The organism is Streptomyces sp. URMC 127 (genome assembly GCF_051386535.1).
GTDB lineage: Bacteria > Actinomycetota > Actinomycetes > Streptomycetales > Streptomycetaceae > Streptomyces.
Map to the genome: position 1 here is coordinate 1 of NZ_JBPQTW010000032.1, position 47,886 is coordinate 47,886.

Genomic DNA, 47,886 nt, shown 5'->3' on the forward strand with positions numbered 1-47,886 from the left:
GGCCGGGACGCGGGCGGCGGGCGGCGGGAAGGCGGCCACGCGGCGGCCGTGGGCGAGGAGCTGCTCGCCCGTGTCCTCGTCCCCGGGGCGGGAGCCGCCGCCCGCCCCGTCCCCGTCCTCCGTCAGCAGCTCCAGGGGGATGAGGACGACGGCGGTGGTGCCCCCGTACGGGGAGGTCTGGAGGGTGACCTTGACGTCGTGGCGGCGTGCGAGGCGGCTGACGACGAACAGACCGAGCCGGTCGGTGTCGGAGAGCTCGAACTCGGGGGTCTCGGCGAGCCGGAGGTTGGCCTCCAGCAGGGCGTCCGCGGGCATGCCGAGGCCGCGGTCGTGGATCTCCAGGGTGAAGCCGTTGGCGACGCGCTGGCCGTGCACCTGCACCGCGGTGTGCGGCGGGGAGAACACGGTGGCGTTCTCCAGGAGTTCGGCGACGAGGTGGGTGAGGTCGCCGACCGCGGGGCCGCGGACGGCCAGCCGCGGCAGGCGGCGCACCTCGATCCGCTCGTAGTCCTCGACCTCGGCGACGGCCGCCCGGACGACGTCCATGAGCCGGACGGGCTTGCGCCACTGCCGGGCCGGGGCCGCCCCCGAGAGGATGACCAGGCCCTCGGCATGGCGGCGCATGCGCGTGGTGAGGTGGTCGAGGCGGAAGAGGTCGGCGAGCTCCTCGGTGTCCTCGGTGCGGCGCTCCATGGCGTCGAGGAGGGTGAGCTGACGGTGCAGCAGCACCTGGCTGCGGCGGGCGAGGTTGACGAAGACGTCGGAGACCCCGCGGCGCATGTCGGCCTGTTTGACGGCGGCCTCGACGGCGGCCCGCTGCAGCGTGTTGAGGGCCTTGCCGACCTGGCCGAGCTCGTCGGGCCCGAAGGTGCGCAGCGGGGCCTCGGCCGCGAGGTCGACCTTCTCGCCCGCGGCCAGGCGGCGCATGACGGCGGGCAGCCGTACGCCGGAGACCTCGTGGGCCTCCTTGCGCAGCTGCCGCAGGTCGCGCACGAGGCCGCGGCCGATGCGCAGGGAGATGACGAGGGAGCAGACGAGCGCGGCGGCGCCGAGGACGCCGGCGACGGCGGCCTTGGTCAGGACGCGGACGGCGATGGGCTCGACGCGGTTCGCGTAGCGGTGGGTGGCCTCGGTGTTCATCCGGGCGAGCTCGTCGAGGACGACGCCCGCGGTCTTCTCCCAGCTCTGCGGGGCGATGGTCCGCGGGGCGCGGGAGGAGCCGGCGAGGATCGCGGTGTCCTCGGCGGCGCGCAGGGCGTGCGGGGCGGTGCCGCGCCAGTACTCCTCGTAGATCTTCTGGTCGCCAGCCGGGAGGACGGCGAGGTTGGTGCTGTAGAGGATCTGCCGTTCGGCGACGCGGTCGGAGACGGCCCGCAGGTCCTGGCGGCTCATGGTGCCGGCGGTGAGGGCGGCGGCGAGGAGGGCGTCCTCGCGGGAGAGCGCCTCGCGGGCGCGGGCCACGCCGATGAGGGCGCGCGCCTGCTTGTCCATCTCGGCGTCCTCGAAGGCGCCGAGGCTGCCGAGGAAGGCGTAGTACGGCTCGACCAGGTCGTTGTAGGCCTGGAAGGCGCCGGGCCGGCCGATGGAGCCGTCGCGGACCTTGCCGCGCAGTCCGCCGAGGTCGCCGAGGGCCTTCTCGATGCGCCGGTAGCGGACGTCCGTGGCCGGGCTCATGTCGTCGCGGACCTTCGCGGCGCCGGCCCGGAAGGCGGTGGCGGCCTTGTCGGTGGCGGACTGCCGGTCGCGCAGGAGGGCCGCGTTGCCCGCGCGGTCCGGGGCGGCGAGGAGGACGAGGGACGCGCGGCGCTCCTTCTGCAGGGCGCGGACGAGGTCCTCGGCGGGGACGGCTGCCGTGCGGATGGCCTCGGCGGCGGAGAGCAGACGGGCGGCCTCCGTGCCGGTGATGACGGTGGCGAAGACCCACAGGCCGGTGAGCGACACCAGCGGCACCAGCAGCAGCGCCACGATCTTCCGGCGGATGGACTTCCCGCGAAAGCGCATGGCCTCCCCAACGTCGGCCCCGCTCCGGGGCGTGGTCCTCCGACAACAATGCGGCGTGAGCCTACTACTGCGCGGTACGGGACTCGAAGACCAGTACGGTGATCGGACCGCCGGGACGGCCACCCGTATGGCGGTAATTCCCTGCCCATGGGAACTATCGGGCACCGCCCTTCGCTCTTGTGGTGGGAGCCGGCCGCCGACGGGCCGGCCTTCGGCACGGGAGTCGGCGGGTCCGCCGACGAGGGGGTGAGCCGTCGTGGAGCGGGAGCATGACGTCCCGTCGCACCGGGCGCGACCGCCGCTGTGGGTGGAGGAGCCCGCCCGCAGGCACCGGATGCCGGATCCGGTGCGCACGGCCGCGGTGCGCGCGGTGCTTTTCGTGGCCTTCACGCTGGTGCAGGGCATGGTGGCGGCGCTGTTCGCGCTGGCCGGGTCGTGGCTGGCCCTGCCGGCCCTGCTGTGCACGCTGGCGAGCGTGGTGGCCACCACCTGGGCGGTGCTGGACGTGTGGGTGACGCGGCAGGTGTGGCGGCAGCGGTACGGAGTGGTGTCCGTGCCCAGCAGTACGGCGCGGGCGCGCAGACGGGCCCGCCGTCCCGGCTTCCCCTGATCGTCAACTGCCGGGTAGGTTCGGGAGTTGACGGTGGCGTACACCGGGCACGGGGCGGGCGGACGGGCCATGGGGGGATGTACGGATGGCGGAGCGGGACCGGGCGGTGCATCGGATTCCGGAGATCCTCCGGGACGCCGGCTGGACGGTGTGTCTGGTCGGTGAGGAGCAGTCGGGCAAGCTGGCCCAGGTGACCGCCGGGCTGCGGCGCGGCTTCGACCCGTCGGGCTCGGGCAAGCTGATCACCTCGGGCTTCTCGTACTGGGGCCTGGAGTCGACGGTGGCGTGGGCCCACGCCTGCAACGACCTGTACTACCCGGTGATGCGCGAGAGCATCGCCTCCTTCAGCCGGCGCTGGCGCGGCCTGAGCGAGCGGCTCCCGGAGGGGCCGCTGCACTATGTGAGCCTCGGGCCCGGCACCGGCCAGAAGGACCAGGCACTGCTGCGCTCCCTGGACAGCCGTGGCCGCTGCGGCTGCTACCTCCCGGTGGATGTCAGCGCCGAGATGCTGCGCCTCGCCCAGCGCGAGGCGCTGCAGCACCTGCACGTGCCGCCGGCGGACGTGCTCCCCGTCCAGCTGGACTTCTCCCTGCCCGCCAACCTCGACCGGCTGGGCACGCTGATCCGCAGCACGGTGGGCGACGAGCCGGTGGTGTACTCGCTGCTGGGCAACACCCTGGCGAACTTCGACAGCGACACCCAGCTGCTGACCCTGCTGGCCGAGAAGCTCCTGCGGCCGCAGGACCGCTTCCTGCTGGAGGTGGCCGCCACGGCCGGGCAGGACGAGGTGGCGGCCCGGGCCGCCGCGCAGGAGTACGAGAACAGCCCGCGCTTCCGGGAGTTCGTCACCAGCGCCCTGCTGCAGTACACCGACCTGCAGATCGACATGAACAGCCTCACCTGCGAGGGGCTCGTCGAGGACGACCGGGCGCTGATGATCAAGGTGATCTACCGCAACCGGACCGGCGCCGAGCTGGAGCTGACGCTGCCCGACCGCAGCACGGTGCCGTTCCCCGACCAGGACACCATCCGCCTGCTGCTCAGCCGGAAGTACACCCGGGCCGGGCTGGAGAAGATGCTGCTGGACGCCCGGGTCACCACGGTGGGCGAGACCCACGAGACCGGGCACGCCCCCTTCGACCGGCCCGCGTTCGGGATGACGCTGCTGCTCCTGGCGAAGGGCGACGGGGTGCGGCCCGACGGCCCCAACCCCTTCGACTGACGGGGCGTCACCGTGTCGGGGATCCTCGGCCACTTCGGCCGGCAGTTCTTCGCCGCCGCCACCATCGCCTGCCTGCTGCTCGCGCTGGGCATCTGCGGCTGGTGGCTGAGCGTCGCCCAGGGCCGCGACGGCCGCTTCGAGCCCGCCACGTCCGCTCTCGCGCTCGTCGCCGCCATCACGGGGGTGTACGCCGAGCGGCGGGCGGCCGCCCGCGAGCGGCGCGCCCAGGCGTTGCACGCCCTCGCCGTCGAGCTGGTGAGGAACACCGAGCTGCTCGGCACCGGCTTCGCGCCGCTGGACCGCCTCGCGCCCAGGGCCCGCGTCTATCCCCGGCTGATCCAGTCGGCGACGGACGCCGCCCTGGTGTCCGGGGCGTTCTCCCCGCCCGGGCACGACGAGCTCGTCGCCCTGCTGCACCGCTGGCGGGACGCGGTGCACGACTTCAACCGGCGGCTGGACCTCACCGAGCTGCGCACGTACGTCGCGCGGGTGCCGCCGGAGGAGCTGCTGGCGATCGACGACTCCATGCACCGCCCCGGCGGGCAGCTCGACGGGCTGCGGCGGCTGCGCGGCAGCCTGGAAGAGCTGCTGCGGGGGCGGTACGCCGAGGGCGGGGTCGCGGCGGTGCTGCAGCCGCCCGGCTGACGGCGGCCGGCCGGCCCGGGGCCGCGCCCCGGGCCCGGCAGGTCAGGCAGGGACGTCCTCCGCCGGGCGGCGGTACATCCGCGTCGCCGTGATCTGGCCGTGGACCTGCTCCCCGTCGGGGTCCTGCTGCTGGGGCAGGCCCGGGCGCAGGTGCTCCTCGACGCTGATGTACTTCAGGCCCGCCCTGAGGTCCGCGTCGTTGCGCAGCCGGATGACCAGCGGGAACTCGGCCAGGGCCGTGGTGTCGAACAGGCCGGTGGTGTACAGCAGCTGGACGCCGAGGGCGTCCGCGACGGCCCGCTGGAGCTCCAGCAGGTACGTGGCGTTGGCGCGGCCGATGGGGTTGTCGAGGAACAGGGTGCCCGCGTGGCGCTGCTTGTCGCGGCCGCGGTCGTTGCTGCGCAGCGCCGCCATGGTGCAGTACAGGGCGATGGCCGCGGTCAGCAGCTGGCCTCCGGAGAAGACGTCGCCCATCTGCCGGACGGGCACCCGCTCGGCGCGCAGCACCGCGTCGGGCTTGAGGATCTCCACGGCGACGCCGCGCGGCTGCAGGGCGGCCTGGACGCCGCGCAGCAGCAGGGACATGCCGTCGCGGCGCAGGTCGGAGTTCTTCTTGACGGCGGAGCGGGTCGCCTCGTCGATGACTTCGCCCAGCCGCTCGGTGAGGGTGGACTGGTCGGGGTCGTCGAAGCGGATGCGCAGGAACTCCTGGCCCGACCACTCCCCCAGGCCCTCCGGCAGCCGGGACAGGCGCTGGGCGGAGCGCAGGGTGGTGAGCGAGGACTCCACGAGGCCGCGCAGCCGGTCCACGATGCTGTCGCGGTTGCGCTCCAGCTGCTCCAGCTCGTCGGTCAGCACGCGCAGGCGGGGCGCGAACGCCTCGGCCCACGCGGCCGCGTGCTCGGGCAGGGCGGCCGCGGGCAGTTCGCGGATCTGCTGACGGGCGGGGGTGCGCACCTGCTCGTAGCGGGTGGAGTTGGCGTGCCGGACGAGGACGTCGCTCGCCTCGCGGACGGCGGACTCGGCGGCCGACAGGTCGCCGGCGCAGCCGCGCAGGGAGCGCCGGGCCTCGGCCGCGGCCCGGCGGGCCTCCTCCAGGCTTCCGGCGTACGGCTCGGGCTCCTCGCTCTCCTCCTCCGGGGAGTTGTCGCGCAGCAGGTCGCGCAGGAGGGCGGCGGTGTCGTCGAAGCCGGTGGCGGCTTCCTCGGCGGCGCGGTGGGCGCGCAGCAAGCCGGCGTGGGCGGTGCGGGCGCTCTCCAGGGCGTCGGTGCGGGCGGCGAGTTCGCCGGTGACGGTGCGCAGGAGCTCCTTGGCGCGGTCCGCGTCGCCGGGGACGAGCTCCTCGGGCAGCTCGGTGTGGGCGTCGCCGTCGGCCGGGGCGAGACGCTCGGCCTCGCCGCGCAGCCGGCCCAGCTGCTCGCTGGCCGCGGAGGCGCGGCTCTCCAGCATCTGGACGAGCTCCTCGGCGCGGGCGGCGGCGGCCTGCCGGGAGGGACCGTCGGCGCCTTCAGTGCCCTCCAGGAGCTGGGCGGCGCGGGTGCGCACCTTGTTGGTGAGCCGGTCGAGCTCGTTGCGGGCGGCGCTCTCGTCGCTCTCGGCGCGGGCCTGCTCGGCGCGCAGGTCGGCGCCGACGCCGACCTTCTCGTAGACCTGGGAGGCGGCGCGGTAGGCCTCGCGCAGGGCGGGCAGCGAGGCCGTGGGCGGCTCGCCGGCCTCGGGCAGCTCGTCGGGGGCGCCGGCGATCTCCGCGCGCTCGGCGCGCAGGGCGCGGGCGGTGCGGCGGGCGTCGTCGGCGGCGCGCTGGGCGGCGCGGCGGTCCTCGTCGGCGGCGCGGGCGCGGTCGACGCAGACGGCGGCGCGCTCCTCGGCCTCGGCGGCCTCTTCGGCGAGCTCGCGGGCGCGCGTCTGCCAGGTGGCGCGCTCGCGCAGGCGGTAGGCGAGGCCGGCGAGGGCGTCGGCGACGCGGCGGGCGCGCTGGGCGGTCTCCTGCCGCTCGTCGCGCACGCGGGCGGCCTCGGCGGCGGTCTCCTCCGCCTCGGCGCGGGCGGCGCGCAGGCCGGCGAGCTCCTCCTGGGCGGTGTCGGCGGCGGCGCGGGCGCGGGCGGCCTCGGCGGCCAGCTCGGCGAGGCGGCCGGCCGGGCAGCCGGCGCGCCAGGAGGCGAGGCGGGCGGCGAGGGTGCGGTCGCCGGCGAGGCGGGCCGCTATGGCGCGGATCTCCTCGTCGCGGGCGAGGGCCCGCTCGCGCAGGGTGTGGCGCTCCTCGTCGGCTGCGCGCTCGTCGTGCATGGCCGGGTTCGGCGGTACGAGGAAGACGTCCGTGTCCTGCCGGCCGGTCTCCGGCACGGGCGCGAGGAGGGCCTCGGAGGTGCCGACGGCGAGGGCGGAGCGGGGCAGCAGGGAGGCCGCGCCGAGGACGTCGCGGGCACGGGCGTGGGAGTCGGCGTCGGTGATGACGACGCCGTCGACGAGCTCGGGGCGGGCCGCGAGGACGGCGGCGTGCCGGGCCGGGTCGACGGCCTGGGCGAGGTAGCGCCAGCCGGGCAGGGCGGGGATGCCGTGCTCGCCCAGGTACTCGACGGCCGCGAGGACGTCGGGGCGGGGCGGCAGCAGGCCGCCGTCGCCGAGGGCGCCGAGGATGCGGGAGTCGTCGGCGGCGGCCGTGCGCAGGTCGAACAGCTGCCGCTCGGAGGCGGCGACGCTCTCGTCGAGCAGCTCGCGCAGCGCGTCGGCGTTGCGGTCGAGCTCCTCGGCGGTCAGGGGGCCGGTCGGCCGCAGGGCGCCGGCGCGGGCGGCGGCCGCGCGCACCGCGCCCGGGTAGTACGCGCCCGTGGCCTCCGGTCCGCCTTCGGCGGAGCGGCGCGGGGCGGGCGGCTGGTCGCCGCCGTGCGGGCCGGACTCGGCGCGCGGGCCGGGCACCTGGCCGGAGGCGGCCGGTTCGGGCAGGCCCAGCAGCTCGGTCAGGCGCTGCTCGGCGCCGATGGACTCGGCGGCGCGGCGCTCGGCGTCGTGGGCGGCCTCGGCGGCCGCTGCGGCGTCCGCGGCGCGGGCCGCGGCCAGTTCGGCGCGGCTCTCGGCGGCGGCCGTCTCCTTGGCCCGGTCGGCGGCCTGACGGGCAGCCTCCCGCGCGGCCTCGTAGGCGGCGACGGCCGGCTTCTCGGCGTCGCTGGCGGCGAGCGCGGCACGCGCGGGGTCGGCGTCGGGGCCGGTGTCGTCGATCCAGCCGGCGCGGACGGCCTCGGCGGTCTCCTGCTCGACCTCGGCCAGCCGCTGGCGCAGGTGCCCGGCCTCGCTGCGGGCGCGCTGGGCCTCGGTGGCGGCGGCGGTCGCGTCGCGGTGGGCGGCCTCGCTCGCCTCCTGCAGGGCCGCGGAGCGCTCCTCCTCCTCGTTGGCGCGCTGCTCGCCGGTCTCGGCGGCGGTGTTGAGGGCCCGTACGAGCTCGGTGGCGGCGCGGGCGCGGGCGGCCAGCGCCGGGGCTGCGTCGCGCTCGGCCTCGCGGATGGCGGCGGCGACGCGCGCGGAGCGGTCGGCGGCGGCGCGGTGGCGCAGGACGGTCTCGGCGGCCTGCCAGGCGGAGTGCAGCGTGCGGGCGTCGTTGAGCTCGCGGCGCTGGGCGGCGGCGGCCTTCTCGGCGGCGGCCAGGGCCAGGGAGGCGTGCCGGTAGGCGATCTCGGCGGCCACCAGGGAGGAGCGGCCGCGCTCGGTCTCGGCGTCGGTGACGGCGTGGGCGGCCGCGGCCACCTGCTCGGCCAGCTCGGCGGCCCGGCCGCGCTCCTCGAAGGCGCGGGCGGACAGGCGGCGGGCCAGGGCGCGGGTGCGGCGCTCGGCGCCGGCGTGGACGCCGCGGGCCTCGTCGCGCTTGACGGCGGCGTCGGCGATGCGCGACAGCAGGTCGAGCGAGCCGGCGGTGAAGTCCCGCTCGGCGGTCAGTTCGGCGCGGCGGCCCAGCTTGTGGGCGAAGCCGTGCACGAGGTCGGCGAGGCCGTCGGTGTCGCGGGTGTCGGTGACCGCACGCAGCAGCAGGTCGGTGAAGTCGGAGTCGTTCTTGACGGCGAAGAGGCCGGCGGCCTCGCCCTCGTCGGCGTTCATCTCGCGCTGGTAGCGGAAGAGTTCGGGGTCCAGGCCGAGCTCGCCGAGGTGCTCGTTCCAGCGCTCGTGGATCTCCTCCCACACCACCTCCAGGTGCGGGTAGGCCTTGCCGGCCTCGGTGAGGGCGTCGCGGAAGCCCTTCATCGTGCGGCGCCGGCCGCGGGCACCGGAGGTGCCGTCGGGGGCGCGCATCGCGGTGGACTCGGCGACGGGCAGGGCGTCCAGGCTGAGGCCCGGGCCGGGGCGGAAGGAATACCACGCCTCGGCGAACTTCCGCGGGTCGTTGGAGACCTGGCGGCCGCGCCACTCGCTGACCTTGCCGACGACGACGGTCTCGCCCGTCAGGACGTGCTGCCACTCCAGGGCGACGTGCCCGCAGTCGTCGGCCAGCAGGAACTTGCGGAGCACGCCGGAGCTGGCGCCGCCCAGGGTGTTGCGGTGGCCCGGCAGCATGACCGAGAAGATCAGCTTGAGGAGGACGGACTTGCCGCCGCCGTTCTCCAGGAAGAGCACGCCGGCCGGGGCGGGGCGGCGCGGCGGCCCCACCGGCTCCTCCTCGAAGAACTCCGCCTGCGTCGGCGCGGGGGTGGGCACGGGCGCGCCGACCCCCCGGAGGTCGAGCACGGTGTCGGCGTAACGCGCACCGGCGGGCCCGATGGAGTAGAGGCGGACCCGGGACAGCTCGTACATGGCGGCGGACTCTCGCTTTGTCGCAGTGGGAGGAGAAGGTGTCTGGAGGTGCCGGGAGGCGTCAGGAGGCGTGGAAGGGCAGGCCCGCGTCGGCGACCAGGTCGAGGTCGTCGGCGTCGTCCGGCGGCAGGAGCGTCGCCCCGCCGTCGCCGACGGGCACGACCCCCAGCTCCAGCAGCTCGGTCATGGCGGCGCTGCCGGCCATGTCGCGGACCTGGAGCTGGTAGCGGGCGGTGGTGCGGTAGGCGCCGCCCGCGTCGTCGCCGGTGCGCTGCAGGAAGCCGGAGTCGACGAGGAAGGCGACGGCCTTGGCGATGATGCCCGTGGTCGAGCCGGCCAGGCGGCGGGCGTCCTTGGTGGCGCCCGTCGCGCTGCGGCGCGCGTAGACGCGCCAGGCGGCCTCCAGGCCGGGGGCGTCCGTCGCCGGGTCGGTGTTCTCGCCCTGCTCGGCGGCGCGCTCCTCCAGGCGGCGGCAGGCCTGCCGGACGAACGCGTCGACGCCGTTGACGGTGATCCGGCCGATGTAGCCGTCGTCGGCGAGGTCCTCCGGGCGCGGGAAGGCCAGGGCGGCGACCGCGAGGTGGGCGAGGCCGTGCAGGAAGCGGTCGCCGGAGTCGACGGTGGCGCGGCGGGCGTAGTCGCCCATGCGCACGGCGAAGACGGAGTCCTCCGCGGCGGTCACGGCCATGCCGGCGCGCGTGGACACCTCCAGGACGACCAGGCCGAGGCCGGCCGCGACGGCGTCCGCGAGGCGCGCGAACGCGGGGTCGTCGCGGTGGCGGCGCAGCAGCTCGGCGTACTCGGCGTCGCGGGCGGGGACGAGCTTGGGCTGCAGGCCGAACGCGACCAGGCGGGCGGCGTCCGCGGCGTCCGCCGGGGTGACGGTGCCGGCTCCGCTCGCCGCGGGGGCCTCCGCCTCGCCGGCATCCGGCTGCACCGTGGGGTCGGCGTCGTACTCAGTCACGGTTGCTGCTCCTGGTGGTGGTCCATGGTGTGTGGTCGGTCGGGCACCGCCGGGCCGCGCCGCGGTGGTTGCGCGCCGTTGCGGCGGGGTCCGGGGGCGAGCCGACCGGGCCGCCGGGGGCCGGGGCTCCAGTCCCGGGAAACGGTGAAAGGGCGGGACCGGGGCACCTCTGCCCCGCCGTGACGACGCTCGGCCACCCGCCCACGTGACCGGCGGTGCCGGACCGGTCGCGAGCCGCCGGCGCCGGCCGCGGGCAGCCCGCGCGGTCGGGCCGCGCGCAATCCCGGGCCGCCCGCCGCAGGCGAGCCGCGGTGCCGAGCCCGGCACGGCTTCGCACCACCCGCCGCACGCGCCCCGTCACGACGCCTCCGCGCGGTCCGCCGCCATGCCCGCCGCGTCCAGCAGGGCCGTGCCCACGATGAGGTCCGCGCCGCCGAATTCGGGGTCGTCGAGGACCGTGCCGTCGTCGACGGCGAAGAGCAGGGACTGCTCGCCCTGGCGGTAGGCCGTGCCGACCGCGGGGCTCGCGGCGTGGACGGCCAGCAGGGCGACGAGGTAGGGCAGTTCGGGGTCGCGGCGGCGGGCGTCGGCGAGCAGCCCGGAGAGGCGGCGCGGGGCGTCGGGCGGGAGGGTGAGCAGCTCCATGGCGCTCGCGAGCTGCTCCTCGCTGAAGCGGCTGTCGTCGGGCGTGGCGATGAGGTCCGGCTCGGGCATCTCCGCGCCGAGGTGCTCCCGCTCGGCGGGCGGGCTGAGGAGTATGCCGACGAGGTCGGCGACGCGCACGGAGACGGGGGTGCGCAGCCCGGCGCCGCGGGCGAAGAAGGCGTCGGTGACGCGCCCGGCCTCTTCGAGCGGCAGCGGCAGCACGGGGGCGAGCAGCTGCCCGTAGAGGTCGAGACCGGCGCGGCCCGTGGAGACCGCGAAGGCCTGGCGGTCCTGCTCGGCGCGGAAGAGGGGGCCGGCCTCCAGGAGCCGCGACTGGAGCTGGGTGTGGCGGCGGATGCAGTCCTTGACGATGTCGACGAGCTCGGCGGCGCGGCGCTTGTGCTCGGGGTCCTCGGCCTCGTCGCGCGCCTTGCGGATGTTGGTGAGGATCGCGTTCTCGTGGCGGTAGCGCTCGGCGACGTGGTCGAGGGCCTCGGCGATCATGTCGGGGACGGCCCGCAGCCAGTCGACGGCGCGGACGTTGCGCCGGGTGGCGTCGAGGGTCTTGCGGAGGGTCTCGGCGTACTGCACGGTGCGGTAGCGGGCCTGCTCCGCGGCGAGCTGGGCGTCGGCGAGCCGGCCCCGGCTGATGAGGACCTCCAGCTTCACCTCGGCGGCGATCTGCGCGCTGGTGACGTCGGTGTCGAGGGCGCCGACGAGGACGTTGACGGCTTCGTCGGTGGTGCGCAGGAAGACCGTGCCGCCCGGGCCGGGCACCTCCTCGACGAGCTTGAAGTCGTAGTCGCGCCGGACGTAGACGCCGTCAGCGCCGAAGGTGCCGTAGACGGCGCGGAAGCCCCGGTCGACGCTGCCGACGTTGATGAGGTTCTCCAGGACCCAGCGGGCCACCCGCTCGTGCTCGGCCTGCGGCCGCTCCGGCGCCTGGGCGGCGACGCGCGGCTGCAGCCGGGCCACTATCTGCTCGTGGTCGGCGCCGGTGTCGAAGTCCATGTTGAGCGTGACCAGGTCGATGGCGGCGAGCGCCACCTCCGCCATGGCGTAGACGCCGTACTCGCCCGCGAGGTTGGCCTTGCGGGCGTCCAGGTCGTGCAGCGGCGCGGTGCAGGCGAGCGCGCGCAGCCGGCGGGCCAGGCCCTCGTCGGCGGCCGGGCCCGGGGCCGGCCGCGAGGGCCCGTTGAGCTGGGGCGGAACGGTCGCCGGGGCTGGAGAAGTCACGTCGCACAGAGTAGGCGGTCACACCGACAACGGACGAAACGGCACGGGCGGAATGTCCGCCACGTCCTTAGTGTGTGGCTCCGCCTTCCGCACGGATGTCCGTGGTGCGCCCCGCGGCGGTGACGGCGATCACACAGAGTGCTTCCGCGACGGCGGTGACGGGCAGCGAGGGCAGGGCCCGGTCGGTGACCTGCGCGGGCGCGTAGGGGACGTGGACGAATCCGCCCCGCAGGCCGGGGCGTTCGGTCGCGGCGAGGTGCATCAGGCCGTAGAAGACGTGGTTGCAGACGAACGTGCCGGCGGTCTGGGAGACCGACGCGGGCAGCCCGGCCTCCCGGACGGCCGCGACGCAGGCCTTGACCGGCAGGGTGGAGAAGTAGGCGGCGGGCCCGCCGGGGACGACGGGCTCGTCGACGGGCCGGGCGCCCGCGTTGTCGGGGATGCGGGCGTCCTCGATGTTGACGGCGATGCGCTCGACGGTGACGTCGGGGCGGCCGCCCGCCTGCCCCACGCACAGGACGAGGTCCGGTGCGGTGCGCTCGACGGCCTCCCGGAGCGCGTCGAGGGCCGAGCCGAAGACGCAGGGCAGCCGCGCGGTGGACAGGACGAGCCCCTCGGGCGGGCGCGCGGCGGCCGCCCGGGCGGCCTCCCAGGAGGGGTTCACCTCCTCCCCGCCGAAGGGTTCGAATCCGGTGAGCAGGACGCGGGGCATGGCGCTGGGCATGGCGCTGGGTTTCCCTCCCGGCGGGCCGTCGGACCGCGAAGGCCTGTCGGACAGTGACGGCGTCGGACGGCGAAGACGTACCAGACGGCGAAGACGTATCAGACGGCGAAGGCGTACATAAGGGCGATGTTGCAGCAGAGCAGGGCGACGGCCGTGGGCAGCTGGGCCTTGATGGGCCCGTACTGGTCCTTCAGTTCGAGGAGTGCGGCCGGGACGATGTTGTAGTTGGCGGCCATGGGCGTCACCAGCGTGCCGCAGAAACCGGCGAGCATGCCGATGGCCAGGACGGCCGCGGCGTTGCCGCCCTCCTGGACGACGAGGACCGGCCAGCCGGCGGCGGCGGTCATGACGGGGAAGGCCGCGAAGCCGTTGCCCATGATGACGGTGAAGAGGAACATGCCCACGCAGTAGACGACGACCGCGAGGAAGAGCGAGCCGTCGGGCAGCACCGCGGTGGTGATCCGGCGGACCTGGTCGCCGACGCCGGCGACGGAGAAGATGCTCCCGAGGGTGGCGAGGAGCTGGGGCAGCAGCATGGCCCAGCCCATCGACTCCAGCATGGACCGCCCGGCGTGCACCGGGATCGAGAGCCGCTTCTCGCGCAGCATCGCCATGCCCACGACGAGGGCGGTGACGGCTCCGATGCCGAGGCCGAGGATGGTCTCGCTGCCCTTCTGGAGGACGGGCTCGCCGTCCACGGAGAGCTTCTTGACGCCGACCGCGCAGACGAGGGCGACGACGGGGATGGTGAGGGCGGGGACGAACAGGCGGCTCCCCCACCGCGTCGCGCGCTCCTCGCGCTGCTCCGCCGTGGCGGCGGCGCCCTTGCCGCGGCCGGTGAAGCCGAAGCCCGCGAGGCAGACCATGACGAGGACGGCCGCGCCCAGCGGCTCGGCGGGCGCGGACTTGTCCGCGACCCAGGTGCCGTAGACGAAGCCGAGGCCGAGCAGGCCCCAGAAGGCGGCGGTGCCGAAGCGCCTGGGGTTGGTGCGGTCGGTGAGCATCTGGGCGGCCATCACCAGGAAGATGCCGCCGACCAGCCAGTAGAACCACTCCGCCTTGATCACTTGAGGGTCTCCCCGAGGTCGGCGGTGCGGCCGGGCCCGGGGGCCGCGCCGGACAGCTGCCGGTCGAGCCGCAGCAGCCGCCAGCCGTGGACGGCGAGCGCGCACAGGGCCGTGGGTATCGCCCAGAGCGCGAGCTGCAGCGGTTCGAGCTGCGTGTGGTAGGTCGTGTTGACGAAGCCGGTGATCAGCAGGATCGAGCCGACGGCGAGGAAGACGTCCTCGCCGAAGAACAGCCCGACGTTGTCCGCGCTCGCCGCGAAGGAGCGCACCTTCTCGCGGGCCTTCTCGCCCAGCGGCCCGTGCCGGCGCTCGGCGGCACCCTCTGCCATGGGCGCGGCCAGCGGCCGGACGGTCTGGGCGTGCCCGAAGACGTTGTTCAGGCCGACGGCGGCGGCGATCTGGCGCAGCAGGAGGTAGAGGGCGAGGAAGCGGCCCGCGGTGAGCCCGGCGAAGCGGGTGATCAGGCGGCGGGCCTGTTCCTGGAGGCCGTGGTGTTCGAGCAGGCCGATGACGGGCAGGGTGATCACGAAGATCGTCACCGAGCGGCTGGAGGCGAACCCGGTGCCGAAGGCCGCCAGGACGCGCTGCGGGGAGAGGCCGCCGAGGAGGCCGGTGACGATGCCGGCGGCGCCGACGACCAGCAAGGGGTTGCGTCTCGTGGCGAAGCCGAGCACGACCACGAGGACGCCCAGGAGAACGATCATGGGCTCCGCCTTCCGGGGTCCCGGACGACCCCCACTCGATCGGGTGAGGGATTGGCGAGGAGGCTAAGATATTGTTCAACAATTCTCAATAGCTGCAGGGGGATGACGATGGCCCTGTCCACCGCGCAGCGCGTCGCCGGCGTGCTCCGCGACCGCATCGAGGGCGGCGGCCTGCCGCCGGGCACCCGGCTCTCGGAAGAGGCCCTCGGCCGGGACCTCGGCGTCTCGCGCAACACGCTGCGCGAGGCGTTCCGGCTGCTCGTCCACGAGAGCCTGGTCGTGCACCGGCTCAACCGCGGCGTCTTCGTCCGCGTCGTCGACGCCGCCGACGTCACCGACATCTACCGCGTGCGCGCCGCACTGGAGTCCGCCGGCATCCGCGCCGCGGCGGGGGCCGGGCAGGCACCGCCGGCGGCCGTGACCGCCGCGGTCGACCGCGCCGAACGAGCCGCCGCCGAGGGCGACTGGCAGGAGGTCGGCTCGGCCGACCTGCGCTTCCACCGGGCGCTCGCCGCCCTGTCCGGCAGCCCGCGCATCGACGCCGCGATGGACCGGCTGCTCGCGGAACTGCGCCTGGCCTTCCACGCGATGCCGTCGCCGCGCCGCTTCCACGAGCCGTTCCTGGCGCGCAACCGCGCTCTCGCGGGGCTCCTGGAGGACGGCGCGTACGAGCGCGCGGAGAGGGAGCTGACCACCTATCTGGACGACGCGCTGGCGCTCATCCTGGGCGCCCTGCGGGAGCGGGAAGGGGAGGACGCATGAACGCCCACGGCACCGCCGTGCTCGACCTCAACGCCGACCTCGGGGAGGGCTTCGGGCGCTGGCGCCTGACCGACGACGACGCCCTGCTGTCGGTCGTGACCAGCGCGAACGTCGCCTGCGGCTTCCACGCCGGCGATCCGTCCACCATGCGGCAGGTCTGCGAGCGGGCGGCCGAGCGCGGCGTGCGCATCGGCGCCCAGGTCTCCTACCGCGACCTGGCCGGCTTCGGGCGCCGCGCCATGGACGTGCCCCCGGACGAGCTCGCCGACGAGATCACCTATCAGATCGGCGCCCTGCGCGTCTTCGCGCGGGCGGCCGGCGCGGACGTCGCCTACGTCAAGCCGCACGGCGCGCTCTACAACCGCACGGTCGCCGACGCCGAGCAGGCCGCGGCCGTCGTCGCCGGGGTGCTGCGCGCGGGCGGTTCCCTGCCCGTCCTGGGCCTGCCGGGCTCCCGGTTGCACGAGGCGGCCGCGCGGGCCGGGCTGCCGGTGATCGGCGAGGCGTTCGCGGACCGGGCGTACACGGCCGCCGGAACGCTCGTGCCGCGCCGGACCCCCGGGGCGGTCGTCCTCGACCCCGACGCCGTCGTCGCCCGCTCCGTGCGGATGGCCCGCGAGGCCGCCGTCACCGCTCTGACGGGCGAGGACGTCGCCGTACGGGCCCGCTCCCTGTGCCTGCACGGGGACACGCCGGGCGCCGCGGACCTCGCGCGGCGGGTGCGGGCCGCGCTGGAGTCCGCGGGCGTCCGGCTGGAGGCCTTCGCATGACCGCGCGCATCACCGCGCCCTCCGCGGGCGCCCCGGGCGTCCGCCCGCTGCGCGTCGGCCCGCACGCCCTGCTCGTCGAGGTCGCCGGCGGCGAGGAGGCGCAGGCGCTCCACGCCGAGCTGCTGCGCCGCCGGGCCGCCGGGAGCCTGCCCGCCGTGACCGAGATCGTGCCCGCGGCGCGGACCGTCCTCCTCGACGGCCTGGCCGACCCGCAGGCCCTCGCCGCCGACATCGTGCACTGGCAGGTGCCGCCGCTCACGGCTGCGGACGGCGATCCCGTCGTCCTGCCCGTCCGCTACGACGGGGCCGACCTCGCCGAGGTCGCCGCCCTGTGGGGCGTCGCCCCGGACGAGGTCGCAGCGATCCACTCCGGCCTCGAATTCCGCGTCGCCTTCTGCGGCTTCGCCCCCGGCTTCGGCTATCTGACCGGCCTCCCGGAGCACCTGCACGTGCCGCGCCGGGCCACGCCCCGCACGGCCGTGCCCGCCGGCGCAGTCGGCCTGGCCGGCCCGTACACCGGCGTCTACCCCCGCTCCTCCCCCGGCGGCTGGCAGTTGATCGGCCGTACGGACGCGGTCCTGTGGGACGCCGCGCGGGAGCCGGCGGCACTGCTGGCTCCCGGCACCCGCGTACGGTTCGAGGTGAGCGCATGACCGGAACGGACAACCCGGCAGCCGGAACGGACGCCCGCGTGTCCGAAACGGACAGCCGTACGACCGCAACGGACCACGGCACGGCCGTCGGTGCTCCCGCCCTGACCGTCGTCCGGCCCGGCGCCCTGACGACCGTGCAGGACCTCGGCCGCCCCGGCCACGCCCACCTGGGCGTCGGCCGCTCCGGCGCCCTGGACCGGCCCGCGCACGAGCTCGCCAACCGCCTCGCCGGCAACCCCCCGGGCCACGCCACGCTGGAGACGACCGCCGACGGCTGCGCCGTGCGCACCGCCGCGGCCGTGACCGTGGCCGTGACGGGCGCGCCCTGCCCCGTGCGGGTCGACGGCCGCCCCGTGGCCTGGGGCGCCCCGGTGCGGGTGCCGGCGGGCGGCGTGCTGGACGTGGGCCGGGCCGCCGGCGGGCTGCGCAGTTACGTGGCGTTCGCGGGCGGCCTCGCCGTGCCGCCCGTGCTCGGCAGCCGCTCCCGCGACCTGCTGTCGGGCCTCGGCCCCGAGCCGCTCGCCGCGGGTGCCGTCCTGCCGCTCGGGGCGCCCTGCGGGCCGCCCGCGTACGCCGACGCCGTCCCGTGGGCGGGCCCGCCCGTCGGCGGGCTGGTGCTCCCGCTCGTACCGGGCCCGCGCGACGACTGGTTCACGCCCACCGCGCTGCGCACCCTGGCCAGGGGTACCTTCCGGGTGGCCGCCGCGAGCAACCGGATCGGCCTGCGCACCGAAGGGCCGGCCCTGGAGCGCGCCGCGGACGGCGAGCTCCCGAGCGAGGGCATGGTCCTGGGGGCCGTCCAAGTGCCTCCGGACGGCCGCCCCGTCGTCTTCCTCGCCGACCACCCGACGACCGGCGGATACCCGGTCGTAGGCGTCGTGCCCGAAGCGGAACTGGCCGCCGCGGCACAGGCCGTGCCCGGCACGCCGGTGCGGTTCGTGCCCGTACGGGGCTGAGGCCGCCGCGCGTCCGGGCCGCGGGCGGTGCCGAAGCCCGCGGCCGGACGCCCCGCGGCCTGCTGCCCGTGTCAGCCGGGCTTCCCGTGTCAGTCGAGGCCGCGGATGATGTGCGACTCGGCGTCGGGGTCCTCCCCCGTCCGGTCCGGTGTGTCGCCCTGGACCGAGCGGCGGGTCCGCGCGGTCTCCTCCCGGGTCTCGCCCCGGTGCTGCATCCGCTCGCCCTGTCCCTTGAGCTGTTCCACAGCCGCCTCCTCGCCTTTGCCGAGCCGTCGCTCGCCGTCGTCCGCCGTCGCGTTTTCTTTCGGTCCATCTTTCGGTCCCCGGAAACCGACTGCCCGGGTTCCCCCAGGGTGACGGGGCGAAACGGGGCCCCAACACAGGGGAAATCGCCAGATATGACGGCCTCCATCCAGGTGAAAATCCCGTCAATCAGGTTAAAATGCAGTCAGGTCAGACCTGACACTGAAAGAAGGTGGCTGACGTGACCGCCCCTACGTCGCCCCGGATAGACCAGCACCCGGACATCCTCGCGCTCCGCGCCCACTCCGAAGCGGCGACGAGCACCCCCGTCGCCCAGGCCGTCGAGGCGCTCGCCCTCCTCTGCGGCGTCTACCTGGCCGCATCGCCATGGATTGTGGGCTTCAGCGGCGCTTCAACCCTTGCCATCCACAATGTGATCGTGGGTGCAGCCTTCGCTTGCCTGGTCGGCGGCTTCGGCCCCGCCTACGAGCGCACTCACGCGATGAGCTGGGCGGCCCTCTGCCTCGGCGCCTGGACGATCATCTCGCCCTGGGTCGTCTCCGGCCACGCGTTCACCACGGCCGCCGTCGTCAGCAACGTCATCGTGGGAGCGGTGGCATGCCTGGTGGCCCTCGCCCTGGCACGCATGGGGATGGCGAGGTCACGGCGCTGACCGCAACCGGTCCCGGAAAAGGCTGAATTTCGCCGTTCCGCCGGTTCCGTGACTGCCGTCGCACCGTGATTTTCCCGCTCCGCCGACCGCCGTTGCCGTTGTTGTCGCCGCAGCCGTCCCACCGGGCCGGCCGGCGACGGCAACGGCAATCCCCTGTTTCACCCCTGGGGATGAAAACTCGGGTGATGTTCCTACCTGATGACTCCACCGGACCTGAAGTGGCAATGCTCCAGCTCTCACTGATCACTTCAACCTCATGAGGTCCGACGCATGACGATCGCGCCCGGGGTCGGCACGGGCCGGGGGACGGCGCTGCCCGCCGCATCCGCGGGAGAGAATCTCCGGCTCACCCTCGTTTATTTCCTTCCCAATTACCTCAAGGGCGTCTTCCGGTCCCGGCCCCGGATCGCCGCGCTCGTCGCCCGCGCGGACACCGCCCGCCGCGCTCCGGAGGCCATGCGCCGGATGCGGCGGCGGCACGGCCGCGGCCCGGTCCTGGTGCGCGGCGCCGCCGGGCCCACGCTGCTCGTGCTCGACGCCGACGACGCCCGGCAGGTGCTCTCCGGCCCGGTCGCGGTCCACGCGGTCGACACCTGGGAGAAGGTGAGCGGCTTCGCCTCCGTCCAGCCCGAGACGCTGGTGGCCTCGCACGGGCGGCAGCGGATCGTGCGCCGGATGTTCAACGACGCGGTCCTGGACGCCGGCTGCCCGGTGCACCGGCTCGCCGACCGCTTCCTGCGCGTCGCCGGCGAGGAGGCCGCCGCCCTGCTGGGCCCCGGGGCAGTGGCGGGGCTGCGCCCGGAGGTCCTGCGGGCGAGCATCGAGCGCGTGGGGCGGCGGTGCTTCCTCGGCGAGGCGGCCGCCGACGACGAGGAGTTCTCCCGGCTCCTGGGCGAACTCCTCTCCGAGGCCAACTGGATGGGGGCCCGCCGCTGGCGCGCGGGCCGCGCCCGCCGGGTGCGCCGCAAGATGATGCAGCGCCAGGCGAGATATCTGTACGAGGCGGATCCGCGCAGCCTGGCCGGGCTCTTCGCGGCCGCGCCCCGGGGCCCCGAGACCGCCCCGGAGTGCCAGGTCAGCCACTGGTTCATGGCGCTCGGCGCGCTGACCGCGGTGACGGTGCAGACGCTCGCCCTGCTCGCCACGCACCCGCGCCAGCACGAGCGCGCCATGGAGGAGATCCGCGCGGCGGACCATACCCACGGCCCGCGCACGGTCCCCGGCTTCCTCGGCATGCCCTACCTGCGCGCCTGCGTGCAGGAGGCGGCCCGGCTGTGGCCCCCGGTCGCGGGCCTCACGCGCCGGACCACGGGCGAGACCCGCTGGCGGGACGCCGTCGCGCCGGGCGGGGTCGACGTCCTCGTCCCGGTCGCCTTCCACGCCCGCGACGGCGAACGCCTCGACTACGCCCATCGGTTCGCGCCCGAGAAGTGGCTGGACGGCACCGCGGAGCGCGACTGGGCGGTCAGCCCGTTCAGCCGCGGCGAGGCCCAGTGCAGCGGCATGGAGCTCGCCCTGCAGCTGGCCACCGGCTTCCTCGCCGAGCTGCTGCGCGGCGGCGAACTGGCCGTCGCCGGGATCCGGCTCGGCCCCGGCCGGCCGCTCCCGTACACCTTCGACACCTCACGGCTGCGGATCGGGATCCGCGCCGCGGCCGCGCCGGAGGCCGGCACGCGGCGGCCCCGCACGACACGAGCCGCAGCGGCGGAATCCCGTACCGCGGAAGCCGGCCCGGGCCAGGCCCGCACGGCGGGAGACCGCAGGCCCGAAGGCCGGACCCGCGAGGGCGGCCGCACATCCGAGGAGGACGCATGACGGCCGCCGGCACACCGGGCTCCCCGCGCACCACCACGGAGGCCGGCCAAGGCACCGGGACGGCCACGGCCGGCGCGGACCGGCTCACCGCCGCGGCCCGCGAGCTGGCCGGCGCCGCCGCGGCGGTCCGTGCCGCCGGGGTGGCCGTCACGGCCGTCGCGAGCGACCCCGCGCTGCTCGCCTCCCTCGGCCGCTCGCCCCGCCGCGGGCTGCGGGCCGCGGGCGCCCTGGCCCGCAGCCTCACCGACCCCGCCGGGCTCGGCCACGCCCCGGACGGCGGGCGGGCCGGGCGCGCCGCCCGGGCCGCCGGCGTGGCCGCCCGCCGCGGGAGCCTCGCCACCGACCTCGCGGCCACCGCGCTGCGGCTGCAGGTACGGCTGTGCGCGACCCGGCAGGCGGAGTACGCGGCCGAGAGTGCGGTCCGGCGCATGCTCGTGGCCGTCGAGGCGGGCCTGCCCGCCCTGGCCCTGCGCATCCTCCGGGAAGACGTCCGCGTCCGCAGCGCCGGGCACGCCCTGGCCGCGCTCGCCCCCACCTGGGAAGCGGTGACGGCGTGGCACGCCCTGACCGACGCGAACCCGTTCAACGACGCGGCCGCCTGGCTCACCGTCACGGGCGCCGGCGCGGAGAGCAGCCGCGGGCATGTGCCCGCTCCCCGCTCCCGCCGCCGTACGCGCTCCGCCGGCGAGTCGCCGGAGGCCGTCTTCCCGGACGGCCTGGACGAAGGCGGCGGCATCTCCGCCCACCTGCGCAACCTGGCGGCCCTGGGCCCCGGCAGGATGCTCACCCGGCAGGTCACCGGCCCGGACGGCACCACGCGGTGCCTGGTGCTCCTGCCCGGCCCGGAGTTCGTCCTGCCGCGCACCGCCTCCCCGGAGGGGCTGGTCGCGGCCGTGGCCGCGCTCGGCCGCGGCGACTGCCCGTACACCCTGGCCGCCCGCGACGCCCTCCGCCTGGCGGTGCCCGACGGCATGCCGGTCGCGCTCGTCGGGCACGGCCCGGGCGGGGTCGCGGCCCTGCACCTGGCGGGCGGCCCGGGGCGGCTCCGCCGGGCCGCCGAGCTCGTCGTCACGGCCGGCTCGCCCGCCGGCTCCGGGCTCCCGCCCGCTCTCCGCGCCCGCGTCGTCCGCCTCGCCGAGGAGCACGACCTGATGCCCCGTCTGGAGGGCCGCAGTCCGCTCCCGGTCCCGGTTCCGTCGCCGTCGCCTGAGCGGCTGGAGCTCTCCTGGACGGATCCCTCGTACGACGTCCCGCAGTGCCACGGTGCGCAGGAGTACGCCCAGAGCCTCGACAAGACCGCCACCGAGGCCCGCGACCGGGTGGACGAGCTGCTCGCCCCCTACCGGGGCAGGCCCGGCGCGACCGCCGTCCACCGCCTCACCGGCGGCTAGGCCGGTGCGCCCGCGCGCCCGCGCATCCTTCCGCACCACCGTCCGCAACCCTCACGGAGAACTGTCGATGACGCCGGTACCGCGCCGCCGCGAGTGGCACGACCTCCCCTTCCCGCTGGCGCTGCTGGAGCTGAGAAGACAGCGGCAAGTGCTGCGGGCGCACAACCTGTACGACACCTACGGGGCCGGCGGGGAGCGCCCGCGCAGGGCCGTCGCCGAGCTCCTCCCCCATCGCAGCTACGACGGATCGGGCTACGACCCCGCCGACGCCGACATGGGCCGGGCGGGCACCCGCTTCGACCGCAACTGCGCCCTGCCGGAGACCTACCCCGAGCCCGAGGACGACGGGCTGCTCTCGCCCAGCCCCCGCGAGGTCAGCCGGCAGCTGCTGCGCCGCCGCTCCGGCTTCCGCCCGGCGACCGGGCTGAACCTGCTGGCCGCGGCCTGGATCCAGTTCCAGAACCACGGCTGGTTCAGCCACGGCGACAACAAGGCCGGCCCGCCGATCGACGTGCCGCTGGCCGCGGACGACGACTGGCCGCAGTGCCCGATGCTCGTGCGCCGCTCCCGCCCCGACCCCGTCCCGCACAAGGACGCCTCCCGCCCTCCCACGTACGAGAACACCGTCACCCACTGGTGGGACGGGTCGCAGCTGTACGGGTCGAGCGAGGAGCGGTGCCGGGCCCTGCGCACGGGCGAGCGGGGCAAGCTCGCCGTCGTCGGCGGCCGGCTGCCCGACGAGACCGCGCCGGGGCTGTCCGGCATCGACCTGACCGGCTTCAACGACAACTACTGGGTCGGCCTGTCCCTGCTGCACACGCTCTTCGCCAAAGAGCACAACGCCATCTGCGACCGGATCGCCGCCGCCCACCCCACGTGGGGCGACGAGCGGCTCTTCCAGACGGCCCGGCTCGTCAACGCCGCCGTCATGGCCAAGATCCATACGGTCGAGTGGACGCCGGGGATCGTCGCTCACCCGGTGACGCGGGCGGCCATGCACATGAACTGGTACGGGGTCCTGCCCGCGCGGGTGCGGCGCCGCGTGGGCCGGTTCGGCACCGGTGAGACCCTGTTCGGCATCCCCGGCTCCCCCACCGACCACCACAGCGCGCCGTACTCGATGACGGAGGAGTTCGTCGCCGCCTACCGGCTGCACCCGATGATCCGCGACGAGTACGCCGTCTACTCGCACCGTACGGGCGCGCTCGTCGAGCGGACCGGCTTCGAGGAGCTGCAGGCCCTGGCCACCCGGCCGGCCGTGGACAAGTACGGCCTCTCCGACCTGCTGTACTCGTTCGGCGTCATGCACCCCGGGGACATCACCCTCCACAACCATCCCGACTGCCTGCGCGACCTCCTGCGGATCTCCGGCGAGCACGTCGACGTCGGCGCGGTCGACGTGCTGCGCGACCGCGAGCGGGGTGTGCCCCGCTACACCGCCTTCCGGGCCGCGCTGCACCGCCCGCCCGTCTCCGGCTTCGAGGAGCTGACCGGCGGTGACGTGGGGCTCGCCGCGGAGCTGCGCGAGGTCTACGAGGGCCGGCTGGACCGCGTCGACACCATGGTCGGCATGTACGCCGAGCGGCGGCCGCGGGGGTTCGCGTTCAGCGACACGGCGTTCCGGCTGTTCGTGCTGATGGCGTCCCGGCGGCTGAAGAGCGACCGCTTCTTCACCCGGGATTACCGCCCGGAGGTCTACACCCCCGAGGGCATGGAGTGGATCGACCGCACCGGCATGGCCGACGTGCTCCTGCGCCACCACCCGGAGCTGGAGCCGGCGCTGCGGGGCGTGCGCAACGCGTTCGCGCCGTGGCGGATGCTGCGGCCCGGAGGGATCCGGTGACGGGCGCCGGCGCGGAGCACGCGCCCTGGTCGCGGCCCGTCCGGGCGCAGGCCTGCTCGCTGCGGGAGCAGGCGGCCCGGCTGCGGTCGAGCGCGGAGGAGGTGGCGTCGCTGGGTCCGGAGGGGGCGGCGCTGCGCAAGCGGATGATCGCCCATGCGGACCGGGCCGAGACGGCCGCGCGCTCGCTGGAGCGCGCGGCGGAGGCCCTGGCCCGTCACGAGGCGGTCCTGGCGGCGCTGGACCGCCGCTTGGAGGACGACGGCTTCAGCCCACCGGGCGGGCCGCCCCGGCCTCGGTGGCGATAGGCCCACGGGCGGCCCGGTCCTCGCGGGGGCCGGGCCGCCCGGTGCCCTGCGGGCCGGCGGGCGGTGCCCGGCACCGCCGGTCGTCATCACTGTGGCCGAGCACCGCCGCGGCGGGAACGTGTCGCCTGCGGCGAGCCGTACGGGATACCCGTGGTCAGGCCGTCTTCGACGCCGCCGCGGGCCCGGCGCGGGACGGCCTGGGGGGCGCCACGCGCCCCCCTCCGCCGCCGCGGCGCGCAGCCCGGGGCAGGGCCTAACGCCCCCCGAGCGCCGCCATGTCACGCGCGTACCAGCGCTCGCCGCGGAGTTCGGCCAGGCCCAGGTCCGCGAGGCCCTGGACGTGCTTGGTGACGGTGCGCGGCTGGTAGCCGGCGGCGGCGCACAGCTCTTCCAGGGAGGCCCCTTCGGGACCGCACGTCCGCAGGCTCTCCCACGTGCGCGCGGCGTGCCGCCCGAGCTCGGCCACGGGGGCCGCGGGCACGGCGGGAGGCGCCGTCGCTGCCGGAGCGACAGGGGCGGCCGGGGCAGCCGGGGCAGCCGTTCCGGCCGGCTGCGAAGCCGTGCGCGCGACGGCCGGCCGCGGGGCCGCCGCCGCGGCGCGGAGGCGGCCCGCGCCGACCGGGCGCGGTGTGCGGTTGACCCTGCGGTGCCTGCGGCCCTTCTGGCGTTTGCTCATGGATGTACCACTGCTCCGTCCTGTGAGGTCGGGTGCGTGCGTCGTGCTCTCCCCCGGGTCAACCCGGCGGTCATCAGGCGGTTACGGCCCTGTCTCCGAGTGTGCGGGACATCACGCGCGAGCCCGGAAGGGCGCGCCGCAAGTGCTTCTGGTGGCATATGTGACGCTTGGGGCGTGCGCATTCTGATAGTGGAGGACGAGGCCGGACTGGCCGATTCGCTGCGGCACGGCCTGGCCGCCGAGGGCCATCTGGTGGACGTCGTCCACAACGGCCACCAGGGCCTTACGGCGGCGCTCACCGGCGTGTACGACGTGATCGTCCTGGACGTGATGCTGCCGGGGCTGAGCGGCTACGAGATCTGCCGGCGCCTGCGCGGGCTCGGCCAGTGGACGCCGGTGCTGATGCTCACCGCGAAGGACGGCGAGTACGACGAGGCGGAGGGGCTGGACGCGGGGGCGGACGACTACCTCTCCAAGCCGTTCTCCTTCGTGGTGCTGCTCGCCCGGCTGCGGGCGCTGGGCCGCCGGCGCGGCCCCGGGGCGGCGGCGCCGCTGCGCGCGGGGGACCTGGTGCTGGACCCCGCGGCGCGCCGCTGCCTGCGCGGCGGGCAGGAGATCGAGCTGACCGCGCGTGAGCTGTCGGTCCTGCGCTGCCTGCTGGAGAACGCCGGGCGGGCGGTCGCCAAGCGGGAGATCCTGGACGAGGTCTGGGACTTCCCCGGCGGCACGGATCCCAACATCGTCGAGGTCTACGTCTCCTCGCTGCGCAAGAAGATCGACGCGCCGTTCGGCCGGCGCACGATCGTGACGGTGCACGGCACCGGCTACCGCATCGACCCGGCCGGCGGGGCCGCGTGACCCCGTCCCCGTCCCTGCGGCTGCCCCGTACGCTGCGGGGCCGGTGCGCGGCCGCGGCGGCCCTGGCGATGGCGGTGGTCCTCGGCGTGGGCGGCACGTGGCTGTACACGGTGCTGCGCGCCAACCTGCTGGACACCACGACGGGCCGCACCGAGCTGGCCGCCCGCGAGGTGGCGGCGCAGGCGGACGCCGGGGAGCTGCCGTCGCTGCTGGCGTCGCCGCGCGCGGGCGTCGACGTCGTGCTCGTCCTGGACGCGAAGGGCCGGGTGGTCGCGACGACGCGGCCGTCCGCGGAGGCCCTCGCCGAGGAGCTGGCGCCGATCCGCCCGGAGGCCGGCCGGGATTCCGCCCACCGCATCCTCTCCGGGGCGCGCGCGGCGGGCGGCGAGCGGGGCCGGGCCCACGACCCCGGCCGCGCCGACGTGGTGGCGGTGCGTGCCTCGGCGCCGCCCCCGGGGCCGGGCGGGGAGCGGCACGAGCGGTACGTGTACGCGCTGACCGTCCTCAACGACGTCGACGGCGCCGTGCACGCCGTCGCGGTGGGGCTCCTCGCGGGCGCGCCGCCGCTGATCGCCCTGGCCGCGGCCATCGCGTGGGCGGTGACGGGGCTGGCGCTGCGGCCGGTGACCACGATCCGCACGGAGCTGGCGGCCGTCACCGCGAGCGCGCTGGACCGGCGGGTCCCGGTGCCGACGGCCGGCGACGAGGTGGCCGAGCTGGCCCGTACGGTCAACGCCACGCTGGACCGGCTGGAGCTCGCGGTCGGCCGGCAGCGGCAGTTCGTCGCCGACGCCTCGCACGAGCTGCGCAACCCCGTGGCCGCGGTGCGCTCGCGGCTGGAGGTCGCGCTGGCCGCGCCGGGCGGGCCGCCGCCCGCGGCCGTCCGGGCGGCGCTGGAGGAGACCGTCCGCCTGCAGCACGTGGCGGCGGACCTGCTGCTCCTGGCCCGGTTCGACGCGCGGGCGCCGATGGCGCCCGCCGAGCCGGCGGACCTCGCGCTGCTGGCGGCCGAGGAGGCGGCCCGGCGGCCGGCGCCCCGGGTGCCGGTGAGCGTGCGCGCCGGCGCCCCGGTGCCGCTGCGCGGACGGACCGGCCAGCTGGAGCGCCTGCTGGCGAACCTGGTCGACAACGCGCTGCGGCACGCCGCCTCGCGGGTGGTGATCACGGCGTCGCTCGACGAGGCGGCGGGGCAGGCGGTGCTGGAGGTGGCCGACGACGGGCCGGGGATCCCCGAGGACGAGCGCGAGCGGGTCTTCGAGCGCTTCGTGCGGCTGGACCCGGCGCGCGACCGGGAGAGCGGCGGCAGCGGGCTGGGCCTGGCCATCGCGCGGGAGATCGCGCGTGCCCACGGCGGGACCCTGGCCGTGGCGCCGGACGGGCAGGGAGCGCGGCTGGTGGCGCGCTTCCCGGTGCCGGGCGCCGCATCGAGCAGTGCGTCCGATTCCTGAAAGTTCGTTCAGGAATCTCAGGTTTTCTTCAGCCCGGACCGCCGATAGTGAGCGGTGTGACCGTGGATTCCGTGCACCTCGACGGCAGGGACGAGCACCGCGTGCGGACGCGGGGCCCGTCGGCGGCGGCGCGGCGGAGCCGTGAGGCGCTGCTGCTCGGCCTGGCCGTGCTGATCAGCTGTTTCGGCTACGTCTACACCGGCCTGGCGACGGCCGGCCGGGTCCCGGGCGGCTTCGCCGGCTTCGCGGGCGCCATGGTGTGCCTCGCGCTGGTGCCGCACCTGGCCGTGCGCCGCTGGGCGCCGTACGCCGATCCCCTGATCCTTCCGCTGGCCGTGCTGCTGTCGGGGACCGGCCTGGTGCTGCTGTACCGGCTGGACTTCTCGTACGGCGCGCGCTACTCCTCGCCCCCGACGGCCTCGGGCCAGCTGATGTGGACCGTCATCGGCGTGGCCCTGTGCGTGGCGCTGCTGATCGTCCTGCCGGACCACCGCAGGCTCCAGCGCTACATCTTCCTGACGATGGCCGTGGCGCTGGTGCTGCTGATGGCCCCGGCGTTCTTCCCGGGCGACACCTACGGCGCCAAGCGGTGGATCTTCGTCGGCCCGCTGTCGTTCCAGCCGGGCGAGTTCGTCAAGACGATGATCGCGGTGTTCTTCGCGGGCTATCTGGTGATCCACCGGCACGCGCTGGCGCTCACGGGACGCAAGGTGCTGGGGGTGCGGCTGCCTCCGGGCCGCCAGCTCGCGCCGATCCTGACCGTGTGGGTGCTGAGCCTGCTGGTGCTCGTCTTCGAGCGTGACCTGGGCACGTCGCTGATCTTCTTCGGGCTGTTCGTGGTGATGCTGTACGCGGCGACCGAGCGGTTCAGCTGGGTGCTGTGCGGGGTGCTGATGGCGGCGGCGGGCGCCGTCGTGGTCGGCTCGGCCGAGCCGCACGTCAAGGGCCGCATCGACGCCTGGCAGCACCCGTTCGCGGCGCTGCACAGCCAGAGCGCCGGTTCGGACCAGCTCGCGAAGGCGCTGTTCGGCTTCGGCAGCGGCGGCGTGACGGGCACCGGCCTCGGCCGGGGCCACCCGGATCTGATCGGGTTCGCCGGCCGCAGCGACTTCATCCTCACCACGGTCGGCGAGGAGCTGGGCCTGGCCGGGACGATGGTCGTGCTGATGCTCTACGCGCTGCTGGCCCAGCGGGGCCTGAGCACGGCGGTGGCCCTGCGCGACCCGTTCGGGAAGCTGCTGGCGGTGGGGCTCTCGGCGGCCCTGGCCCTGCAGGTCTTCGTCGTGGCGGGCGGGGTGCTGGGCCTGATCCCGCTGACCGGCAAGGCGCTGCCGTTCCTCGCCAAGAGCGGCTCCTCGCTCGTCGCCAACTGGCTGATGGTGGCGCTGCTGATACGCATCAGCGACAGCGCGGGCCGGGCCCGCGCCGCGGGGCCGGCCGGGTGACGCCTTGTTGACTGAGGCACCCATTTTTGCGGAGGCTTGAGGGGTCGTCGCGGCCGCGGGCCGCGACGGTGCGGGGGAGCCAGGGAATCGCAAGAAGACCAGGCAGGAAAGAGGCGCCAGGATGTCCATCGCCCACGACGAGCCCACCGCCTATCCCTTCAACGACCCCGCCGGACTGGAGCTGTCCGGCAAGTACGCGGAAGCGCGCCGCGGCGAGGGCCTGCTGCGCGTCCGCATGGAGTACGGCGAGCCCGCCTGGCTCGTCACCCGTTACGCCGACGCCCGGCTCGTCCTCGGCGACCGGCGGTTCAGCCGCGCCGAGAGCGTCCACCACGACGAGCCGCGCCGCGGCGAGGGACCGCGCGACACCGGCCTGCTGAGCATGGACCCGCCCGACCACACCCGGCTGCGCACGCTGGTCACCAAGGCGTTCACGACGCCGCGGGTCGAGAAGCTGCGGCCGGACGTGCGCGCGCTCGCCGAGGGCCTGGTGGACGCGATGGTGGCGGCGGGCCCGCCCGCCGACCTGGTCGAGGACTACGCCCTGCCCATCCCCGTGGCGGTGATCTGCCGGCTGCTCGGGGTGCCGCTGGAGGACCGGCCGCGGTTCCGCAAGTGGAGCGACGCCGCGCTGACGACGAGTTCGCTGACCGCCGAGGAGAAGACGGCGAACCGGGACGAGCTGCGGGCCTACATGGCCGGGCTCATCGGCGAGCACCGCGCGCACCCGGCCGACGACCTGATGACGGCCCTGATCGAGGCGCGCGACGTGGACGACCGGCTCTCCGAGCTGGAGCTTATCGACCTGTGCGTGGGCATCCTGGTCGCCGGCCACGAGACCACCGCGACCCAGGTCCCCAACTTCGTGCTCACCCTCCTCGGCCACCCCGGCGAGCTGGCCCGGCTGCGCGACGACCCGGGCCTGCTGCCGGCCGCCGTCGAGGAGCTGATGCGCTTCGTCCCGCTGGGCGCGGGCGCGTCGTTCGCCCGCTACGCCCTGGAGGACACCGAGGTGGGCGGGACGCTGGTGCGCAAGGGCGAGGCGGTGCTGGTGGCCGTCGGCGCGGCCAACCGGGACGCCGGGCGGTTCGCCGACCCGGAGGCCTTCGACATCGGCCGCGAAGGCAACCAGCACCTCGGCTTCGGCCACGGCGTGCACCACTGCCTCGGTGCGCCGCTGGCCCGGCTGGAGCTGCAGGAGGCGCTGCGGGCCCTGGTCCTGCGGCTGCCGGGGCTCCGCCTGGCCGGTGACGTCGTGTGGAAGACGGGCATGCTGGTCCGCGGGCCGCGCTCGATGCCGGTGGCGTGGTGAGCCCCGTGCCGGACGCGAGCGCGGGAGCGGCGGCGGGCGCCGGGGCCTGGCGGGTGACCGTGGACCGGAGCGCGTGCATCGGCTCGGGGATCTGCGCGGCCCTCGCCCCGGACTTCTTCCACCTGGAGGACGAGCGGTCCCGGCCGCTGAGAGCGGCGACGGGCCCGGACGAGGCGCTGCTGGACGCGGCGGACTCGTGCCCCGCGGCGGCCATCACCGTCACCGAGGGGACGGAGGTCATCGGGCCCCGGCCATGACGTGACGGCCGGTAATGGTGCGGTGCGGAGATACGGGCGGGCCGCGATGGGTACCTACCCCGGTGCCCGGGCCCGACCACGCGCCCGCCGGCCGAAAGGACATCCGCATGCAGCATGTCCGGCTCCCGCACCGCAGAGGCGGGGCGCTCCTCGCCCTCCTCCTCGCGCTGCTGTCCGTCACCTCCGTCACCTCCGTCGCCGCCGCCGCGCCGCCGGGACAGCGGACCCGTACGCAGGACGAGCCCGTCGTGAGCACCGACCACGGCCCCGTCCGCGGCAGGTCGCACGGCACGTACGCCACGTACGAGGGCATCCCGTACGCCGCCCCGCCGACCGGCCCGCTGCGGTGGCGCGCGCCGCAGCCCGCACGCCGCTGGGAGGGCGTGCGGGACGCGGGCGCGCCGGGCCCGAAGTGCCTGCAGCTGCCGGTGTTCGGCCCCGGGTCGCTCACCGGCTCCGAGGACTGCCTGTACCTCAACGTCACCGCGCCGGCCGGCCGCGCCCCGGAGCGGGGCCGGCCCGTCATGGTGTGGGTGCACGGCGGCGGGTTCACCGGCGGCTCCGGCAGCGAGTACGACGCCGGGCGGCTGGCAGCGCGCGGCGGCACCGTCGTCGTCACCCTCAACTACCGGCTGGGCGCCCTCGGTTTCTTCGGCCACCCGGAGCTCGGCGACGCCCCGTCCTTCGGCCTCGCCGACCAGCAGGCGGCCCTGCGCTGGGTGCGGGCCAACGCCGCGCGCTTCGGCGGCGACCCGCACAACGTGACCCTGTTCGGCGAATCGGCGGGCGCGATCAGCACCTGTGCCCAGCTCACCTCGCCCACCGCGGCCGGCCTCTTCCACAAGGCCGTGCTGCAGAGCGGCTCGTGCACCACGACGTTCCCCCGCGGCGCCGTCGTGCCCGGCACGCCGGCCTTCTCCTTCTCCGCGCCGCAGAAGGCCGTCCAGGACGCGGGCGCCGCCGCGGCCGCGCGGCTCGGCTGCCGGGGGCCCGGAGCGCTGGACTGCCTGCGCGGGATGAGCGCGGAGAAGCTGGTGACGCCCGAACTGTCGCAGCTCTTCAGCACGCCCGCCTACGGCAACGCCCTGCTGCCGGAGGCGCCGGACCGCGCGCTGGCCGCCGGCCGCTTCCACCGGGTGCCGGTGGTCCAGGGCTCGACCAGCGACGAGATGCGGCTGTTCGTCGGCATCAACCTGGACACGTACCCGCTGCGGAACGAGCACGACTACCGCGCCCGCCTGACGGACTCCTTCGGCGCGTCCGCGGACGCCGTCGCGGCGGAGTACCCCCTGTCCGCCTACCCCACGCCCGCGCTGGCCTGGTCGGCGCTGCTCACCGACGCCACGTTCGCGTGCGGGTCGTACCGCGCGAACAAGGCGCTGGCCGGGCGCGTGCCCACGTACGCCTACGAGTTCGCCGACCGCGACGCGCCCCTCGTGGAGGGGATCCCGGTCCGCCCCGGCTTCCCCTACGGGGCCTCGCACGCCTTCGAACTGGCCTACCTGTTCACCGCCTTCCCCCTGCAGAAGCCGCTGACCGAGGCCCAGGTCGCGCTGTCGGACCGGATGACCGGCTACTGGACGCGCTTCGCGCGCACCGGTGACCCGAACGCGCCCGGTGCCCCGCGCTGGCCGCTCTTCCGGGACCGGGACCCGCTCACGCTGTCCCTCGCGCCGGGCGCGGGCGGCATCCGGCCCGCCGACTTCGGCGCCGCCCACCACTGCGCGTTCTGGGAGCGGCAGCGGTAGGCCTCGCCCGGTCTGCTCCGGGGCCCGGGGCTTCCCCGGGCCCGGGTGGTGGCCCGCCGCCGCAGCGGTCACATTGGAAGACATGCTCCTGGCCGATGTCGCCCGCGTGTCCGCCGAGATGGCCGCGACGTCCGCGCGGTCGGAGAAGACCGCCCTGCTGGCCGGTCTCTTCCGCGGCGCCGACCCGCACGAGGCGCCCATCGCCCTGACGTACCTGTCGGGGAGGCTGCCGCAGGGCAGGGTCGGCGTCGGATGGAGCGTGCTGCGCGACCTCCCGGCGCCCGCGGCCGTGCCGGTGCTGACGGTCGCGGAGGTGGACCGCGCGGTCGGCGCCCTCGCCGCGGTCGCCGGCAAGGGCGCGCAGGCCGAGCGGCGCCGCCTGGTCGGCGCGCTGATGGGCGCGGCCACCGCGCAGGAGCAGCGCTTCCTGCGGGGCCTGCTCGGCGGGGAGCTGCGCCAGGGCGCCCTGGACGCGGCCGCGGCCGAGGGCCTTGCGGCCGCCGCCGGAGCCGACCCCGCCGAGGTGCGGCGGGCCGTGATGCTGAGCGGCTCGCTCGCCGCGGTCGCCGGGGAACTGCTGGCGCGGGGCCCGGCGGCGCTGGCGGACTTCCGGCTGGAGGTCGGGCGCCCGGTGCAGCCGATGCTGGCGCAGACCGCCGCGGACGTCGACGAGGCGCTGGACCGGCTCGGGCCGTGCGCCGTCGAGGAGAAGCTCGACGGCATCCGCGTCCAGGTGCACCGGGACGGCGGGTCCGTACGGATCTGGACGCGCCGGCTGGAGGAGGTCACCGAGCGGCTCCCCGAGCTGTGCCGCGTGGCGCTGGAGCTGCCGGTGTCCTCCGCCGTGCTGGACGGCGAGGTGATCGCGCTGGACGCGGAAGGCCGGCCGCGGCCGTTCCAGGAGACGGCGGGCCGGGTCGGCTCGCGGCTGGACGTGGCCGGGGCGGCGGTGACGGTGCCGCTGTCGCCGGTCTTCTTCGACCTGCTGGCCGTGGACGGCCGCGACCTGCTGGCGCTGCCCACGGCCGGCCGCCACGCGGAGCTGGCGCGGGTGGTGCCCGGGCCGCTGCGCGTGCGGCGCCTGGTGGTCGCGGACCCGGCGGAGGCCGAAGAGCGCGCCGCGGCGCGGGACTTCGCGGAGGAGGTGCTGCGGCGCGGCCACGAGGGCGTGGTGGTCAAGGCGCTGGCCGCGCCCTACACGGCGGGACGGCGGGGCTCGGCGTGGCTGAAGGTGAAGCCGGTGCACACGCTGGACCTGGTGGTGCTGGCGGCGGAGTGGGGGCACGGCCGCCGCACGGGCAAGCTGTCGAACCTGCACCTGGGCGCGCGGCGGCCGGACGGCACGTTCGCCATGCTCGGCAAGACGTTCAAGGGGATGACGGACGCGATGCTGGCGTGGCAGACGGAGCGGCTGCGGGAGCTGGCCACCGGCGACGACGGCTTCGTGGTGCGGGTCCGGCCGGAGCTGGTGGTGGAGGTCGCCTTCGACGGCATCCAGAGGTCCTCCCGGTACCCGGCGGGGGTGACGCTGCGGTTCGCGCGGGTCGTCCGCTACCGGGAGGACAAGCGGGCGGAGGACGCCGACACGGTGGAAACGGTGCTGGCGCTGGGCGCTACGGGTTGAGGGTGGCGGCATCACTGCCGCCGCAACGGTGATCGGCCACGAGCGGCCGGGCCGGCGGTGCCGGACCGGCCGTCGCGGACGGGTCCGGTCGCCGCCGGAACGGCGACGGCGGGCTCACTCGCCCCGGAAGAGCTCCAGCAGGTCCTGCCGCCCGAAGACCCCCGCCGCCTCGACGGCGGACGGCGCGCCGGCGGCGGGGTCGGCGCCGTGCGCCAGCAGGGTGCGGACGATCTCGTCCTCGCCCTTGAAGACGGCGCCCGCGAGGGGGGTCTGCCCGCGGTCGTTGGACCGGTTCGGGTCCGCCCCGCGCTCCAGGAGGGCCACGACCGCGTCCAGGTGGCCGTGGTAGGCCGCCAGCATGACCAGCGAGTCGCCGCGGTCGTTGGTGAGGTTGGCCGGCACGCCGGCGTCCACGTACGCGGCGAGCGTGTCGGTGTCGCCGTGCCGCGCCAGGTCGAAGACCTTGGCCGCGAGCTGGAGCACCTCGGGGTCGTGGGCGGGCTCGGTCTCGGGGGTCTGGTCGCTCATGGGTCCGCGGTCCTCCGGTCGGTTCGCATGGGTGCACGCGATATCGGTGTGCCCCCACCCTATGTACGGGTGCCGCGCGCTGTCCGGCAGGCACGGACGCGCCCGTTCGGGTGAATTGCCGGACACCTGCGCGGGATGCTCCGCAACCGGCCGGTGCCGGTGTATGGGGCGCGACCCCCGGCCCCGTCAGGTGGTTTGCATTTTTGCAGCCTCCTGCCGCGCCCTCCCGTGGTCACGGAAAGCGCCCACTGAGCGAACTGATCGAACTGCGAGGTCTTTTCGTCGCATTAATACTTTCTGTGAGTCCTGAGGAGCTCATGGTGAACCCCTCGACCCGCTCAGGAGAACCAACATGATTCTGTCCATCTCCGGCGTCGTGCTGTTCGGTGTCATCGTCTTCCTGTTCTTCCGCAAGGACAGCCTGAAGGCCAGCCACGCCATCGTCTGCGCCCTCTTCGGCTTCTACCTCTCCAGCACGGCCATCGCCCCCAGCATCAGGGCCGGCAGCGCCAGCCTCGCGGGGCTCCTGGGCGGTCTCAAGTTCTGACCGCACCCGCCGCCAACACCCGCAGGAGGAGACCGACGTGGCACCACGACAGCTCCCCCGCGCCCTGGCCGGCGGCAGGCCCGTCGCCCGCGGTCAGGAGCTCGCGCGCACGGCGGCCGACGGCGCGGCCGACATATTCCACCCGCTCTGCGTCATCGCGCGCGGCCTGCGCGTCCTGGCCGCCGGGGTGTGGCGCAAGTGGCTGGAGACGCCGGGCGACCGCCGCGGCCCGACGCTGCTGCTGGCCGGCTCGTGCACGGCCATCGTCGCGCTCGTGCCGTACGGGCCGGTCCTCGCCGGCGTCGTCCTGATGACGGTGGCGGCCTGGGCCGGCCGCGACCGCGACTCCGCGCACGAGACGGTGCGCGAGAGCGAGGACGAGCGGCTCCAGGCGCTGTACGAGGCCCTCGTGCCGTACCTCTCGGTCCCGGAGGACCCGGCGCCGCTCTACGCGCACGACGGCGACCGGGAGGAGGCGTTCACCGCCCACTCCTTCGACCACGCGGGCCGGCTCGTCTCCCTGGAGCTGCGCTACCCCGCCTACTTCACCGACGGAGAGCCGGAAGCCCGGTCCAGGATCGAGCAGTTGCTGCGGACGAAGGCCGGGCGGGGGCGCGAGTACCGCTTCGACTGGGACGAGGAGGCCAACCGCCTGCGGATGCACGCGCTCCCGGCGCTGCCGGCCGACATCGTCGCCCAGCGGTTCGTGACCGCGCCCGGCGAGGCCGTCCTCGGCTTCACCGACCCGGGTACGGTGCACCGCACGCTGCCCGTCTTCCACGGCACCGGCCGCCGCGACGAACCGCCGGTGCTGTGGCGCACCGGACCGCGCTCCACGGAGCCGCACCTGCTGGTCCTCGGCCGGCCCGCGGCCGGCACCAGCACGCTGCTGCGCTCACTCGCGCTGCAGGCCCTGCACCAGGGCGACGTGCTCGCCGTCGACGGCAGCGGCTCCGGCGAGTTCTCCTTCCTCCGCGGCCGGGACGGCGTGCTGGCCGTCGAGTCCTCGGCCACCGGCGCCCTCGCCGCCCTGGAGTGGGCCACGCACGAGACCGAGCGGCGGCTCATGACGGCCAACCGCGCCCGCCACGAGGGGTACCGGGCGCCGGAGGACGTCCGCCGCCCCCTGTGGATCGTCGTCGACCGGCCCGCCTCGCTCGGCCACCTGGCCGCGGGGGCGGGCCGGCCCGACCCCCAGGAGCTGCTGCGGGTGCCGCTGCGGCACGGGCGGATCGCGAACGTCACGGTCGTCGTGGGCGAACAGCTGGAGAGCTCCGCCCTGCTGGACGCGGAGGTGCTCACGCACACGCGCGCCCGCGTGCTCCTGGGCGCCGTCACCGACGAACAGGTGCGGACCGTGCTGGGCGCCCCGCCGCGGACCACGCCCCCGCTGGAGGTGCCGCCGGGACGCGGCTACGCCCGGCTGGGCTCGGGCCCGGTGCACCGGATGCAGGTGCCGGCGACGCCCGACCCGTACGACGAGGAAACGTCCGACCAGGAACGCCGCGCGGTCCTGGCCCTCCTGCCGCCGGACCACGCCCCGGCACCCACGTAGCACGGACCGCCGCGGCGGGGGCCGGCGGCGCCGCCCTCGCCCCAGACCGTCCGGCACCGCCGGACACGTCGTCGCTGGTTGCTCGCCGCCGCGGCGGGGAAGACACAGCGTCCGCCGCAGACCAGGACTGCACGCACTCGTGGCGGAGACGAGACCCGGCAGCCGCCTCGACCGGACCGCGCAACCCGATCCCGCCGCAGCGGCGGCCAGCCCCCGCGGCGGCAGCCGGCGGTGCCGCACCCACCCCCACGCCGGTCCGGCACCGCCGGAAACGACGTCGCCGGTTACTCGCCGCCGCGGCGGAGACAAAGTGCAACCGGCACCTCGGCCGGACCCCGCAACCCCGTCCCGCCGCAGCGGTGCCCAACCCCCGCGGCGGCAGCCGGCGGTGCCGCACCCCACCCCACGCCGGACCGGCACCGCCGGACACGTCATCGCCGGTTACTCGCCGCCGCGGCGGAGACAAAGTGCAACCGCCACCCCGGCCGGACCACGCAACCCCATGCCGCCGCAGCGGCGCCCAACCCCCGCGGTGGCAGCCGGCGGTGCCGCACCCAGCCCGCGCCGGACCGGCACCGCCGGAAACGACGTCGCCGGTCGCTCGCCGTCGCGGCGGAGACAAAGTGCAACCGCCACCTCGGCCGGACCCCGCAACCCCATGCCGCCGCAGCGGCGCCCAACCCCCGCGGCGGCAGCCGGCGGTGCCGTACGCGCCCAAGGCCGCCCCGGCGCCCGGCGTCGGCGCCGCGGGCCGGTCCGCGGTCAGGCCACGTACGTGCGGGGCATTTCCACCGCTGCCGTCGCGCCGCTCGCCACCAGGCGGGACGCCTCCGCCAGGCGGGACGCGGCCTCCTCCGCGACCGCGCCCGTGACGGTGAACGGCAGCCGGACGTAGCCCTCGAAGGCGCCGTCGACCCCGAAGCGCGGGCCGGACGGCACCCGTACCCCGAGCCGCTCCCCCGCCTCGGCGATCCGGGAGCCGGACAGGCCGCCGGTGCGGACCCACAGCGTGAGGCCGCCGCGCGGCACGGTGAACTCCCAGTCGGGCAGATGGCGCCGCACCGCCGCCACGAGCGAGTCGCGGCTCTCGCGCGTCGTCGTGCGCCGTATCCCGACCGCCGCGTCCCAGCCCTCGGTGGTCAGCAGCCAGGTGACGGCGAGCTGTTCGAGCACGGGCGTGCCGAGGTCCGCGTAGGCGCGGGCGGCGACGAGGCTGCGGATGACGTCGGGCGCGGCCCGCACCCAGCCGATCCGCAGGCCCGCCCAGAAGGACTTGCTGGCGGAGCCGACGGTGATGACGGCGCTGCCGGCGGGGTCGAAGGCGCAGACGGGCCGCGGCAGTTCCAGGCCGGGCTCCAGGCAGAGGTCGGCCATGGTCTCGTCGGCGACGAGCAGCGTGCCCGCCGCGCGCGCCGTCTCGACGAGCTGCCGGCGCTGCTCCTCCGTGGCGAGGGCGCCGGTGGGGTTGTGGAAGTCGCCGATGACGTAGGCCATGCGGGGGGCGGCGTCGCGCAGCACCTGCCGCCAGGCCGGCAGGTCCCAGCCGGCGAGGCCGTCGCCCATGGCGACGGGCACCAGCCGGGCACCGGCCTCGCGCATGAGCTGGAGGACGTTGGCGTACGAGGGCGAGTCGACGGCGACCCGCTCGCCGCGGCCGGCGAAGAGCCGGCAGATGGCGGCGACGGCACCCATGGCACCCGTGGTGATCATGATCTGCTCGGGCATGGTGGGCACGCCGCGGGCGGTGTAGCGGTCGGCGACCGCCTGGCGCAGGGCGGGCAGCCCGGCGGGGTAGTCGCCGTGGGTGGCGGCGTGGGGCGGCAGCTCCTCCAGCGCGCCCCGGAAGGCGCGGCCGAGCCAGGGCTCGGGGGCGGGCAGGGCGGCGCAGCCGAGGTCGATGACCGAGCCGGCGGCCTCGGGCGGCAGCGGGTCCAGGGCGCGGGTGGGCAGCGGGCTGCCCGCCGGGACCGCGGTCCAGCTGCCGGCGCCGCGCCGGGACTCGAGGAAGCCCTCGCCGCGCAGCGCCTCGTAGGCGGCGGCGACGGTGGTGCGGCTGACGGAGAGGGCGGCGGCGAGCTCCCGCTCGGCGGGCAGCCGGGCGGCGACGGGGACGCGCCCTTCGAGGACGAGCAGGCGGATGCCGTCGGCGAGGGAGCGGTAGGCGGGGGCACGGCGGCCGCCGAGCGGTGTGACCGTGCCGCGGCCGCCCTGCGCCTCGCGGTCCCGCTGCGAGCCGAGGAGGCGCGCGAGCTTCTGCGCGCCCACCGACGAGGTCCAATGACTCATCTGAATCGGTCCACCTTTCGGCGATTGGCCATGGATCATGCGTCCACCTGTTCCCCAGACTGACATGCGGCAGGCCACTTGCACCACTGCGGGTGGCCGTTCCGTTTGCCGCGCGCGCCTTCCCGGGCCGCGCCGACCGTCAGGAGGAACCGTTGTCCGCATCAGGGGGACCGTCGGAGGGATCACCGGAAGGGACGCCGGAGGGGGCGCCGGAGGGGGCGTCCCTCGCCCGCCGGCTGCTGCAGCTGTACGCCGGGCTCGCGCTGTACGGGGTGAGCGGCGCGCTGCAGCTGCGGGCGGGGCTCGGGCTCGCGCCGTGGGACGTGCTGAACCAGGGCGTCGCGCGCCACACCGGCATCTCGATCGGCGCGGCGTCGATCACGATCGGCGCGCTCGTGCTGCTGCTCTGGATCCCGCTGCGGCAGCGGCCGGGCCTGGGGACGGTCTCCAACGTGCTGGTCATCGGGCTGGCGATGGACGCGACGCTGAGCGTGGCGCCCGACCCGCGGTCGCTGTGGGTGCGGATCCCGCTGCTGGGCTTCTCGGTGGTGCTGTGCGCGGCGGCCACCGGGCTCTACATCTCGGCGCGGTTCGGCCCGGGCCCGCGGGACGGCCTGATGACGGGCCTGCACCGGCGCACGGGGCGCTCGGTGCGGCTGGTGCGGACGTGCATCGAGGTCGTCGTGCTGGCGACGGGGTTCGTACTGGGCGGCTCGGTGGGCGCGGGCACCGTCTTCTACGCCCTGGCGATCGGCCCGCTGTCGCAGTTCTTCCTGCGCCGCTTCGCGCTTGCGGAGCGATCGGTTCCGGCCGTTGCGGCGCCGGGTGCGGACAAAGTTCCGGACCTGGTTTAGGCCGGGCGGAAGCGGCCCGGTAGTGTACGCCTTCGACCCACCGAACGAACCGTTACTGCACGCTAAAGCGACAGAAACGCAGGGTGACATCCGTTGCCAGATGTGACAAAACGGGCGTTGGTGGGTACAACAAGGGGCGGCACGACGGGCGACGCATGTCCCTCAACGGGAATCTTCACCGCCGACCGGACGTTGACCGGATGACGACGACAGCGACACCTGTCCTGTGGGCGACTAAGCCCGGGAGGCACGATTCATGAGTGAGCGAGCTCTCCGCGGCACGCGACTTGTGGTTACCAGCTACGAGACCGACCGCGGCATCGATCTGGCCCCGCGCCAGGCGGTGGAGTACGCATGCCCGAACGGCCATCGATTCGAGATGCCGTTCTCGGTAGAGGCGGAGATTCCGCCGGAGTGGGAGTGCAAGGCGTGCGGCGCCGTGTCACTCCTGGTGGACGGCGACGGTCCTGAGGAGAAGAAGGGCAAGCCGGCGCGTACGCACTGGGACATGCTCATGGAGCGGCGTACCCGTGAGGAGCTGGAGGAGGTGCTGGCCGAGCGGCTGGCCGTCCTCCGTTCCGGCGCCATGAACATCGCCGTTCATCCGCGGGACACCCGCAAGTCCGCCTGAGCGGGCTCCACGCAGTAAAAGCAGTACAAGAGGGCCCGGGCCGCTGCCGAAGCAGTGGCCCGGGCCCTTTTGCGTCTCCGACGCCCCGAAGGCGAGGACTCCCTCGGGGCGCCCCCGAAGGCGAGGACTCCTCAGGGCGCCCGAAGCAAGGAATCCCTCAGCGCGGCAGCTGCGGGCCGCCCGGGCGCGGCGCGGGCGGCTCGTCGTCACGGATGACCTCGCCCTGGACGACCTTGCCGCCGGGCTGGTGCATCCTCGCCGGCTGGAAGGCGTCACCGAGCGTGCCGGGGGCCGCCGGGCGGCTGAGCCGGCGCTCCCCCGCCCGGCGCAGCAGGGCGCGGGTGGGCGGGAAGAGGCAGAGCAGGCCGGCCGCGTCGGAGAGCAGGCCGGGCAGGATGATCAGCAGGCCGCCGAGCATGGTGAGGGCGTTGCCGCCGGTGTCCCGGCCGTCCGGCTCGGCGGTCGCGCCGCCGGGCTGCAGGGAGACGGTGAGCCGCTTCCAGGCCCGCCGCCCCGCCCGCTTGATCACGTACGAGCCGAGGACGACGCCGCCGGCCAGCAGGGCGAGGACGGTGAGCCCGCCGGCGGCACCGGCCACCAGCGTGAGCAGCCAGATCTCCAGGACGGCCCAGACGGCCACTCCGAGAGGGATGAGCCTGCGGGCGCGCCGCCGCTGCGGCGGGCGGCCGTTCATCGTCTGCTGTGCTCCGAACGTCATGCCTCAAGTGTGCCTGGCCTGCGGCGAAGCCGGGGGCGGCGCTTATGGGCCGCTTACGGCACCGGCACGCCGCCCACCGGGCCCTCCGGGCCCACCTGGCTACTTGCGGCCGAGGGCCTTGCCGACGCGGGAGCCGACGCCCCAGGAGGTGACCCGCCACAGGGCTTCGGCGACGATGTCGCGGCTCATCTTGCTGTCGCCGAGCTCGCGCTCGACGAAGGTGATGGGGACCTCCACGACGTGGAAGCCGGCCTTGACGGCCCGCCAGGCCAGGTCGACCTGGAAGCAGTAGCCCTGGGAGGCCACGTCCTCCATGCCGAGGCCCTCCAGCGTCTCCCGGCGGAAGGCCCGGAAGCCGCCGGTGACGTCGCGGATGGGCACGTCCAGGAGCAGCCGGGAGTACGTGGAGCCGCCGCGGGAGAGGAACTCGCGCGACTTCGGCCAGTTCACGACCCGGCCGCCGGGCACCCAGCGGGAGCCCAGCACCAGGTCGGCGCCCTTGAGGGCGGTGAGCAGGCGGGGCAGTTCCTCGGGCTGGTGGGAGCCGTCGGCGTCCATCTCGACGAGGACGCCGTAGCCGTGGTCGAGGCCCCAGCGGAAGCCCGCGAGGTAGGCGGCGCCGAGGCCCTCCTTGCCCTTGCGGTGCAGGACCTTGACGTGGTCGTCGTCGCCCGCGAGCTCGTCGGCGAGCTTGCCGGTGCCGTCGGGGCTGTTGTCGTCGGCGACGAGGACGTGCGCCTCCGGCACGGCCGACCGCACCCGTCCGACGATGCTCTTGATGTTCTCCGCCTCGTTGTAGGTCGGGATGATCACCAAGGTCGTGCCGAGCGGACCGAATCTCCGCTGCCCGTCGTTCACTGCTGGCCTCTCTTTTCCGGCTGATCCGGCTCGTCCGTCCGTGCCCGACGGCCGATCAGGAGTGCGGCCGCACAGGACAGAAGGCCCACCATAGCGAGCGCCCATTCGGGCGCCGCACCCGCGCGGTCGGCGAGGGTCGTCCCGTCCCGCAGGGGCAGGGTGGCGCTGATCACGTCGCGGGTGAATTCCTCGCTCCGCTGCTGCACCGTGCCGTCCGGGGCGACCACGGCGCTGATGCCGCTGGTGGCGACGGTGACCACGGCGCGGCCGTGCTCGACGGCCCGCAGCCGGGACATGGCCAGCTGCTGCTCGGGCTGGCCGGTCCGGCCGTAGGTGGCGTTGTTGGTCTGGACGACGAGGGCGCGGGCGCCGGCCTTGACGGTGTCGCGGACGATCTCGTCGTAGGCGACCTCGAAGCAGATGACGTCGCCGAGCCGGGCCGGGCCGATCCGCATCACTCCGGTGTGGTCACCGGGGTAGAAGTCGCGCTGGACGCGCTGGAGGCGGGTGATGACCTTGCTCAGGGCGCTGCGGAAGGGCACGTACTCGCCGAACGGCACGGGGTGCTGCTTGGCGTAGGAGGCGCCGGGGCCGGTCTTCGGGTCCCAGACGATGCCCTTGTTGTCGATGTAGCCGCTCTGCCCGGGGTGGTCCACCAGGGCGCCGACGAGGACGGGCACGCCGATCGCCTTGACCGCCTCGTCGATGCGGTCGTAGGCCTGCGGGTACTGGAAGGGGTCGAGGTCGGAGGAGTTCTCCGGCCAGATGACCAGGTCCGGCCGGGGCACGCGGCCGGCCTTGACGTCCCGGGCCAGCTGGAGGGTGGCCTCGGCGTGGTTGTCGAGGATCATCATCGGGCGGCCGAGGAAGTCCATGCCTGCGTGCTGGACGTTGCCCTGGACGAGGGCCACCTTGACCTCGTCGTCGGCCTTCACCGGCACGGGCACCGGGTAGCCCGCGAGCAGGACGGCGGCGGCCAGCGCCAGCGCCTCGACGCCCGCCAGGGCCGCCCGGAGCCTGCCGCCCGTCCCCGGGGCCGTGCGCAGGTTCACGGCGGCGGTGACGGCGTACGCGAGGAGGCCTCCGGCGAGGGCGACGGCGAAGCTCACCAGCGGGGCGCCGCCGAGCGCGGCGAGCGGGGTGAAGGGCGAGCCGGTGTTGGCGAAGGCGAGCCGGCCCCAGGGGAAGCCGCCCAGCGGCAGCCGGTCGCGGGCCAGCTCCTGCGCGACCCACAGGCAGGCGCCCCACAGCGGCCACGCGCGCAGCCGGGAGACGAGGGCGAGGGCCGCGCCGAGGGCCGCCACGAACAGGGCCTCGGCGATCGACAGGCCGGTCACGGCGTCGTAGCCGACGACGCGCAGCCAGCGCAGCAGCACGAAGAAGAAGGGGAGGGCGAAGGCGAAGCCGGTCCAGGCGCCCTGGCGGGCGGTGCGCCCGCGCGTCAGCAGGGCCAGCGCGGCGACGGCCGCGATCGACAGCGGCCACACGTCGTAGGGCGGGAAGGACAGCGCGAACGCGACGCCGCAGAGCGCGGCGATCCCGGTGCGGGCCGCCTCGCGGCGCGCGAGCCGGGCGAGGCGCACGGCGCGGCCGGGGCGCGCCTGCGGGGCGGGCGCGGCCTCACCGGCGGCGGGTGCGGCCTCCTGCGGCGCGGCCGGGCCGCGCTCGTCGCCGGGGGCGGGTGCCTCGGCGGCTCCGGCGGTGGTTTCGGGACCCGGGGGCACGGGCGAGCCTTCCTGCTGACGTGGGGGTGTGAGCCCGACGGTACCTCGCCGGGGGCGCCGTGCCCGCCTCCGGGTACGCGCGCAGGGCCGAGGGAAGGCACTGGAGAAACGGGTGGGGCGAATGGGGGCCCGGCGTCCTTCGGGCCGGCCCGGGCCCCGCTGGCTGCGGGTCGACCGAGAGCCGTTGTCTACTGAACGTCCGGGCCCCACCCGGGTCGCACCTGCCGGCCCGGCGGCACCTCCCTCGCCCCCGTGCGCTGGAACCTGGCTGCCAGTGGCGGTGACCGCTCCCCGGCGCACCGCCCCATGGCCCAGCGGCGTTCGACGACTGTGTGGAAGTGCCCCGGCCGGACGTCCTGTGGTGGACTCCGCAGAACCTACCGGCCGCCGCCCGGACCCTGTCAACACCTCTGTGACCTGGTGGTATGCACTAAATCAGCAGGTCAGTACGGCGAGTGATCACGGGCGGCGACAGGCCGGTCTCTCATCGTTCGGCGGTACGCACCGGGCGCGGGGTCACTCGTTCGGACGCTCGTAGACGGTGTGCCCGGCGACGACCGTGCGCAGGCAGACCGGCAGCTCGGTGCCGGGCGTCAGGTCGGGCAGGCCCGGGGTGCCCGAGCGCGGGTCCGTGGACCAGCTCGCCACGCGCTCGTCCGGCACCTGCACGACGAGGTCGCCGGCCCGCCAGACCGCGTAGTCGGCGGGCGCGCCCGGCACCAGGACGCCCGCGTCGTCGCGGCCGACGGCCCGCCAGCCGCCGCGCGTGTGCGCGGTGAACGCGGCCCGGACCGAGATGCGGTGCTCGGGGGTGCGGTGGAAGGCGGCGGCGCGGACGGTGCCCCACGGGTCGAGCGGGGTGACCGGGCTGTCGGAGCCGAGGGCGAGCGGCACGCCGGCGCGCAGCAGGGCGGCGTACGGGTTGAGGGTGCGGGCCCGCTCGATGCCGAGGCGCTGGGCGTACATGGCCGTGTCGCCGCCCCAGGCGGCGTCGAAGGCGGGCTGCACGGACGCGGTGAGGGCGAGCTCGGCGAAGGCCGCGATGTGCTCGGGCGTGAGCATCTCGGCGTGCTCGACGCGGTGCCGGGCGGCGCGGATGCGTGCCAGGCCGAGCTTGTCCGCCGCGGCGCGGACGCCCTCCACGACGGCGGTCAGCGCGGCGTCGCCGATGGCGTGGAAGCCGGCCTGAAGGCCGGCCTCGGTGCAGGCGACGACGTGGGCGGCGACGGCGGCCGCGTCGAGGTGGGCGGTGCCGGTGCTGCCGGGCAGGTCGGCGTACGGCTCGTGGAGGCACGCGGTGTGCGAGCCGAGGGAGCCGTCCACGAAGAGGTCGCCGGCAGCACCTACGGCGCCGAGGTCGCGGATGCGGTCCGCGTCGTTCGCGGATGCGACGGCTTCCGCCCAGTAGCCGACGACGCGCGGGCCCGGGCGGCCGGCGGCCAGGCGCAGCAGCCCGGTGAAGTCGTCGGCACCGGAGATCTGCGGCCCGGCGCACTCGTGCACGGAGCCGATGCCGAGGGAGACGGCGCGGTCGAGCGCGGCGGTCTGGGCCGCGGCGCGCTGGGCGGCGGTGATGCCGGCGTGCGCGGCGGCGCGCACGGCGTGGTGGGCGTCGCCCGTCAGCGGCGCCTCGGGGGCGTAGCCGTCCAGGCCGGTGAGGCCGGGCACGAGGTCGAGCAGGGCCGTGGTGACGACGGCCGAGTGGACGTCGGACCGGGTGAGGTAGAGCGGCCGGCCGCCGGTGGCCTCGTCCAGCTCGCGGCGGGACGGGGGGCGCTGCTCGGGCCACGCGCTGGCGTCCCAGCCGTGGCCGAGGAGGACGCCCTCGGCGGGGCGGGCGGCGGCGTGCGCCCGGATCCGGTCGAGGGCCTCGGTCAGGGAGCGGGAGCCGGTGAGGTCGAGGCCGGTGAGCGCGAGGCCGGTCGCGGTGGTGTGCACGTGTGCGTCCGTGAACGCGGGGGTGACGAGGGCGCCGCCGAGGTCCACGACCTCGTCCACTCCCTCCACGAAGGAGTCGGCGGCTCCTTCGGAGCCGACCCAGGCGACGGCGCCGCGCTCGACGACCATGGCGGTGGCGAACGGGTCGGCGGGGCTGTGCACGTCGCCGTTGCGCAGCAGTACGGTGCGCGGCTTGTCCTCGGATGCGTGGGGCTCGGTCATGGGGATCAGTCTCTCCCCTCTCCCGCCCCTTCCCGTAACCGGGGCTCCGCCCTCCGGCGGGGCGTCAGCCGACCCGCGGCGGCCGCGCCTCGTACGGCGTGGAGAGCACGATCGTCGTGCGCGTCGAGACGCCCGCGAGGGAGCGGATCCGCGCCAGCAGGTGCTCCAGCTCCAGCGGCGTGGCGACCCGCACCTTGAGGATGTAGTTCTCGTCGCCGGCGACGCTGTGGCACGCCTCGATCTCGGGGATCTCGGCGAGCCGGTCGGCGATGTCGTCGGGAGCGCTGGGGTCGAACGGCTTCACCGAGATGAAGGCGGTCAGCGGCAGCCCGACCGCCTCGGGGTCGACGACGGCCGCGTAGCCGCGGATGACGCCCCGCTGTTCGAGCCGGCGCACGCGCTGGTGCACCGCCGAGGTGGACAGGCCCGTGGCCTTCCCCAGGTCGGTGTAGCTCATCCGCCCGTCCTTGACGAGCAGTTCCACGATTTCTCTGTCCAGCTCCTCCACGCGGATCAACCTACTGGTTCCGGGGCGGAGCGGCACAGTCGACGGCTCCGCGGGGGCGCACGAGCAGGCACAAAGACATGTGACGAACAACACAGATATGCACCCGTGTCCTCCGTGATGCGGCGATTACCCGGCTCGTCACGCGGGAAGTGCTTGCTGTGGCCGAGGCCGAGGTGCCTGGCCGGCCAATCCGAGGGGGAGAAAGACTATGCCCAGCCTGGAACGCCTGAACGAGGGCGACGGCAGCCCGTACGAGCCCTATGAGGTGGACACCAGCACGATGTTCCGGGTGACGTGCCCGGACTGCGCGCGCCCGATCGCGCTGCTTCCCGACGAGGACGTGCTCCCCGAGCACGCGCTGTGCCCCTCGCCGTGGAATCCCTTCGGGCTCACCGTGTGCCCGGGCTCCGGCCGCGCCATGGAGGACGCCGCCGCGGCGGACGAGTCGCCGGACGGCCAGGAGTTCGACGCGGCGCTGATGCTCACGCTGCCGGAGAGCCTGGACTGGCGGACGCAGCCGTTCTCCCACATCGGGGGTCCCGGCTCGCGCCCGGTCCGCGTCCCGGAGATGCGCCGGCCGTCCTGACGGAGCGCTTCCGGCGGGCGGGCCGCGTGGAGCCCGCCCGCCGCGCAGCCGCTCAGTGGCTCTCGGGGCCCGCCAGGTGACGGGCGATCACCATCCGCTGGATCTGGTTGGTGCCCTCGACGATCTGCAGCACCTTGGCCTCGCGCATGTAGCGCTCGGCCGGGAAGTCCGCCGTGTAGCCGTAGCCGCCCAGCAGCTGCACGGCGTCGACGGTCACGCGCATGGCCGCGTCGGTGCAGAAGAGCTTGGCCATCGCCGCCTGCTTGGAGAACGGAAGGCCGGCGTCGCGCAGCCGCGCCGCGGCGAGGTAGAGCGCGCGGCCCGCCTCGATCTGGGTGGCCATGTCGGCGAGCATGAAGCGCAGGCCCTGGAAGTCGGCGATCGGGCGGCCGAACTGCTGCCGCCCGGCGGTGAAGGCCAGCGCCTCGTCCAGCGCGGCCTGGGCGACGCCGATCGCGCAGGCCGCGATGCCCAGACGCCCGGAGTCCAGTGCGGACAGGGCGATCGCGAAGCCCTGCCCCTCTTCTCCGATGCGCCGGGCGTCCGGCACCCGCACGCCGTCGAAGTGCAGCTGGGCCGTCGGCGAGCCCTTCATGCCCATCTTCCGCTCGGGCGCCGCGGCCGTGAGGCCGGGGGCGTCGCCGGGGACGAGGAAGGCGGTGATGCCGTGGGCGCCCTCGCCTCCCGTACGGGCCAGCACGGTGTAGAAGTCCGCGATGCCGCCGTGGGTGATCCAGGCCTTGGTGCCCTCGATGGTCCACGTGTCGCCGTCGCGGGTGGCGCGGGTGCGCAGCGAGGCGGCGTCGGAGCCGGAGGAGGGCTCGGAGAGGCAGTAGGCGCCGAGGAGGCCGCCGCCGAGCATGTCCGGCAGGTGCTCGGCCTGCTGCTGCTTGGTGCCGTAGCCGGCGAGCGCGTGGCAGGCGAGGGTGTGCACGCTGACGCCGAGGCCCACGGTGAGGCGGGCGGCCGCGAGCTCCTCCAGGACCTGCAGGTAGACCTCGTAGGGCTGGTCGCCGCCGCCGAACTCCTCGGTGTAGGGCAGGGCGAGCAGTCCGGAGGCGGACAGCAGCCGGAAGACCTCGCGGGGGAAGCGCCCGGCTTCCTCCTCCTCGGCCGCGACGGGCTCGACCTCCCGCTGCACCAGGTCGCGCACGAGCGCGAGCAGGTCGCGGGCCTCCTCGGTGGGCAGCTGTCGCTCCACCGGCTGCGGGCCGTGGTCGGTCATGGCGGCGCTCTCCTCCCTGTCGGGCGCTGCGGCGAGGGGCGCGCAAGGGTGTGGCGCCGCTGCCGGGGATGCCCCAGCCGATGATCCCGTGCCGGATCGCGGCACCGGATGACCTGCGGCTGTGGCGGCTTGGAGTATGCCCGATCGGCGGGCGGACGTCACGGGTTGACAAGTCGCGCACCAGGGACAACGGCCGTGTGACGGAGTCGTGAACGGGGTTGGTCCAAACCATTGACCCCTCTGGTCCAGACCTTCTATGGTCCTGGCACCACTTAGCGCGTTCATGCCAGCCCCGCGTTCATGCCAGCCCCCCGCTTTCCCGGGCGCCTCCCC

41 protein-coding genes are annotated in these 47,886 nt (G+C 75.5%); 24 read left to right on the top strand and 17 right to left on the bottom strand.

Features of this window, described 5'->3' with window-relative positions:
• Nucleotides 1-2,001: sensor histidine kinase (locus ACSNOH_RS10520; RefSeq protein ID WP_436720990.1), on the bottom strand; the 2,001-nt coding region annotated here is incomplete at its 3' end.
• A gap of 256 nt (nt 2,002-2,257) precedes the next feature.
• Between ACSNOH_RS10520 and ACSNOH_RS10525 the strand changes: the two genes are divergently transcribed.
• The 3 genes from ACSNOH_RS10525 to ACSNOH_RS10535 all read left to right on the top strand — a co-directional run bounded on the left by ACSNOH_RS10525 (nt 2,258) and on the right by ACSNOH_RS10535 (nt 4,478).
• Nucleotides 2,258-2,611, top strand: a complete 354-nt coding sequence (locus ACSNOH_RS10525) for a hypothetical protein (protein WP_436720991.1) — start codon at nt 2,258-2,260, stop codon at nt 2,609-2,611.
• Between the two features lie 106 nt (nt 2,612-2,717).
• Nucleotides 2,718-3,833, top strand: a complete 1,116-nt coding sequence (locus ACSNOH_RS10530) for an L-histidine N(alpha)-methyltransferase (protein ID WP_436720992.1) — start codon at nt 2,718-2,720, stop codon at nt 3,831-3,833.
• A gap of 12 nt (nt 3,834-3,845) precedes the next feature.
• On the top strand, nt 3,846-4,478 hold the full coding sequence (locus tag ACSNOH_RS10535; protein ID WP_436720993.1) for a hypothetical protein: 633 nt from the start codon (nt 3,846-3,848) through the stop codon (nt 4,476-4,478).
• Nucleotides 4,479-4,520: 42 nt separating this feature from the next.
• Here ACSNOH_RS10535 and ACSNOH_RS10540 read toward each other — a convergent pair whose 3' ends face one another.
• The 6 genes from ACSNOH_RS10540 to ACSNOH_RS10565 form a co-directional block, all read right to left on the bottom strand.
• Nucleotides 4,521-9,254, bottom strand: a complete 4,734-nt coding sequence (locus ACSNOH_RS10540) for a hypothetical protein (protein ID WP_436720994.1) — start codon at nt 9,252-9,254, stop codon at nt 4,521-4,523.
• 61 nt (nt 9,255-9,315) lie between these two features.
• Nucleotides 9,316-10,218 (bottom strand): hypothetical protein, encoded by a 903-nt coding sequence (locus ACSNOH_RS10545; protein WP_436720995.1) that lies wholly within the window; start codon nt 10,216-10,218, stop codon nt 9,316-9,318.
• A 357-nt stretch (nt 10,219-10,575) separates the two neighbouring features.
• Nucleotides 10,576-12,099, bottom strand: a complete 1,524-nt coding sequence (locus ACSNOH_RS10550; protein WP_436720996.1) for a hypothetical protein — start codon at nt 12,097-12,099, stop codon at nt 10,576-10,578.
• 67 nt (nt 12,100-12,166) lie between these two features.
• Nucleotides 12,167-12,811 carry a pyroglutamyl-peptidase I gene (gene pcp / locus ACSNOH_RS10555; RefSeq protein WP_436721026.1) on the bottom strand — a complete coding sequence of 215 codons (645 nt, stop codon included), beginning with the start codon at nt 12,809-12,811 and terminating at the stop codon, nt 12,167-12,169.
• A gap of 110 nt (nt 12,812-12,921) precedes the next feature.
• A complete protein-coding gene (locus ACSNOH_RS10560) occupies nt 12,922-13,890 on the bottom strand; it encodes a DUF979 domain-containing protein (protein WP_436720997.1) in 969 nt (322 codons plus the stop codon).
• A complete protein-coding gene (locus ACSNOH_RS10565; RefSeq protein WP_436720998.1) occupies nt 13,887-14,594 on the bottom strand; it encodes a DUF969 domain-containing protein in 708 nt (235 codons plus the stop codon). The genes ACSNOH_RS10560 and ACSNOH_RS10565 overlap by 4 nt, the downstream gene beginning before the upstream one ends.
• A gap of 108 nt (nt 14,595-14,702) precedes the next feature.
• Here ACSNOH_RS10565 and ACSNOH_RS10570 point away from each other — a divergent pair, with 108 nt between their 5' ends.
• The 4 genes from ACSNOH_RS10570 to ACSNOH_RS10585 are packed head-to-tail and all read left to right on the top strand — an operon-like array spanning nt 14,703 to nt 17,735.
• A complete protein-coding gene (locus tag ACSNOH_RS10570) occupies nt 14,703-15,356 on the top strand; it encodes a GntR family transcriptional regulator (protein ID WP_436720999.1) in 654 nt (217 codons plus the stop codon).
• Nucleotides 15,353-16,126, top strand: coding sequence for a LamB/YcsF family protein (locus ACSNOH_RS10575; protein ID WP_436721000.1), 774 nt, complete (start codon nt 15,353-15,355; stop codon nt 16,124-16,126). The genes ACSNOH_RS10570 and ACSNOH_RS10575 overlap by 4 nt, the downstream gene beginning before the upstream one ends.
• Entirely contained in the window at nt 16,123-16,779 is a 657-nt protein-coding gene (gene pxpB, locus ACSNOH_RS10580) for a 5-oxoprolinase subunit PxpB (RefSeq protein WP_436721001.1), read from the top strand. Before ACSNOH_RS10575 ends, pxpB begins: the two co-directional genes overlap by 4 nt.
• Nucleotides 16,776-17,735 carry a biotin-dependent carboxyltransferase family protein gene (locus tag ACSNOH_RS10585; protein ID WP_436721002.1) on the top strand — a complete coding sequence of 320 codons (960 nt, stop codon included), beginning with the start codon at nt 16,776-16,778 and terminating at the stop codon, nt 17,733-17,735. Before pxpB ends, ACSNOH_RS10585 begins: the two co-directional genes overlap by 4 nt.
• A gap of 89 nt (nt 17,736-17,824) precedes the next feature.
• Here ACSNOH_RS10585 and ACSNOH_RS10590 read toward each other — a convergent pair whose 3' ends face one another.
• Entirely contained in the window at nt 17,825-17,980 is a 156-nt protein-coding gene (locus ACSNOH_RS10590; RefSeq protein ID WP_436721003.1) for a hypothetical protein, read from the bottom strand.
• Nucleotides 17,981-18,219: 239 nt separating this feature from the next.
• Here ACSNOH_RS10590 and ACSNOH_RS10595 point away from each other — a divergent pair, with 239 nt between their 5' ends.
• The 5 genes from ACSNOH_RS10595 to ACSNOH_RS10615 all read left to right on the top strand — a co-directional run bounded on the left by ACSNOH_RS10595 (nt 18,220) and on the right by ACSNOH_RS10615 (nt 24,005).
• Complete coding sequence (locus ACSNOH_RS10595) at nt 18,220-18,651, top strand: SPW repeat protein (protein ID WP_436721004.1); 432 nt, start codon at nt 18,220-18,222, stop codon at nt 18,649-18,651.
• Between the two features lie 270 nt (nt 18,652-18,921).
• Nucleotides 18,922-20,466: a cytochrome P450 gene (locus ACSNOH_RS10600; RefSeq protein ID WP_436721005.1), complete on the top strand. Its 1,545-nt coding sequence runs from the start codon at nt 18,922-18,924 to the stop codon at nt 20,464-20,466.
• On the top strand, nt 20,463-21,857 hold the full coding sequence (locus tag ACSNOH_RS10605; protein WP_436721006.1) for a hypothetical protein: 1,395 nt from the start codon (nt 20,463-20,465) through the stop codon (nt 21,855-21,857). The genes ACSNOH_RS10600 and ACSNOH_RS10605 overlap by 4 nt, the downstream gene beginning before the upstream one ends.
• 67 nt (nt 21,858-21,924) lie before the next feature.
• A complete protein-coding gene (locus tag ACSNOH_RS10610; protein WP_436721007.1) occupies nt 21,925-23,700 on the top strand; it encodes a peroxidase family protein in 1,776 nt (591 codons plus the stop codon).
• Nucleotides 23,697-24,005, top strand: coding sequence for a hypothetical protein (locus tag ACSNOH_RS10615; RefSeq protein ID WP_436721008.1), 309 nt, complete (start codon nt 23,697-23,699; stop codon nt 24,003-24,005). Before ACSNOH_RS10610 ends, ACSNOH_RS10615 begins: the two co-directional genes overlap by 4 nt.
• 253 nt (nt 24,006-24,258) lie before the next feature.
• On the opposite strand, the gene ACSNOH_RS10620 is transcribed toward ACSNOH_RS10615, so the two are convergent.
• A complete protein-coding gene (locus tag ACSNOH_RS10620; RefSeq protein WP_436721009.1) occupies nt 24,259-24,681 on the bottom strand; it encodes a hypothetical protein in 423 nt (140 codons plus the stop codon).
• 174 nt (nt 24,682-24,855) lie between these two features.
• On the opposite strand from ACSNOH_RS10620, the gene ACSNOH_RS10625 reads away from it, so the two are divergent.
• The 7 genes from ACSNOH_RS10625 to ACSNOH_RS10655 all read left to right on the top strand — a co-directional run bounded on the left by ACSNOH_RS10625 (nt 24,856) and on the right by ACSNOH_RS10655 (nt 33,373).
• The gene (locus tag ACSNOH_RS10625; RefSeq protein ID WP_436721010.1) at nt 24,856-25,539 is read left to right on the top strand and encodes a response regulator transcription factor; all 684 of its coding nucleotides are present in this window, start codon (nt 24,856-24,858) and stop codon (nt 25,537-25,539) included.
• Nucleotides 25,536-26,987 carry a sensor histidine kinase gene (locus ACSNOH_RS10630; RefSeq protein WP_436721011.1) on the top strand — a complete coding sequence of 484 codons (1,452 nt, stop codon included), beginning with the start codon at nt 25,536-25,538 and terminating at the stop codon, nt 26,985-26,987. The genes ACSNOH_RS10625 and ACSNOH_RS10630 overlap by 4 nt, the downstream gene beginning before the upstream one ends.
• Nucleotides 26,988-27,049: 62 nt before the next feature.
• Nucleotides 27,050-28,432 carry an FtsW/RodA/SpoVE family cell cycle protein gene (locus tag ACSNOH_RS10635; RefSeq protein ID WP_436721028.1) on the top strand — a complete coding sequence of 461 codons (1,383 nt, stop codon included), beginning with the start codon at nt 27,050-27,052 and terminating at the stop codon, nt 28,430-28,432.
• Nucleotides 28,433-28,553: 121 nt separating this feature from the next.
• Entirely contained in the window at nt 28,554-29,744 is a 1,191-nt protein-coding gene (locus ACSNOH_RS10640; protein ID WP_436721012.1) for a cytochrome P450, read from the top strand.
• Nucleotides 29,745-29,749: 5 nt separating this feature from the next.
• Nucleotides 29,750-30,001: a ferredoxin gene (locus ACSNOH_RS10645; protein WP_436721013.1), complete on the top strand. Its 252-nt coding sequence runs from the start codon at nt 29,750-29,752 to the stop codon at nt 29,999-30,001.
• A gap of 107 nt (nt 30,002-30,108) precedes the next feature.
• Complete coding sequence (locus ACSNOH_RS10650) at nt 30,109-31,749, top strand: carboxylesterase/lipase family protein (protein ID WP_436721014.1); 1,641 nt, start codon at nt 30,109-30,111, stop codon at nt 31,747-31,749.
• An 82-nt stretch (nt 31,750-31,831) separates the two neighbouring features.
• Nucleotides 31,832-33,373 carry an ATP-dependent DNA ligase gene (locus ACSNOH_RS10655; protein ID WP_436721015.1) on the top strand — a complete coding sequence of 514 codons (1,542 nt, stop codon included), beginning with the start codon at nt 31,832-31,834 and terminating at the stop codon, nt 33,371-33,373.
• 114 nt (nt 33,374-33,487) lie between these two features.
• On the opposite strand, the gene ACSNOH_RS10660 is transcribed toward ACSNOH_RS10655, so the two are convergent.
• A complete protein-coding gene (locus ACSNOH_RS10660) occupies nt 33,488-33,901 on the bottom strand; it encodes an ankyrin repeat domain-containing protein (protein WP_436721016.1) in 414 nt (137 codons plus the stop codon).
• A gap of 352 nt (nt 33,902-34,253) precedes the next feature.
• On the opposite strand from ACSNOH_RS10660, the gene ACSNOH_RS10665 reads away from it, so the two are divergent.
• Both ACSNOH_RS10665 and ACSNOH_RS10670 read left to right on the top strand, forming a co-directional pair.
• Complete coding sequence (locus ACSNOH_RS10665; protein ID WP_030365431.1) at nt 34,254-34,448, top strand: hypothetical protein; 195 nt, start codon at nt 34,254-34,256, stop codon at nt 34,446-34,448.
• Nucleotides 34,449-34,485: 37 nt separating this feature from the next.
• Nucleotides 34,486-36,003, top strand: coding sequence for a hypothetical protein (locus tag ACSNOH_RS10670; RefSeq protein WP_436721017.1), 1,518 nt, complete (start codon nt 34,486-34,488; stop codon nt 36,001-36,003).
• A 762-nt stretch (nt 36,004-36,765) separates the two neighbouring features.
• Here ACSNOH_RS10670 and ACSNOH_RS10675 read toward each other — a convergent pair.
• Nucleotides 36,766-38,289 carry a PLP-dependent aminotransferase family protein gene (locus ACSNOH_RS10675; RefSeq protein WP_436721018.1) on the bottom strand — a complete coding sequence of 508 codons (1,524 nt, stop codon included), beginning with the start codon at nt 38,287-38,289 and terminating at the stop codon, nt 36,766-36,768.
• A gap of 152 nt (nt 38,290-38,441) precedes the next feature.
• Here ACSNOH_RS10675 and ACSNOH_RS10680 point away from each other — a divergent pair, with 152 nt between their 5' ends.
• Both ACSNOH_RS10680 and ACSNOH_RS10685 read left to right on the top strand, forming a co-directional pair.
• Complete coding sequence (locus ACSNOH_RS10680; protein WP_436721019.1) at nt 38,442-39,143, top strand: YczE/YyaS/YitT family protein; 702 nt, start codon at nt 38,442-38,444, stop codon at nt 39,141-39,143.
• A 256-nt stretch (nt 39,144-39,399) separates the two neighbouring features.
• On the top strand, nt 39,400-39,774 hold the full coding sequence (locus ACSNOH_RS10685) for an RNA polymerase-binding protein RbpA (RefSeq protein ID WP_121802548.1): 375 nt from the start codon (nt 39,400-39,402) through the stop codon (nt 39,772-39,774).
• Between the two features lie 157 nt (nt 39,775-39,931).
• On the opposite strand, the gene fxsA is transcribed toward ACSNOH_RS10685, so the two are convergent.
• The 5 genes from fxsA to ACSNOH_RS10710 all read right to left on the bottom strand — a co-directional run bounded on the left by fxsA (nt 39,932) and on the right by ACSNOH_RS10710 (nt 45,742).
• Nucleotides 39,932-40,492, bottom strand: a complete 561-nt coding sequence (fxsA, locus tag ACSNOH_RS10690) for an FxsA family membrane protein (protein WP_436721020.1) — start codon at nt 40,490-40,492, stop codon at nt 39,932-39,934.
• Between the two features lie 99 nt (nt 40,493-40,591).
• Nucleotides 40,592-41,350 (bottom strand): polyprenol monophosphomannose synthase, encoded by a 759-nt coding sequence (locus ACSNOH_RS10695; RefSeq protein WP_436721021.1) that lies wholly within the window; start codon nt 41,348-41,350, stop codon nt 40,592-40,594.
• Nucleotides 41,347-43,074, bottom strand: a complete 1,728-nt coding sequence (lnt, locus tag ACSNOH_RS10700) for an apolipoprotein N-acyltransferase (protein WP_436721022.1) — start codon at nt 43,072-43,074, stop codon at nt 41,347-41,349. Before lnt ends, ACSNOH_RS10695 begins: the two co-directional genes overlap by 4 nt.
• A gap of 516 nt (nt 43,075-43,590) precedes the next feature.
• Nucleotides 43,591-45,234 (bottom strand): amidohydrolase, encoded by a 1,644-nt coding sequence (locus ACSNOH_RS10705; protein ID WP_436721023.1) that lies wholly within the window; start codon nt 45,232-45,234, stop codon nt 43,591-43,593.
• 64 nt (nt 45,235-45,298) lie between these two features.
• Entirely contained in the window at nt 45,299-45,742 is a 444-nt protein-coding gene (locus ACSNOH_RS10710) for an Lrp/AsnC family transcriptional regulator (protein WP_030365423.1), read from the bottom strand.
• A gap of 208 nt (nt 45,743-45,950) precedes the next feature.
• Between ACSNOH_RS10710 and ACSNOH_RS10715 the strand changes: the two genes are divergently transcribed.
• On the top strand, nt 45,951-46,328 hold the full coding sequence (locus ACSNOH_RS10715) for a hypothetical protein (protein ID WP_436721024.1): 378 nt from the start codon (nt 45,951-45,953) through the stop codon (nt 46,326-46,328).
• A 52-nt stretch (nt 46,329-46,380) separates the two neighbouring features.
• Here the strand turns inward: ACSNOH_RS10715 and ACSNOH_RS10720 are convergent, their stop codons facing one another.
• Entirely contained in the window at nt 46,381-47,553 is a 1,173-nt protein-coding gene (locus ACSNOH_RS10720) for an acyl-CoA dehydrogenase family protein (protein WP_436721025.1), read from the bottom strand.
• Nucleotides 47,554-47,886 lie beyond the last annotated feature (333 nt).

Excerpts from the sequence above, each read along its gene's own strand:
- ACSNOH_RS10540 (WP_436720994.1), bottom strand. The coding sequence starts at position 9,254 with ATGTACGAGCTGTCCCGGGTCCGCCTCTACTCCATCGGGCCCGCCGGT.
- pcp (WP_436721026.1), bottom strand. The coding sequence starts at position 12,811 with ATGCCCCGCGTCCTGCTCACCGGATTCGAACCCTTCGGCGGGGAGGAG.
- ACSNOH_RS10565 (WP_436720998.1), bottom strand. The coding sequence starts at position 14,594 with ATGATCGTTCTCCTGGGCGTCCTCGTGGTCGTGCTCGGCTTCGCCACG.
- ACSNOH_RS10570 (WP_436720999.1), top strand. The coding sequence starts at position 14,703 with ATGGCCCTGTCCACCGCGCAGCGCGTCGCCGGCGTGCTCCGCGACCGC.
- ACSNOH_RS10575 (WP_436721000.1), top strand. The coding sequence starts at position 15,353 with ATGAACGCCCACGGCACCGCCGTGCTCGACCTCAACGCCGACCTCGGG.
- pxpB (WP_436721001.1), top strand. The coding sequence starts at position 16,123 with ATGACCGCGCGCATCACCGCGCCCTCCGCGGGCGCCCCGGGCGTCCGC.
- ACSNOH_RS10585 (WP_436721002.1), top strand. The coding sequence starts at position 16,776 with ATGACCGGAACGGACAACCCGGCAGCCGGAACGGACGCCCGCGTGTCC.
- ACSNOH_RS10600 (WP_436721005.1), top strand. The coding sequence starts at position 18,922 with ATGACGATCGCGCCCGGGGTCGGCACGGGCCGGGGGACGGCGCTGCCC.
- ACSNOH_RS10605 (WP_436721006.1), top strand. The coding sequence starts at position 20,463 with ATGACGGCCGCCGGCACACCGGGCTCCCCGCGCACCACCACGGAGGCC.
- ACSNOH_RS10610 (WP_436721007.1), top strand. The coding sequence starts at position 21,925 with ATGACGCCGGTACCGCGCCGCCGCGAGTGGCACGACCTCCCCTTCCCG.
- ACSNOH_RS10620 (WP_436721009.1), bottom strand. The coding sequence starts at position 24,681 with ATGAGCAAACGCCAGAAGGGCCGCAGGCACCGCAGGGTCAACCGCACA.
- ACSNOH_RS10640 (WP_436721012.1), top strand. The coding sequence starts at position 28,554 with ATGTCCATCGCCCACGACGAGCCCACCGCCTATCCCTTCAACGACCCC.
- ACSNOH_RS10650 (WP_436721014.1), top strand. The coding sequence starts at position 30,109 with ATGCAGCATGTCCGGCTCCCGCACCGCAGAGGCGGGGCGCTCCTCGCC.
- ACSNOH_RS10655 (WP_436721015.1), top strand. The coding sequence starts at position 31,832 with ATGCTCCTGGCCGATGTCGCCCGCGTGTCCGCCGAGATGGCCGCGACG.
- ACSNOH_RS10660 (WP_436721016.1), bottom strand. The coding sequence starts at position 33,901 with ATGAGCGACCAGACCCCCGAGACCGAGCCCGCCCACGACCCCGAGGTG.
- ACSNOH_RS10665 (WP_030365431.1), top strand. The coding sequence starts at position 34,254 with ATGATTCTGTCCATCTCCGGCGTCGTGCTGTTCGGTGTCATCGTCTTC.
- ACSNOH_RS10675 (WP_436721018.1), bottom strand. The coding sequence starts at position 38,289 with ATGAGTCATTGGACCTCGTCGGTGGGCGCGCAGAAGCTCGCGCGCCTC.
- ACSNOH_RS10685 (WP_121802548.1), top strand. The coding sequence starts at position 39,400 with ATGAGTGAGCGAGCTCTCCGCGGCACGCGACTTGTGGTTACCAGCTAC.
- fxsA (WP_436721020.1), bottom strand. The coding sequence starts at position 40,492 with ATGACGTTCGGAGCACAGCAGACGATGAACGGCCGCCCGCCGCAGCGG.
- ACSNOH_RS10705 (WP_436721023.1), bottom strand. The coding sequence starts at position 45,234 with ATGACCGAGCCCCACGCATCCGAGGACAAGCCGCGCACCGTACTGCTG.
- ACSNOH_RS10715 (WP_436721024.1), top strand. The coding sequence starts at position 45,951 with ATGCCCAGCCTGGAACGCCTGAACGAGGGCGACGGCAGCCCGTACGAG.
- ACSNOH_RS10720 (WP_436721025.1), bottom strand. The coding sequence starts at position 47,553 with ATGACCGACCACGGCCCGCAGCCGGTGGAGCGACAGCTGCCCACCGAG.